The organism is Cupriavidus sp. WGlv3 (genome assembly GCF_023952475.1).
Taxonomy (GTDB): domain Bacteria; phylum Pseudomonadota; class Gammaproteobacteria; order Burkholderiales; family Burkholderiaceae; genus Cupriavidus; species Cupriavidus phytorum.
Window position 1 is genome coordinate 283,035 of record NZ_JALHRX010000005.1, and the last position, 46,576, is coordinate 329,610.

At 67.1% G+C, this 46,576-nt stretch carries 41 protein-coding genes and 1 tRNA gene (1 of these 42 running past the window's edge); 9 read left to right on the forward strand and 33 right to left on the reverse strand.

The annotated features are described in order from the left end of the window. From ugpE to ugpB, 3 genes are all read right to left on the reverse strand, one after another. Positions 1 to 69 carry the beginning of a sn-glycerol-3-phosphate ABC transporter permease UgpE gene (ugpE, locus tag MKD38_RS12255; RefSeq protein WP_092309164.1) on the reverse strand. The gene continues 780 nt to the left of window position 1, outside the view, so 69 of the gene's 849 nt are visible here — the first part of the coding sequence; it begins with the start codon at positions 67 to 69; its stop codon lies beyond the left edge, outside the window. A 12-nt stretch (positions 70 to 81) separates the two neighbouring features. Continuing rightward, the gene (ugpA, locus tag MKD38_RS12260) at positions 82 to 963 is read right to left on the reverse strand and encodes a sn-glycerol-3-phosphate ABC transporter permease UgpA (protein WP_062800547.1); all 882 of its coding nucleotides are present in this window, start codon (positions 961 to 963) and stop codon (positions 82 to 84) included. Between the two features lie 149 nt (positions 964 to 1,112). Continuing rightward, the gene (gene ugpB / locus MKD38_RS12265) at positions 1,113 to 2,429 is read right to left on the reverse strand and encodes a sn-glycerol-3-phosphate ABC transporter substrate-binding protein UgpB (protein WP_115703631.1); all 1,317 of its coding nucleotides are present in this window, start codon (positions 2,427 to 2,429) and stop codon (positions 1,113 to 1,115) included. A 194-nt stretch (positions 2,430 to 2,623) separates the two neighbouring features. Here ugpB and MKD38_RS12270 point away from each other — a divergent pair, with 194 nt between their 5' ends. Beyond that, positions 2,624 to 3,415 carry an HAD-IIB family hydrolase gene (locus tag MKD38_RS12270; protein WP_252677136.1) on the forward strand — a complete coding sequence of 264 codons (792 nt, stop codon included), beginning with the start codon at positions 2,624 to 2,626 and terminating at the stop codon, positions 3,413 to 3,415. A 70-nt stretch (positions 3,416 to 3,485) separates the two neighbouring features. On the opposite strand, the gene ntrC is transcribed toward MKD38_RS12270, so the two are convergent. The 4 genes from ntrC to MKD38_RS12290 all read right to left on the reverse strand — a co-directional run bounded on the left by ntrC (position 3,486) and on the right by MKD38_RS12290 (position 8,463). Beyond that, positions 3,486 to 5,045, reverse strand: a complete 1,560-nt coding sequence (ntrC, locus tag MKD38_RS12275) for a nitrogen regulation protein NR(I) (RefSeq protein ID WP_252677139.1) — start codon at positions 5,043 to 5,045, stop codon at positions 3,486 to 3,488. Between the two features lie 85 nt (positions 5,046 to 5,130). After that, positions 5,131 to 6,309 carry a nitrogen regulation protein NR(II) gene (gene glnL / locus MKD38_RS12280; RefSeq protein WP_252677141.1) on the reverse strand — a complete coding sequence of 393 codons (1,179 nt, stop codon included), beginning with the start codon at positions 6,307 to 6,309 and terminating at the stop codon, positions 5,131 to 5,133. Between the two features lie 4 nt (positions 6,310 to 6,313). After that, positions 6,314 to 6,898 carry a DUF4124 domain-containing protein gene (locus tag MKD38_RS12285; protein WP_252677144.1) on the reverse strand — a complete coding sequence of 195 codons (585 nt, stop codon included), beginning with the start codon at positions 6,896 to 6,898 and terminating at the stop codon, positions 6,314 to 6,316. 149 nt (positions 6,899 to 7,047) lie between these two features. Then, positions 7,048 to 8,463, reverse strand: a complete 1,416-nt coding sequence (locus MKD38_RS12290) for a 3-hydroxylaminophenol mutase (RefSeq protein WP_115703641.1) — start codon at positions 8,461 to 8,463, stop codon at positions 7,048 to 7,050. Positions 8,464 to 8,947: 484 nt separating this feature from the next. Between MKD38_RS12290 and MKD38_RS12295 the strand changes: the two genes are divergently transcribed. Then, a complete protein-coding gene (locus MKD38_RS12295) occupies positions 8,948 to 9,412 on the forward strand; it encodes a rhodanese-like domain-containing protein (RefSeq protein WP_092309185.1) in 465 nt (154 codons plus the stop codon). Between the two features lie 66 nt (positions 9,413 to 9,478). Here MKD38_RS12295 and MKD38_RS12300 read toward each other — a convergent pair whose 3' ends face one another. The 6 genes from MKD38_RS12300 to hrpA form a co-directional block, all read right to left on the reverse strand. Continuing rightward, positions 9,479 to 10,303, reverse strand: coding sequence for a competence/damage-inducible protein A (locus MKD38_RS12300; protein ID WP_252677145.1), 825 nt, complete (start codon positions 10,301 to 10,303; stop codon positions 9,479 to 9,481). Between the two features lie 12 nt (positions 10,304 to 10,315). Continuing rightward, on the reverse strand, positions 10,316 to 11,203 hold the full coding sequence (locus MKD38_RS12305; protein ID WP_252677147.1) for an EI24 domain-containing protein: 888 nt from the start codon (positions 11,201 to 11,203) through the stop codon (positions 10,316 to 10,318). 151 nt (positions 11,204 to 11,354) lie between these two features. Beyond that, positions 11,355 to 12,329 carry a sterol desaturase family protein gene (locus MKD38_RS12310; RefSeq protein WP_252677149.1) on the reverse strand — a complete coding sequence of 325 codons (975 nt, stop codon included), beginning with the start codon at positions 12,327 to 12,329 and terminating at the stop codon, positions 11,355 to 11,357. After that, on the reverse strand, positions 12,329 to 13,177 hold the full coding sequence (locus tag MKD38_RS12315) for a polysaccharide deacetylase family protein (protein ID WP_252677151.1): 849 nt from the start codon (positions 13,175 to 13,177) through the stop codon (positions 12,329 to 12,331). Before MKD38_RS12315 ends, MKD38_RS12310 begins: the two co-directional genes overlap by 1 nt. A gap of 24 nt (positions 13,178 to 13,201) precedes the next feature. Then, a complete protein-coding gene (locus MKD38_RS12320) occupies positions 13,202 to 14,188 on the reverse strand; it encodes a YVTN family beta-propeller repeat protein (protein ID WP_252677153.1) in 987 nt (328 codons plus the stop codon). A gap of 142 nt (positions 14,189 to 14,330) precedes the next feature. After that, complete coding sequence (hrpA, locus tag MKD38_RS12325) at positions 14,331 to 18,389, reverse strand: ATP-dependent RNA helicase HrpA (protein ID WP_252677155.1); 4,059 nt, start codon at positions 18,387 to 18,389, stop codon at positions 14,331 to 14,333. Between the two features lie 23 nt (positions 18,390 to 18,412). On the opposite strand from hrpA, the gene argA reads away from it, so the two are divergent. After that, a complete protein-coding gene (gene argA / locus MKD38_RS12330; protein WP_252677157.1) occupies positions 18,413 to 19,876 on the forward strand; it encodes an amino-acid N-acetyltransferase in 1,464 nt (487 codons plus the stop codon). 98 nt (positions 19,877 to 19,974) lie between these two features. Continuing rightward, positions 19,975 to 20,247 carry an oxidative damage protection protein gene (locus MKD38_RS12335; protein ID WP_018007757.1) on the forward strand — a complete coding sequence of 91 codons (273 nt, stop codon included), beginning with the start codon at positions 19,975 to 19,977 and terminating at the stop codon, positions 20,245 to 20,247. Between the two features lie 81 nt (positions 20,248 to 20,328). Here MKD38_RS12335 and rpiA read toward each other — a convergent pair whose 3' ends face one another. Continuing rightward, complete coding sequence (gene rpiA, locus MKD38_RS12340; RefSeq protein WP_252677159.1) at positions 20,329 to 21,015, reverse strand: ribose-5-phosphate isomerase RpiA; 687 nt, start codon at positions 21,013 to 21,015, stop codon at positions 20,329 to 20,331. 170 nt (positions 21,016 to 21,185) lie between these two features. Here rpiA and tal point away from each other — a divergent pair, with 170 nt between their 5' ends. Next, positions 21,186 to 22,145 carry a transaldolase gene (tal, locus tag MKD38_RS12345; RefSeq protein ID WP_252677161.1) on the forward strand — a complete coding sequence of 320 codons (960 nt, stop codon included), beginning with the start codon at positions 21,186 to 21,188 and terminating at the stop codon, positions 22,143 to 22,145. Between the two features lie 43 nt (positions 22,146 to 22,188). On the opposite strand, the gene MKD38_RS12350 is transcribed toward tal, so the two are convergent. From MKD38_RS12350 to rnr, 3 genes are all read right to left on the reverse strand, one after another. Further along, positions 22,189 to 22,956 carry an SIR2 family NAD-dependent protein deacylase gene (locus MKD38_RS12350; protein ID WP_252677163.1) on the reverse strand — a complete coding sequence of 256 codons (768 nt, stop codon included), beginning with the start codon at positions 22,954 to 22,956 and terminating at the stop codon, positions 22,189 to 22,191. Between the two features lie 4 nt (positions 22,957 to 22,960). Beyond that, a complete protein-coding gene (rlmB, locus tag MKD38_RS12355; RefSeq protein ID WP_012353149.1) occupies positions 22,961 to 23,704 on the reverse strand; it encodes a 23S rRNA (guanosine(2251)-2'-O)-methyltransferase RlmB in 744 nt (247 codons plus the stop codon). A gap of 67 nt (positions 23,705 to 23,771) precedes the next feature. Then, positions 23,772 to 26,369 carry a ribonuclease R gene (gene rnr, locus MKD38_RS12360; protein ID WP_252677165.1) on the reverse strand — a complete coding sequence of 866 codons (2,598 nt, stop codon included), beginning with the start codon at positions 26,367 to 26,369 and terminating at the stop codon, positions 23,772 to 23,774. Positions 26,370 to 26,439: 70 nt separating this feature from the next. On the opposite strand from rnr, the gene MKD38_RS12365 reads away from it, so the two are divergent. From MKD38_RS12365 to MKD38_RS12375, 3 genes are all read left to right on the forward strand, one after another. Further along, positions 26,440 to 26,526: transfer RNA gene (locus tag MKD38_RS12365), tRNA-Leu, on the forward strand. 343 nt (positions 26,527 to 26,869) lie between these two features. Then, positions 26,870 to 27,304: an Rrf2 family transcriptional regulator gene (locus MKD38_RS12370; RefSeq protein ID WP_252677167.1), complete on the forward strand. Its 435-nt coding sequence runs from the start codon at positions 26,870 to 26,872 to the stop codon at positions 27,302 to 27,304. 65 nt (positions 27,305 to 27,369) lie between these two features. After that, the gene (locus MKD38_RS12375) at positions 27,370 to 27,981 is read left to right on the forward strand and encodes an NAD(P)-dependent oxidoreductase (protein ID WP_252677169.1); all 612 of its coding nucleotides are present in this window, start codon (positions 27,370 to 27,372) and stop codon (positions 27,979 to 27,981) included. 16 nt (positions 27,982 to 27,997) lie between these two features. On the opposite strand, the gene MKD38_RS12380 is transcribed toward MKD38_RS12375, so the two are convergent. The 16 genes from MKD38_RS12380 to ndk all read right to left on the reverse strand — a co-directional run bounded on the left by MKD38_RS12380 (position 27,998) and on the right by ndk (position 45,463). Beyond that, on the reverse strand, positions 27,998 to 28,567 hold the full coding sequence (locus tag MKD38_RS12380) for a phosphoribosyltransferase (RefSeq protein WP_252677171.1): 570 nt from the start codon (positions 28,565 to 28,567) through the stop codon (positions 27,998 to 28,000). Positions 28,568 to 28,693: 126 nt separating this feature from the next. Further along, positions 28,694 to 30,034 (reverse strand): adenylosuccinate synthase, encoded by a 1,341-nt coding sequence (locus MKD38_RS12385; protein WP_252677173.1) that lies wholly within the window; start codon positions 30,032 to 30,034, stop codon positions 28,694 to 28,696. A gap of 85 nt (positions 30,035 to 30,119) precedes the next feature. Beyond that, positions 30,120 to 31,271 carry an ATP phosphoribosyltransferase regulatory subunit gene (locus tag MKD38_RS12390; RefSeq protein WP_252677207.1) on the reverse strand — a complete coding sequence of 384 codons (1,152 nt, stop codon included), beginning with the start codon at positions 31,269 to 31,271 and terminating at the stop codon, positions 30,120 to 30,122. A 186-nt stretch (positions 31,272 to 31,457) separates the two neighbouring features. Continuing rightward, a complete protein-coding gene (gene hflC / locus MKD38_RS12395; RefSeq protein ID WP_115703675.1) occupies positions 31,458 to 32,366 on the reverse strand; it encodes a protease modulator HflC in 909 nt (302 codons plus the stop codon). Positions 32,367 to 32,376: 10 nt separating this feature from the next. Continuing rightward, entirely contained in the window at positions 32,377 to 33,735 is a 1,359-nt protein-coding gene (gene hflK / locus MKD38_RS12400; RefSeq protein ID WP_252677175.1) for an FtsH protease activity modulator HflK, read from the reverse strand. 174 nt (positions 33,736 to 33,909) lie between these two features. After that, on the reverse strand, positions 33,910 to 35,169 hold the full coding sequence (gene hflX / locus MKD38_RS12405) for a GTPase HflX (protein WP_252677177.1): 1,260 nt from the start codon (positions 35,167 to 35,169) through the stop codon (positions 33,910 to 33,912). A 231-nt stretch (positions 35,170 to 35,400) separates the two neighbouring features. Then, entirely contained in the window at positions 35,401 to 35,640 is a 240-nt protein-coding gene (gene hfq / locus MKD38_RS12410; protein ID WP_012353158.1) for an RNA chaperone Hfq, read from the reverse strand. 210 nt (positions 35,641 to 35,850) lie between these two features. Then, positions 35,851 to 37,194, reverse strand: a complete 1,344-nt coding sequence (gene der, locus MKD38_RS12415; protein ID WP_116382973.1) for a ribosome biogenesis GTPase Der — start codon at positions 37,192 to 37,194, stop codon at positions 35,851 to 35,853. A gap of 218 nt (positions 37,195 to 37,412) precedes the next feature. Continuing rightward, positions 37,413 to 38,588 (reverse strand): outer membrane protein assembly factor BamB, encoded by a 1,176-nt coding sequence (gene bamB, locus MKD38_RS12420; RefSeq protein ID WP_252677179.1) that lies wholly within the window; start codon positions 38,586 to 38,588, stop codon positions 37,413 to 37,415. Between the two features lie 67 nt (positions 38,589 to 38,655). Continuing rightward, entirely contained in the window at positions 38,656 to 39,288 is a 633-nt protein-coding gene (locus tag MKD38_RS12425; RefSeq protein ID WP_252677181.1) for a YfgM family protein, read from the reverse strand. Between the two features lie 57 nt (positions 39,289 to 39,345). Continuing rightward, the gene (gene hisS, locus MKD38_RS12430; protein ID WP_252677183.1) at positions 39,346 to 40,716 is read right to left on the reverse strand and encodes a histidine--tRNA ligase; all 1,371 of its coding nucleotides are present in this window, start codon (positions 40,714 to 40,716) and stop codon (positions 39,346 to 39,348) included. Between the two features lie 38 nt (positions 40,717 to 40,754). Beyond that, on the reverse strand, positions 40,755 to 42,047 hold the full coding sequence (ispG, locus tag MKD38_RS12435) for a flavodoxin-dependent (E)-4-hydroxy-3-methylbut-2-enyl-diphosphate synthase (RefSeq protein WP_252677184.1): 1,293 nt from the start codon (positions 42,045 to 42,047) through the stop codon (positions 40,755 to 40,757). A gap of 47 nt (positions 42,048 to 42,094) precedes the next feature. Beyond that, positions 42,095 to 43,078, reverse strand: coding sequence for a RodZ domain-containing protein (locus MKD38_RS12440; protein ID WP_252677186.1), 984 nt, complete (start codon positions 43,076 to 43,078; stop codon positions 42,095 to 42,097). Next, positions 43,071 to 43,850: a type IV pilus biogenesis/stability protein PilW gene (gene pilW, locus MKD38_RS12445; protein WP_252677188.1), complete on the reverse strand. Its 780-nt coding sequence runs from the start codon at positions 43,848 to 43,850 to the stop codon at positions 43,071 to 43,073. Before pilW ends, MKD38_RS12440 begins: the two co-directional genes overlap by 8 nt. After that, positions 43,847 to 45,001 carry a dual-specificity RNA methyltransferase RlmN gene (gene rlmN, locus MKD38_RS12450; protein ID WP_252677190.1) on the reverse strand — a complete coding sequence of 385 codons (1,155 nt, stop codon included), beginning with the start codon at positions 44,999 to 45,001 and terminating at the stop codon, positions 43,847 to 43,849. The genes pilW and rlmN overlap by 4 nt, the downstream gene beginning before the upstream one ends. A 36-nt stretch (positions 45,002 to 45,037) precedes the next feature. Next, entirely contained in the window at positions 45,038 to 45,463 is a 426-nt protein-coding gene (ndk, locus tag MKD38_RS12455; protein WP_010809422.1) for a nucleoside-diphosphate kinase, read from the reverse strand. 373 nt (positions 45,464 to 45,836) lie between these two features. On the opposite strand from ndk, the gene MKD38_RS12460 reads away from it, so the two are divergent. Next, positions 45,837 to 46,541, forward strand: a complete 705-nt coding sequence (locus tag MKD38_RS12460; protein WP_252677193.1) for a Bax inhibitor-1/YccA family protein — start codon at positions 45,837 to 45,839, stop codon at positions 46,539 to 46,541. Positions 46,542 to 46,576: the final 35 nt, after the last annotated feature.

A 46,576-nucleotide genomic window follows, 5' to 3' on the forward strand; every position in this document is an offset into this window, starting at 1 on the left:
CACGATGACGATGCCCAGGATCAGCACCGCGTGGGTCAGGAAATCGAGAAAGGGACGACGTTCTACCATGGGCTGTCTCCGTCAGTACTGGACCTTGCGTTCCACGTAGCGGAACTGCACCACGGTCAGCGCGATCACGATCACCATCAGCACCACCGACTGCGCTGCCGAGCCGCCGATGTCCATGCCGCGGAAGCCGTCATGGAAGACCTTGTAGACCAGCGTGTTGGTCGAGTTGAACGGCCCGCCGTGCGTGACCGCATCGATGATGGCGAAGGTGTCGAAGAACGCGTAGACCACGTTGATCACCATCAGGAAGAAGGTGGTCGGCGACAGCAGCGGGAACACGATCGACCAGAAGCGGCGCCACGGGCCCGCGCCGTCGATGGCGGCGGCCTCGATCAGCGAGCGCGGAATGCTTTGCAGCCCGGCCAGGAAAAACAGGAAGTTATAGCTGATCTGCTTCCAGGCCGCGGCCAGCACCACCAGCAGCAGGGCCTGGTTGCCATTGAGCAGGAAGTTCCATTCGACGCCGAGCTTGCGCAGCGCAAACGACACCACGCCCAGGGTCGGGTTGAACATGAACATCCACAGCACGCCCGCCACCGCCGGCGCCACCGCATACGGCCAGATCAGCAGGGTCTTGTAGCCCACCGCGCCGCGGATCACGCGGTCGGCAAAATAGGCCAGCGCCAGCGCGGTGGTCAGCCCCACCACGGTCACGCCCACCGCAAAGATGGCGGTGACCTGGAACGACTCGACATAGAGCGGGTCGTTCCACAGCATGCGGAAGTTGTCCAGGCCGACGAACTCCAGGTTGATGCCGAAGGCATCCTGCTGCAGCATCGACTGGTACAAGGCCTGCCCGGCGGGCAGGAAAAAGAAGATCAGCGTGATCGCGATCTGCGGCAATACCAGCAGATACGGCAGCCACGGCGAACGGAACACGACGCGTTTTTCCATGAACGGATTCCGGCGGATGCCGCGGATGGCGGCATCGGACTAGGTATGAAGTGGCGGGCGGCCCCGATCGGTGCCGGCCACAAAGCAAGCGGGCGGAGGTTTCGCCGCCGCCCGCCTGTCACGTCAGCCTGCTGGCAAGATGCGGCGCCCTATTCGCGCGCGGTCTTCTGGAAGCGCTCCAGCAAGTCGTTGCCGCGTGCCACCGCCGAGTCCAGCGCCGCCTTGGGCTCCTTCTTGCCGGCCCAGACAGCTTCCAGCTCCTCGTCGACCACGGTGCGGATCTGCACCATATTGCCCAGGCGCACGCCGCGCGACTTGTCGGTGGTCTTGACCACCATCTGCTGCACCGAGACGTCGGCGCCGGGGTTCTTGTCGTAGTAGCCCGATTTCTTGGTGGCCTCGTAGGCGGCCATGGTCACCGGCAGGTAGCCGGTGGCCTGGTGCCAGTCAGACTGGATCTCGGGGCGCGACAGGTAATTGAAGAACTTGGCGACGCCCTTGTACTCTTCAGGCTTCTTGCCACCCATCACCCACAGCGACGCGCCGCCGATGATGGTGTTCTGCGGCGCGCCCTGCACGTCCGGGTAGTACGGCAGCTGCGCCACCGCGAACGCGAACTTGGCGTTCTTGCGGATATTGGCCAGCGACGCCGACGAGCCGGTGAACATGGCGCATTCGCCGTTGTAGAACTTGGCCTGCGATTCGGCCTTGCGCCCGCCATAGCTGAAGTAGCCCTTCTTCACCATGTCCTGCAGGTTGGTGACGTGCTTGACGTGCAGCGGGCTGTTGAAGACCAGGCGCGTATCGGTGCCGCCGAAGCCGTTGTTCTTGGTGGCGTACAGCGTGTTGTGCCAGGCCGAGAAGCTTTCCAGGTGGACCCAGCCCTGCCAATCGGTGGTGTAGGCGCAGTTGGTGCCCGAGGCCTTGAGCTTGGCCGAGTACTGCATCACCTCGGGCCAGGTCTTGGGCGGCTTTTCCGGATCCAGGCCGGCCTTCTTGAAGGCGTCCTTGTTGTAGTAGAACACCGTGGTCGAGCTGTTGAACGGGAACGACAGCATCTCGCCCTTGGACGAGGTGTAGTAGCCCGCCACGGCGGGGATGTAGGCCTTCTGGTCGAACTTCTCGCCGGCGTCCTTCATCACCGTCGATACCGGCTTGATCGCGCCCTTGGCGCTCATCATGGTGGCGGTGCCGACCTCGAACACCTGCAGGATCGCCGGCGCGCCGCCGGCGCGGAAGGCGGCGATGCCCGCCGCCATGGTCTCGTCGTAATTGCCCTTGTTGACCGGTACCACCTTGTATTCGGACTGGCTGGCGTTGAACTTGTTGGCGATCTCGTTCACCTTGTCGTTCAGCGCGCCCTGCATGGCGTGCCACCACTGGATTTCAACGGCGGCGTGCGCGCTGCCGGCCCCGGTCAGGGCGGCCAGCGCGGCGAGTTGGAGCACGGTACGGGATACGGACATCGGGGCTCTCCTTGGGTCTGTCTGTTGCAGTCGGTTGAAAATCCGACAGCATGTGATTTTTTTGTGACAGCGGCATGTTACGCCCGTCGCACCTGCGCAAGCAAATCAGCAGATTCACCAGTATGGCCGGCTCGCGGCTTTTTGCAGTGCAATAAACGAATTTGGCCGCAGATCCACGGTTACAATGGCCCGCCATGCAAACCCTGAACAAGCTCTCTAATACGGCGCTGCGCAACGTGCGCGGCGTGCTGACCGACATCGACGGCACCCTGACCACCGACGGCCGGCTGCCGGCCTCGACCTACCTCGCCCTCGACGGCCTGCGCCGGGCCGGCCTGCATGTGATCCCGGTGACCGGGCGCTGCATCGCGTGGGCCGAGATTCTGACGCGGCTGTGGCCGGTCGACGCCATCATCGGCGAGAACGGCGCGTTCTATTCGCACCTGCACAACGGGCGGCTGCAGACCCGCTTTCTCGACGATGCGGCCACGCGCGCGCGCAACCTGGAGCGCATCCACGCATTGGGCCAGCGCATCGTGCGCGAGGTGCCCGGGTGCGCGCTGGCGTCCGACCAGGCCTGGCACGCCGCCGACCTCGCCATCGACCACGCCGAGGACGTGGTGCCCCTCCCTGAGGACGCCGTCGGGCGCATCGCGGCGCTGATGCGCGAGGCCGGCATGACTGCCACGGTCAGCTCCATCCATGTCAACGGCTGGTTCGGCCAGCATGACAAGCTGTCGATGAGCAAGCTGTGCGTGGCCGAGCTGCTGGGCGAGGACGTCGATGCGCGGCGCGACCAGTGGCTGTTTATCGGCGACTCGGCCAACGATGCCTCGATGTTTGCGCATTTCCCGCTGTCGGTGGGCGTGGCCAATGTGCGCGATATCCTGCCGCAGCTGCCGGTGCCGCCGGCCTACATCACCGCGGCCGCGGGCGGCGAGGGTTTTGCGGAGATGGCGCAGCGGCTGGTCGAAGCGCGCGGCTGAATCCCACCCGCAAAAGAAAAACCGGCCGGGATATCCCGGCCGGTTTTTCTTTGCCTTGCGCACGCGCGGCTCAGTCGAAGCCCAGTTCCTGCAGCTTGCGCGTGATGGTGTTGCGCCCGATCCCGAGCCTTGTCGCAGCTTCGACGCGGCGGCCGCGGGTGACGCCCAGCGCGGCTTCCAGCACCGCTTTTTCGAACCGGCGCGTCAGCAGGTCCATCACTTCGGGCTGGCCGGCTTCCAGCATGGCGCGCGCCTCGGCGGCGAGCAGGCTTTCCCATCCGGCGGCCGCCGATGCCTGCACCGGAGCCTGGGCCACCGCTGCGGCCGGCGCAGCCCGGACCGCCGTGGCCGTATCGGCTTCGGCCACCGGCACCGCAAACCCGCCATAGTCGGCCAGTTCCTGGGCGCCTTCATACTCGGCCACGCGCGGGTCGGGCGTGCGCTCCGGCCGCGGCGCATTGACCGGCTCGCTGGTGCCCGCTTCCAGCATCTCGCGCGGCAGGTCCTTGACCTCGATGGTCTGTGCCGGCGCCATCACGGTGAGCCAGTTGCAGAGGTTTTCAAGCTGGCGCACGTTGCCCGGGAACGGCAGCGTGCTGACATAGGCCAGCGCCTCGTCCGACATGCGCTTGGGCTCGACGCCGAGTTCCTTGGCGCTCTTCTGCAGGAAATGGCGCGCCAGCAGCGTGATGTCCTCCGGCCGCTCGCGCAGCGGCGGCAGGCGCAGCCGGATCACGTTCAGGCGGTGGAACAAGTCCTCGCGGAACAGCCCTTCCTTGACGCGCAGCTCCAGGTTCTGGTGCGTGGCGGCAATCACGCGCACATTGGCACGCAAGGGGTTATGACCGCCGACGCGATAGAAGTTGCCGTCGGACAGCACGCGCAGCAGCCGCGTCTGCAGGTCGAACGGCATGTCGCCGATTTCGTCGAGAAACAACGTGCCGCCCTCGGCCTGCTCGAAGCGCCCGCGCCGCATGGTCTGGGCGCCGGTAAAGGCGCCACGCTCGTGGCCGAACAGTTCGGACTCGAGCAGGTCCTTGGGTATCGCCGCGGTATTGAGCGCGATAAACGGGCCGTTGGCGCGCGGGCTGTGCTTGTGCAGCGCGCGCGCCACCAGTTCCTTGCCGGTACCGGACTCGCCGGTGATCATCACCGTGACGTTGGATTGCGACAGCCGGCCGATGGCGCGGAACACGTCCTGCATCGCCGGCGCCTGGCCGAGGATCTCGGGCGCGTCGACCAGGCGGTCGTCCATTTCTTCCTCGCGCAGGCTTTCTTCCAGCGCGCGGCGGATCAGCTCGACCGCCTTGTCGACATCGAAGGGCTTGGCCAGGTATTCGAAGGCGCCGCCCTGGAACGCTGCTACCGCGCTGTCCAGGTCCGAATATGCCGTCATCACGATGACCGGCAGGCCCGGATGCCGCGCCTTGATCGCCTGCAGCAGGTCCAGGCCCGAACCGCCGGGCATGCGGATATCCGATATCAGCACCTGCGGCTGGTCTTCCTCGAGCGCGGCCAGCGCGTCCCGCACATTGGTGAAGCTGCGCGAGAGCAGGCTTTCACGGGCGAGGGCCTTTTCCAGGACCCAGCGGATTGATTGATCGTCGTCGACTATCCAGATCGGCTTCATGTGCGTCGCTTGTCTGCTCGGTGTCAGTTGGTCTTCCGCATGCCCTGGCCACGTCGGTGCACGCGCTTGCGGACGCCGGCAAAGGCTAGTGCAGCGGCAGCAGGATACGGAAGTCGGTACAGCCCGGCCTGCTCTCGCATTCGATCAAGCCCTCGTGCTGCTGCACGAAGGTTTGAGCGAGTGTGAGACCCAGTCCGCTGCCGCCATCCCTGCCCGATACCAGCGGATAGAAAATGCGTTCGCGGATGTCTTCGGGGATTCCCGGGCCGTTGTCGATCACATGCAAGTCCAATGCCAGCTTGAACAGGCGCTTGGCGATGGTGACCTGGCGCGCGATGCGCGTGCGCAGCACGATCTGCGCGTCGCCGCGCGCGATGCGCTCGGCCAGCGCCTGCGCCGCGTTGTGGACGATATTGAGCACGGCCTGGATCAGCTGCTCCATGTCGCCCTGCAGCTCGGGCAGGCTGGCATCGTAGTCGCGCACGACCTCGAGCCCGTTGGGGAACTCGGCCAGCACCACCGAGCGCACGCGCTCGAGCACCTCGTGGATATTCAGGCTCGATACGATATGCGGATGCCGGTGCGGCTCCAGCAGCCGGTCCACCAGCGTCTGCAGCCGGTCCGACTCCTTGATGATGACCTGGGTGTATTCGCGCAGCGAGCGCTCGGGCAGTTCGAACTCCAGCAACTGCGCCGCGCCGCGGATGCCGCCCAGCGGATTCTTGATCTCGTGGGCGAGGTTGCGGATCAGCTCCTTGTTGGCCGAGGTCAGGTCCAGGATGCGCTCTTCGCGGTCGCTGCGCACCTTCTGTTCGTTGGGCAGGATCTCGACCACCACGGTGTCGCCGACCGCCTCGAGCGCGGCGATCACCACGTGCACATGGATTGGTTCCTGCAGCGGCGGATGCAGGATCAGGTCCTGGCGGCGCACGTCGAACTGCCGCGTGACCACGGTGTCGAGCATGTTGTGCAGCTCGTCCGATTTGCCGAACAGGTCGGGCAGCGTCAGCTCGACCATGCCCTTGCGCGATACGCCGAAGGTGGCCTCGGCGGCCGGATTCGCGTAGACCACGCGCAGCCCCGGCTGGCGCACCAGCAGCACCGGGTTGGCGACCACGTCGAGGCCGGCATGGAACGCCGCCGCGCCGATGCTGAGCACGCGCGCGCCGGCCTCGGTCGGGGCCGGGTCCGCCGCACACGGCTGGGCCCGCGCGCCATCGGCACTGCCGGCCTTGCGTGACACTCCGCGAATCAGGCGACGCATAAGACTAGTCCTTCAGGTTGCCGAGCTCGCGCCGCAGCGATGCCGCGTTGGCCTCGCTGCGGGCAATGTCGTCGCGCAGCGCCGCGGTGCGGTCGAGGTATTTCTGGTAGTTGCGCTCATTGCCCTGGCGCTCCGGCTGGCCGTTGTTGTATTCGGCACGCAGCCCCTGCAGCTTGGCCTCCTCGGCCTGCAGCTCCTGCGTCAGCACGGTGCGGCGCTCGCTGTCGCGGCTGCGCTGGGTGGCGCTGTCCACCCGCGGGAAACCGGAGCTGGCGGCGGTCGTTGCGCTGCTGCCCGCACTCTTGGCCGGCGCGGCAATGCGTCCGCCCGGCACGGTCACGACCTCGGGCAGGTTCAGCTTCTTGCAGCCCTTGCCGGCATTGCCGTTGCGGTACTCCGGCACGCCATTGGGCCCGGTGCAGACATAGACATCCGAGGACTGCGCCAGCGACGGCCCGGCCCACGCGCCAAACAACAGCACCGGCGCCAGCGCCGCGGCGCTCACCAGAACGGGGAATCGGCGTCGGCTTTGGTGCACGGGACGGGGCATGGCATGAGTCCGGCGGGCCGTGCGGGAAAAGGCATCCATGGGCATGGCGTCAGGTCAGAACGGGGTGAATCGGGACAGAATCGGATTCCCCATTCTAGCGAGCAAAGCAAAAAGGGACAGCCGAAGCCGCCCCCTTGTAGTGCAACTGTTGCCCGGTCACAACCTGCGTCATGCCGGGCAAGGGCTGCTTACAGCGAGTAGTACATTTCGAACTCGACCGGGTGCGTGGTCATGCGGAAACGCGTGACTTCTTCCATCTTCAGTTCGATGTAGGCATCGATCATCGAGTTCGAGAACACGCCGCCACGGGTCAGGAACTCGCGGTCGTTGTCCAGGTACTCGAGCGACTGGTCGAGGCTCGAGCAGACGGTCGGGATCTTTGCATCCTCTTCCGGCGGCAGGTCGTACAGGTTCTTGTCGGCGGCTTCGCCCGGGTGGATCTTGTTCATCACGCCGTCCAGGCCGGCCATCAGCAGCGCCGAGAAGCCCAGGTACGGGTTCATCAGCGGATCCGGGAAGCGGGTCTCGATACGGCGGCCCTTCGGGTTGGCCACATACGGGATACGGATCGAAGCCGAACGGTTGCGGGCCGAGTAGGCCAGCTTGACCGGCGCCTCGAAGCCCGGCACCAGGCGCTTGTACGAGTTCGTGCCCGGGTTGGTGATGGCGTTCAGGGCACGGGCGTGCTTGATGATGCCGCCGATGTAGTACAGCGCGAATTCCGACAGGCCGGCGTAGCCGTTGCCTGCGAACAGGTTCTGGCCGTCCTTCCACACCGACTGATGCACGTGCATGCCCGAGCCGTTGTCGCCGACGATGGGCTTCGGCATGAAGGTGGCGGTCTTGCCGTAGGTGTGGGCGACGTTCTGGATCACGTACTTCTGCAGCTGGGTCCAGTCGGCGCGCTGCACCAGCGTGCTGAACTTGGTGCCGATTTCGTTCTGGCCCTGCCCTGCCACTTCGTGGTGGTGGACTTCAACCGGAATACCCAGCGATTCCAGGATCAGGCACATTTCCGAACGCATGTCCTGGAAGGTGTCGATCGGGGCAACCGGGAAATAGCCGCCCTTCTTGCCCGGACGGTGGCCGGCGTTGCCGTGCTCGAATTCCTTGGCCGACGACCACGGGGCTTCTTCGGAGTGGATCTTGACGAAGCAGCCTTGCATGTCGACGTTCCAGGTCACGCCGTCGAAGATGAAGAACTCGGGCTCCGGACCGAAGAAGGCGGTGTCGCCCAGGCCGGTGCTCTTCAGGTAGGCTTCGGCGCGCTTGGCGATCGAACGCGGATCGCGGTCATAGCCCTTGCCGTCCGACGGCTCGATCACGTCGCACGACAGCACCAGCGTCGGTTCTTCGTAGAACGGGTCGATGTGGGCCGTGTTCGAATCCGGCATCAGCAGCATGTCCGAAGCTTCGATACCCTTCCAGCCGGCGATCGACGAGCCGTCGAAAGCGTGGCCGCTCTCGAACTTGTCTTCATCGAAGTGCGACACGGGCACGGACACGTGTTGCTCCTTGCCTTTGGTATCGGTGAAGCGGAAATCGACGAACTTGACGTCGTTTTCCTTCACCAGCTTCATCACGTCTGCAACGCTGTGGGCCATGCCAATCTCCTGGGTATTCGGCAAATGTCTGTGAAAGCCAATTCTTGGGACTGTCGCCAGCGGCGCCGCTGCATCGTTGCCGCGCCTGTCTGGCCTCGCCGCGAAAGGACGACGGATGTTAGCAGAAAGCGTGCCAATCAAACGTCCCACGCGCCGCAGGGCCCGAAAATTGTGCAACTCCGGCGAATCGCGCACCATGCTGGCCGGCAACGAAATCGCCTTCCAACCGGCGGGGGTGCCCATGTGGCGCTACCGCGACACGCGCAACCTAAGTTGCCAGTGTCATGGAACACCATCATGGTGCAAACCTCAAGTGCAAGCACCGTCTTAGTGCATCCGCACCAAAATCGATCCACCTCGCCCCGCGGCGGCGCTTTCCGGGCCATCCCGGCCAGCGCAGTCACCGCCCCGCAAGCGCGGCGCTATAGAATAACGGGTTGCGGCCCCCGCGCCACGAATTCCACCCATTCAATTTGTCACGCCGATGACCACCCGAGACGATCTCCTCCAGGCCGCCCGCCAGCGCCAGGAACAAAACCAGTTGCCGTACTTCGGCGCGCTGTCGCCGCAGGAAGCCTATGCCCTGCTGCAGAACGATCCTTCCGCCGTGCTGGTGGACGTGCGCACGCAGGCCGAGCTGGACTGGGTCGGCGGCGTCGACGTGCCCGACGCGCAGTTCGCCCATGTCGAATGGATGTCCTACCCTGGCGGCGCGCAGAATGCGCGCTTTATCGAAGAACTGCGCGCGCGCGTGCCGTCCGACGTGCCGGTGCTGTTCCTGTGCCGCAGCGCGGCGCGCTCCAAGCATGCGGCGCGGGTGGCCACCGAAGCCGGCTACCACTTCGCCATGGATGTGCTCGAAGGTTTCGAGGGCAACCGCGACGATCACCACCACCGCAAGACCGTCGAGGGCTGGTGCGTGCGCGGCCTGCCCTGGCATGGCGCCTGATCCCGCCCGGACCTGACTGCAAAGGGGCAGCCAACGCTGCCCCTTTTCTTTGGCCGGCTGGAACGTTTAGGCCGGTGCCGCCTGCCGCGGCGGCTGCTCCACGGTCTCGTACCCCATCGTCTGCACGCCTTCGAGCAGCATCGCATAGGCCGGGGCCACCAGCTCGGCCGGGCCCTTGACGCCCAGGTCGATATGGCGGCGCGCGAAGCGGTCGCCGCGCTGCACGTCGCCGACCGACGGCAGGCTGAACACGCGGATGCCCGGATGCGCCGCCTCGACCTTTTCCATCAGCGGGGTCAGCGTCGACTCCGGCGCCTCGAACACGTAGAAGGCCCGTTCCTGCTGCGCGACCTGATAGAACAGGTGCGCATAGTCGTGGTCCAGCACCCACTCCATCATCGGCCACGCCATCACCGGGAAGCCGGGCATGAAATGATGGTGGCCGACCGAGAAGCCGGGGATGCGGTTATAGCTGTTGGGGATGATGCGCGCGCCCTCGGGGAACTCGCCCATCTTGAAGCGGTGCTGGTTCTCCGGCAGCGTCAGGTCGCCCTTGGCGGGGTCGCCGCCGGCGGTCTCGGCGATGCGCAGCGCGATCAGTTCGCGCGCCTCGGGATGCAGCACCAGCGGCACGCCCAGCGCCGCGGCCGCGCACTGGCGCGTGTGGTCGTCCGGCGTGGCGCCGATGCCGCCGGTGCAGAACACCACGTCGGGGCCGGCCAGCGTGCGCCGCAGCGTGGCGGTGATGCGGGCGCGGTCGTCGCCGACATACTCGGCCCAGTCCAGCGCCAGGCCGCGCGCACCCAGCAGTTCGATGGTGCGGCGCAGGTGCTTGTCTTCGCGCCGCCCGGACAGAATCTCGTCGCCAATGACGATCAGGCCGAAACCCATATTGCCCTCGCTTCAGGAGTTTTCGATGCGGCGCACGTCGTGCGGCGCCAGGTCGATGACATCGCCGCCCGACGACGGCGCGGCAGGCGGCTGGGCCGGCACGGCGGCGCGCTCGGCCCGCAGCTGCGCCAGCGCGCGCAGGCAGAAATGGCCGAACCACAGCGCCGAGAAAATAAAGATCAGCACATAGAGCCACAGCGTGCCGGCCAGCACGAACGGGAACAGGAAGATCACCGCCGCCGACGACACCCACAGTATCGTCGGCGCCGAGCCCAGTAGCCCCACCGCCACCCCGATCACCAGCAGCGGCGTGCGGTGGCGCCGCACCAGGGTCTTGCGTTCTTCGGCGCTGGCGTGGTCCGCCAGCGCGTCATACGTCATCACGCGGTAGGTCAGCCAGCCCCACAGCACCGGCGGAATCAGCGCAAAGAACGGCGGGATCAGCCACAACGGCAGCGTCACCAGCACCAGCGACAGGAACACCAGGGTACTGCCGAGCGAATGGAACACGCTGCCCAGCACGCTGCCGCCGTGGGCCTTGGCCAGGTCCGGGTAGCCGCGCTCCAGGTGGCGCACCACCGCCGGCACCGAGAACACGCCGATAAACATCAGCATCGAGGCGATCACCAGCGGGATCGCGAGCGCCGCCACGAACAACGGCGCCACCACGGAGCGCAACGATTGCAGCCCGAACCAGTCGAGCGCGCTGTAGATCCAGCTGGTCAGGACCGAGGTTTCCAGGAAGCTGCGCGTGGCGCCCATGATGGGGTCCCAGCCCCACCAGAGCAGCCCGCCCCACAGCAGCGTGGCCAGGACGAAAGGCAGCACGGTCAGCATCAGCATGCGCGGATGCAGCTGGCTGACCAGCGCGCGGCCAAACGAGCGGAAGATATCGTTCATGCAGTCGAAGGCAAAACAGGAAAAGTCGCGGGGGAACCGGCCAGGTCAGCGGGGTGATGAGCCGGCGGCAACCCGGAACACTAGCATACGCCGCTTGCCGCCATGGCGCGGCGGCGACCGCCGCGGCTGCAGGATGGCCTCGAATGCGCCGTCAGCGCAGCCGCAGCAGCCGCTTGATGCCGTACCACTGGTGGGCCAGGAAGCCCGCGCCGTAGTCGTGGCCCTTGCCCACCGGCGGCGGCAACTGGTCGCGGATGCCGGTGGGGTGGTAAGTCTCGGTGAAGACCGCGGTGGCGAACAGCATGTCCCACCACGGGAAAATCACGCCGTAGTTGCAGCCGCCCAGCTTTGCCGGCGCGCCGTCGGCTTCGTGGCCGATGCCGACCGCGTGGTGGGTGCGGTGAAAGCGCGGCGAAACCAGCAGCCGCTCGCCGATAGCGCCGAAATGCAGCCGCAGGTTGGCATGCTGCAGGCTCTGCAGCAGCTGCGACAGCGCCACCAGCAGCACGTACTGCGACGGCTCCACGCCCACGCCAAGCGCCACCAGCGCAAACACCAGGTCGCGCAGCATGTCGTCGAGCAGGTGGTTGCGGTTGTCGCTCCACAGCGTCATCTGGCGCTGGCTGTGGTGCACCGCATGCAGGTGCCACCACCAGCGGAACGAGTGCGACAGCCGGTGGTACCAGTAATCGAGCAGGTCGAACAGCAGCAGGTAGACAAAGAAGCTGACCAGCGGCACCGAGGTCACGCCCGGCCACCAGTCTTCCACATTGATGCGGTGCCAGCCCATCAGCCGCAGGTGGCCTTCGAGCGCGTCGGTCAGCGGCGCCAGCAGGAAGAACATCGCCAGCCGGAACAGGCCGAGGCGGTGGATCACGGTGTAGAGGATGTCGGTGCGGATCGCGGCCCGGTCAGCCACGGCCTCGACCGGACGCCACTTCTCCAGCGGCCCGAGGATCAGCGCCATCACCGCGATCTGCACCAGCCCCACCAGCAGCCATTCGGTGCCGGTGAAGGCCTCCTCGGCATAGCGGCCGAAGCCCAGGTCATAGACCACGGGCAGCACCACGTCCTGGAACAGCGTGCCTTCGACCTGGCCGATCCAGCCGTTCAGCGTGTCCCACATCAGCGTGCGCCCTCCTGTGCTCCGATAGGCCGCGCGATCCAGTCGCGATAGGCCGGGTGTTCGCGCAGCGTCGCGAAGCAGAAGCCCTTGTGCTCCAGGCCGGTGAGCAGTGGCTCGAGCACCGCCGGCGCCCAGGGGTCCTGGCGCGACCAGATGCCCAGGTGCGCCATGGCGATGTCGCCGTCGCGCAGGCCGGCCAGCGCGCGCTGCAGCAGCACGGCGTTGGGATAGCGCTGCGACGACAGCTCATCGCCCAGGAAGCCCGCCGGCGCCCAGCCGACATGCCGGTAGCCGCAGTGCTCGGCCCACTGCAGCGTCAGCGGCGCGGTGCGGCCGCCCGGGGCGCGCCACAGCGGCACCATGTCGGCTCCGGTCATGGCACGCAGCGCGTCGGCGCTGCGCCGCAATTCCTTGCAGAAGCCGGCCTGGTCCATGGCCACGTCCTGGCCCGCCCGCGCGCCGAACTGCGGCCGCATGGTCACCTTGCCGGCACGCACGCTGCGCAGGTAGACATGATCGAAGGTATGCGAGCCGAAGGCGTGTCCGTCGGCCACCAGCGACTTCCAGTAAGGGGCCCACGACGGCTCGAGCGAACTGTCCTTGCGCACCGTCGGCTCGTTGGCCAGGAAGAAGGTGGCGCGGATCTGGTGGCGGCGCAGGGTGTCGGCGATCAGCTGCGCCTGGCTCATGCTGCCGGTGTCGAAGGTCAGGTAGAGCGTGCCGGCCGGGCAGGCCCTGGCGGCGGGCGCAGCGGTGGCCTGTTGCGCCAGCGGCAGGCCGCACGCCAGCGCCACAGCGGCCAGCCACTTGCTCATCGTCGCGAGGCGCAATGCCCTGTTCCGTGCCATGGTCCCAGCCCTGCCCGCTTTGCCTCAGTACAGCGGCGCGCGCGTGCGGAAATAGATGCCGTGCGGCGAGCGCCCGACCCGCACGGTCTTGACCAGCTTGCGGCTGGCCACGTCGACCAGCCCGACCGCGCGCGCCCACCGGAACGTCACCCACAGGGTCTTGCCGTCGGCTGTCAGTTCCATGTCGTCCGGGCCCGGCGGCAGGCCGGTGATGTCGCCGACCTTGCTCAGCGTCTGCTGGTCGATGATGCTGATGCTGCCGGTGACGCGGTTGCTGAGGAACAGGTGGCGCCGGTCGCCGACGGCGCGGAAGTTATGCGCGCCCTTGCCGGTCTGGATCTGCTTGACCACGGTGCGGGTGCGCCAGTCGATCACGGCCACGTAGTCGGCCCCGGTCATGCCGACCAGGAGGTATTTCTGGTCGGGCGTGACCCAGATCCCCGCCGGCGCCGAACCGGTTTCCATGCGCCACATCACGTTCTGCGTGACCAGGTCGATGGCGGCCACTTCGTTGGAATCCTGCAGCGTGATGAAGGCGATGCGGCTGTCGGCGGTGAAGGCGATATGGCTGGGGGTCTTGGCCAGCGGATACTGCCTGGCCAGCTTCAGCGCCTTGCCGTCCCAGCGGTACACGTCGACGCGGTCGAGCCGGTTGCCGGTGGCGACAAACCACTTCTGGTCCGGCGAGAAGCCGATCTGGTACGGGTCGTCGATATTGGGCACGCGCTGCTGGACCTTGCCGCTGACCGGATCCAGGAAGACCAGGTCGTTGCCAACCGCATTGGCGATGATCAGCGATTTGTCGTCGGGCGTGGCGATCAGGTGGTGAGGCTCCTTGCCGATCGGGAAGGTCTCGATCACCTTCTGCGTATCCTTGTCGATCAGCGTGACGGTGGCATCACCCGAATTGAGGATCACCACCACCTCCGCCCGAGCCGGGACCACCATCAGGCCCAGCGCGAACGCGCCCACCGTGATCCCACCAGCCACCCACCGCCGCAATGCGAACATAAGACCCGCTACCAGAAGAACTGAACCGGCGATTCTAACGTTTGGCCGGCTAATTCCGCTGACGTCGCGGCTGGCGGCAGACAAGTATTTGGCAGATTGTTGCGCCGGCACGACCATTTACCGCCATGCCGGCGCGCGACCCTCAGCGCTGCATCGATTCCCACACCTTCTGCAGCCGCTTGACCGACATCGGCACCGGCGTGCGCAGCTCCTGGGCGAACAGCGCGATGCGCAGCTCTTCCAGCATCCAGCGGAATTCCTCCAGCCGCGCGTCCTCGCCGCCACGGCCCTGGGTGCGCAGCTGCTTCTCGGCCCGCTGCCACTGCTGCACCAGCGGCGCCATCTCCTGCAGGCGCTGGCTGTCGCGGGCCGGATCGCCCTTGAGCTTGTCGACGCGCATGGCGATGCCCTTCAGGTAGCGCGGGAAATGCACCAGCTGCGTGTACGGGGTCTCGTCGATAAAGCGCTTGCCCATCAGCCGGCCGAGCTGCGCCTCCATGTCCGCATGGGCGCCGGGGAACGGCTTGGCCTGCAGCAGCTTGCGCGGCAGCCCGGCGTATTCGGCCAGGATCGCGCCCGCCAGCCGCGCGATTTCCTGCGCCAGCAGCGACAGCCGGGTACGGCCCTCGTCCTTGCGGGCATTGAACTCGGCGTCGTTGCGCGGCAGCGGCGCCTGCATGCAGGCGCGCTCCAGCGCCAGCATCACGATCTGCTCGCGCAACATCTCCTGCGTGCCCAGGGTCATGTACTGCATCGCCATCTGCTGCAGCCCCGGGATGTTCTTCTCGATGAACTTGACCTGCTCGCGCAGCTGCAGCGCGAACAGCCGGCGCAGGCCCAGGTGGTGGATGCGGGCGGCTTCCTGCGGGTCGTCGAAGACCTCGACGTCGCAATGGGTGCCGCGGTCGACCAGCGCCGGGTAGCCGAACAGGCTCTGACTGCCCTTGCGGATCTCGAGCAGCTCCGGCAGCTCGCCGAAGCTCCAGCCGGTCAGGCCCTCGTACTTGCCGGGCTCCGCCGCGGCCAGCGCCGGCACCTGTTCTGGTGCCTGCCCCGGGGCTTGGGTCGCGGCCTGGGTGGCGGCCTGGGCCGCGGCCTGCGCGGCCACGCGCTGGAACGACTGCTGCGCCTGCCCACCCAGTTCGGCGCGCAGCTGGGCCAGGTTGCGGCCCATGTCGAGCTGGCGCCCGTGCTCGTCGATCACCTTGAAGTTCATCGCGTGGTGCGCGGGCAGCGTTTCCAGCTTGAAGTCGGCACGCCGCACCATGGTGCCGGTCTGCGCGCGGATATCGGCGATCAGCACGTCGAGCAGCTCGCCTTCGCCAAACGGCTGGCGCGCGACGAAACCGGCGGCATAGTCCGGCAGCGGCACGCAGTGGCGGCGCAGCTTCTGCGGCAGCGACTTGAGCAGCAGGTGCACCTTCTCCTTGATCATGCCGGGCACCAGCCAGTCGGCGCGCTCGGGGCGCACCTGGTTGAGCGCGTACAGCGGCACGGTCAGGGTCACGCCGTCGCGGTGGCTGCCCGGCTCGAAATGGTAGGTCAGGCCCATGTCCACGCCGGCCACGGTCATGGTCTTGGGAAACAGGTCGGTGGTGATGCCGGCCGCCTCGTGCCGCATCAGCTCGTCGCGATTCAGGTACAGCAGCTTGCGGTCGTGCGCGCTCTCGGCCTGGTACCACTGCTCGAACGCGGCCTGCTGGCAGATGTCGGCGGGGATCGCGCGGTCGTAGAAGGCGTAGATCAGCTCATCGTCGACCAGCACGTCCTGGCGCCGCGACTTGTGCTCCAGGTTCTCGATCTCGCGCACCAGGCGCTGGTTGTGCGCGTAGAAAGGCAGGCGCGTGTCGAATTCGCCCTCGACCAGCGCGCGGCGGATAAACAGCTCGCGCGCCTCGCGCGGGTTCATCGGGCCGTAGTGCACGCGGCGGTGCTGGTACACCACCAGCCCGTACAGCGTGGCGCGCTCCAGCGCCAGCACCTGGCCGGCCTTTTTCTCCCAGTGCGGATCGCTCCAGCTGACCTTGAGCAGGTGGTGGCCCACCTGCTCCAGCCATTCGGGCTCGATGCGCGCCAGCGTGCGCGCGAACAGCCGGCTGGTCTCGACCAGCTCGGCCGCGACCACCCAGCGCCCGACCTTGCGCGCGATCAGCGAGCCCGGCCACAGGTGGAACTTGATGCCGCGCGCGCCCAGGTACTCGCGGCCCTTGCCGTCACCATCCTCGATGCGGCAGCCGACGTTGCCGAGCAGGCCGGTCAGCAGCGCCTTGTGCACCTGCTCGTAGGTCGGTTCGCTGTCGTTCAGGCGCCAGCCCTGCTCGGTCACCGTGGTCAGCAGCTGGGAATGCACATCGCGCCATTCGCGCAGACGCAGGTGCGACAGGAAGTGCGCGCGGCACTGGTCCTGCAGCTGGCGGTTTGACTTTTTATGCGCGACTGCGTCCTCGAACCACTTCCACAGCCTGACCCAGCCCAGGAACTCGGACTTCTCGTCCATGAACTTGCGATGGGCCTGGTCGGCGGCTTCCTGCGCTTCCTGCGGGCGGTCGCGCGGGTCCTGCACCGACAGCGCGCTGGCGATGATCAGCACCTCGCGCAGGCACTGGTGCTCGCGCGCGGCCAGGATCATGCGCGCCACGCGCGGGTCGAGCGGGAGCTTGGCCAGCTGGCGGCCGATGCCGGTCAGCTGGTTGGCGTCGTCGACCGCGCCCAGCTCCTGCAGCAGCTGGTAGCCGTCGGCAACCGCGCGGCCCAGCGGCGGCTCGATGAACGGGAACGACTCGATATCGGTGAGCCGCAGCGCCTTCATGCGCAGGATCACCGCGGCCAGCGACGAGCGCAGGATTTCCGGGTCGGTAAAGCGCGGCCGGCCGCTGAAGTCGGACTCCTCGTACAGCCGGATGCAAACCCCGTTGGCGACCCGGCCGCAGCGGCCGGCGCGCTGGTTGGCGGCGGCCTGCGAGATCGCCTCGACCTGCAGCTGCTCAACCTTGTTGCGGTACGAATAGCGCTTGACGCGCGCCAGCCCGGTATCGACCACGTAGCGGATGCCCGGCACCGTCAGCGAGGTTTCGGCAACGTTGGTCGCCAGCACGATGCGGCGCGCATTCGACGGCTTGAACACCCGCTCCTGCTCCTGCACCGACAGCCGCGCGAACAGCGGCAGGATCTCGGTATGCGGCGGGTGGTGCTTGCGCAGCGCCTCGGCGGCCTCGCGGATCTCGCGCTCGCCGGGCAGGAACACCAGCACGTCGCCGGGGCCGGCGCGGCACAGCTCGTCGACGGCATCGACGATGCCGTCGTACAGGTCGCGCTCGCGCGCCTGCGGGCTGCGCGGCGCGCCGGCGGCGGGCGCGTCGTCGGCGATCGGGCGGTAGCGCACTTCCACCGGGTACAGCCGGCCGCTGACCTCGATCACCGGCGCCGGCTTGTCCCCCGTGGCGAAATGCCGGGCAAAGCGCTGCGCGTCGATGGTGGCCGAGGTGATGATCACCTTCAGGTCCGGCCGCTTCGGCAGGATCTGGCGCAGGTAGCCGATCAGGAAGTCGATGTTGAGGCTGCGCTCGTGCGCCTCGTCGATGATCAGCGTGTCGTAGGCGCGCAGCAGCGGGTCGTTCTGGGTTTCGGCGAGCAGGATGCCGTCGGTCATCAGCTTGACCGACGCGCCCGACGACATGGTGTCGTTGAAGCGCACCTGGTAGCCCACGTGCTCGCCCAATGGCGTGCCCAGTTCCTGCGCGATGCGCTTGGCGGTCGAGGTGGCGGCGATGCGGCGCGGCTGGGTGTGGCCGATCAGCCCCCCGCCCTCGCGGCCAGGGCCGCGCCCGATCGACAGGCAGATCTTGGGCAGCTGCGTGGTCTTGCCGGAACCGGTCTCGCCGGAAACGATTACCACCTGGTTGGCCAGCAGCGCCGCGGCGATCTCGTCGCGGCGCGCCGATACCGGCAAGGCTTCGGGGAAGGTGATCGGCGGCAGCGGGTTGGCCTGGCGCGGGGGCCGCGGCGGCCGCGCGCCACGAGGCTGGCGCGGACCGCCCTCAGTGGCGGGCCGCGCACCGGCCGGCCTTGCCGGGCCGGCCTGCTGCGGCCGGGCCGGGCCGGGCGCCGGGCGGGACGGGGCTGGGGAAACGGGCTGACCGGCACCGGCGCGCTGGCGCGGCGCCGCCGGTGGTTTGGGCTTGACGGGGCGTTGTTCTGACATTGGCCGGGATTATAATCCGCGGCATGAACGCCAGAACCGACGCGCCGCAGACGGCGCCTGCCTCCGCTCCCTCCGCCCCGGCCGCGCCGGCGCAGGCGGAGCCGTCCGCCGCGGCCGAGCTCCCCGCCCCCGCCCCGACCTCCCCCGTGCCAGTCACGGCCGATCCCGATCGAAGCGGTCCCGACCACCAGCAGTTCGTCGACTGGCTGCGCACGGTGGCGCCGTATATCCATGCCTTCCGCGGCAAGACCTTCGTGATCGCCTTCGCCGGCGAGCTGGTCAAGTCGGGCGTGCTGAACGCGCTGGTCAACGACGTCGCGCTGCTGCACGCGATGGGCATGCAGATCGTGCTGGTGCACGGTTCGCGTCCGCAGGTGGAAGAGCAACTGGCGCTGCGCCATGTCGAGTCGCAGTTCGTCGACGGCGTGCGCGTCACCGACAACGCCGCGCTCGAATGCGCCAAGGAAGCCGCCGGCGAACTGCGGCTGGACATCGAGGCCGCGTTCAGCCAGGGCCTGCCCAACACGCCGATGGCCGGCGCCCAGCTGTCGGTGATCTCCGGCAACTTCGTCACCGCGCGCCCGGTCGGCATCGTCAACGGCACCGACTACCAGCACACCGGGCTGGTGCGCAAGATCGACGCCGAATCCGTGCGCATGTCGCTGTCGCATGGCAAGGTGGTGCTGCTGTCGCCGCTGGGCTTCTCGCCCACCGGCCAGGCCTTCAATCTGTCGATGGAAGACGTGGCCAGCGCCACCGCCACCGCACTCAAGGCCGACAAGCTCATCTTCATCACCGAGGTCCCGGGCGTGCCCGACCCGGTCGGCAAGATGATGCAGGAGATGTCGCTGCGCACCGCGGTGGAGCGGCTGCAGAACAACCACCTGCCGCCCGACGTCGCCAACTACCTGCAGCACCTGGTCAAGGCGCTCAAGGGCGGCGTGCCGCGCGCGCACCTGATCCCCTACTCGCTCGACGGCGCGGTGCTGCTGGAGCTGTTCCTGCACGACGGCGTCGGCACCATGCTGTCCGACACCGACCTGGAAAGCCTGCGCGAGGCCACGCTCGACGACGTCGGCGGCATCGTGCAGCTGATCGAGCCGCTGGAGCAGGACGGCACGCTGGTGCCGCGCGGGCGCCACCTGATCGAGCGCGATATCGGCAACTTCTCGGTGATCGAGCACGACGGCGTGCTGTTTGGCTGTGCCGCGCTATACGACTATCCGCGCGAGAACATGGGCGAGATGGCGTGCCTGACGGTATCGCAGGAAGCCCAGGGCACCGGCGACGGCGAGCGCCTGCTCAAGCGCATCGAGCGCCGCGCCCGGGCGCTGGGGCTGGAGCGGCTGTTCGTGCTCACCACCCGCACCGAGCACTGGTTCCTCAAGCGCGGCTTCGTCCACGCCACGGTCGACGACCTGCCCGAGGACAAGCGCAAGCTCTACAACTGGCAGCGCAAGTCCATGGTGCTGATGAAAAAGCTGTGACGGCGTAGGGGCAATCGCCGCCGCGCCGCGGCGTGCCGCCACGCTTGGCTACAATAGCGCCAGCGCCGAAGCTCTCACGAACATACCAAGGAGTCCCCATGGCCCGCACGGTCCATTGCATCAAGCTGAACAAGGAAGCCGAAGGTCTCGACTTCCCGCCGCTGCCCGGCGAACTGGGCAAGAAGATCTGGCAGAACGTGTCCAAGGAAGCCTGGGCCGGCTGGCTCAAGCACCAGACCATGCTGATCAACGAAAACCGCCTGAACATGGCCGATGCGCGTGCGCGCCAGTACCTGCTCAAGCAGACCGAGAAGTACTTCTTCGGCGAAGGCGCCGACCAGGCCCAGGGCTACGTGCCGCCCCAGTCCTGATCCGGTCTTGCGATCATGAAAATGGGGTGCCTCGGGCACCCCATTTTGCTTGGTGGCTGACGCCGGCACCGGGCCGCGCGTTCAGTAGTCGGTGCGCTGCACCCCGTCGCCGGTGCCGAGCAGCAGCACGTCGGCGCCGCGCAGCGCGAACAGGCCCACCGTGACCACGCCTGGCACCTGGTTGACGGTCTGCTCCAGGCCGCGCGGATCGTCGATCTTCAGGCCGGCCACGTCGAGGATCACATTGCCGTTGTCGGTCTTGTAGATGCCGCCTTCCTTGGTCATGCGCAGGCGCGGCTGGCCGCCCAGGGCCTGCAGCTTGCGCGCCACCGCGGCACGTGCCATCGGCACCACCTCGACCGGCAGCGGGAAGGTGCCCATGGTCTGCACCAGCTTGCTGCCGTCGGCGATGCAGACAAAGCGTTTGGCCACCGAGGCGACGATCTTCTCGCGCGTCAGCGCCCCACCGCCGCCCTTGACCATGGCACCGCTGGCATCGATCTCGTCGGCGCCGTCGACATACACCGGGATCTCGTCGACCTCGTTCAGGTCCAGCACCTTGAAGCCGTGCTGCTGCAGGCGCCGCGTCGAAGCCTCGGAGCTCGACACCGCACCCGCGAAGCGCTCCTTGAACGCCGCCACGGCGTCGATGAAGAGGTTGGCGGTGGAGCCGGTGCCCACGCCGAGCACGGCCCCTTCGGGCACTTCCTGCTTCACGTAGTCGGCGGCGGCTTGCGCGACCAGCGCCTTGAGTTCATCCTGAGTCATGACAACAGCCAGATTGCGTTGGGGGAAAAGGCGTAGTGTAGCGGATTGCGGTGGCGCGACGCGCGAGCGGCGGCGACCGCGCAGGTACAATGGACCGCACCGGTGCCGCATGCGCCCCTCACAGCCCGCGAACGCTTTTTGCAGACGCTCAAGCAGACGACCTAGCGACCATGAACCAGCTCGAACAACTCAGGCAGTTCACCACGGTGGTGGCCGATACCGGCGACTTCCAGCTGATGAAGCAGTACACGCCGCAAGACGCGACCACCAATCCGTCGCTGATCCTGAAGGCGGTGCAGAAACCCGAATACCGCCACCTGCTGGAGCGCGCGGTGCAGGACCACCACGGCAATGGCGGCGTCGATGCGGTCATGGACGAAGTGCTGATCGCGTTCGGTTGCGAAATCCTGGCGATCGTGCCAGGCCGGGTCTCGACCGAGGTCGATGCGCGCCTGTCGTTCGACACCACCGCCACGGTCAACAAGGCGCGCCACCTGATCCAGCTGTACGAGCAGCGCGGCATCGCGCGCGAGCGCGTGCTGATCAAGATCGCCTCCACCTGGGAGGGCATCCGCGCCGCCGAGATCCTGCAGCGCGACGGCATCCGCTGCAACATGACGCTGCTGTTCTCGCTGGTACAGGCGGTGGCCTGCGCCGAGGCCGGCGCCCAGTTGATCTCGCCGTTCGTCGGCCGCATCTTCGACTGGTACAAGAAGCAGGCGGGCGAGCAATGGGACGCGGCCGCCAACGGCGGCGACAACGATCCCGGCGTGCGCTCGGTGCGCCAGATCTACGACTACTACAAGAAGTTCGGCTATCCCACCGAGGTGATGGGTGCAAGCTTCCGCAGCACCGCGCAGATCCTGTCCCTGGCCGGCTGCGACCTGCTGACCATCAGCCCCGAACTGCTCGAGCAGCTCGCCGGCGGCCAGGAGCCGGTGGTGCACAAGCTGTCGGTGGAGCAGGCTCAGGCGGCCAACATCGCCCGCATCACCGCCGACGAGCCGTCGTTCCGCTGGCAGCTCAACGAAGACGCGATGGCGACGGAGAAGCTGGCCGAAGGCATCCGCCTGTTTGCCGCGGATGCGGTCAAGCTCGAGAAGCTGATCGCCGGCCTGGCGCAGCAATAAGCACCGCCGCGCGCCCGCGCGTGGCCCGGCGCTGCCCTTCGCTTCAGCCGGCCGATGGCGCCGGCTGCGTCCACAGCTGCGGCAGGCAGGCGCCCGCCGCGGCCGACAGCACGATGTCCGCGGTCTGGTCCAGCGCCGACGGCTGCGGATTGACCAGAATCACCGGCGCGCCATGCTCGCGCGCCACGCCCGGCAGCCCCGCCGCCGGATATACCAGCCCCGAGGTGCCGACCACCAGGCACAGGTCGCAGCTCTGCGCTGCATGCTCGGCGCGGTAGCGCGCCACGCGCGGCAGGTCTTCGCCGAACCACACCACGCCCGGGCGCATCAGCGCACCGCACAGGTTGCAGCGCGGCGGCATGCCGGGCAGCGCGGAGGCCTCGCTGCAGCGGCCACAGCCATCCAGCCACTTGTTGGCGAACAGGTTGCCGTGCAACTCGATCACGCCGGCGCTGCCGGCGCGCTGGTGCAGGCCGTCGACGTTCTGCGTCACCAGCGTGAGCGGCTTCTGCGCGGCCAGCGCCACCAGCGCGTGGTGCGCCGGATTAGGGTGCACCGTCGCCACCAGTTCGCGCCGGTGCTGGTACCACTGCCATACCAGCGCCGGCTGGCGGCGGTAGGCCGCTTCGCTGGCCAGCTCTTCCGGATCGAACTGTTCCCACAGCCCGGTCATCGCGTCGCGGAAGGTCGGCACGCCGGATTCGGCGGAAATACCGGCGCCGGTCAGCACGAAGATATTGCTGGCGCGCTCGATCAGCCGACGCGCTTCCGCGAGCCCCGGGAGTGCCGGCAGACTGGAATCGTCGGCCATGGCCTCAGCGCGGCAGGCGCCGCTGGCGCACGGCCTCGTACAGGCACACGCCGCTGGCCACCGACACGTTCAGGCTTTCCACGCCGCCCGCCATCGGGATGCCGACCAGCTCGTCGCAGGTCTCGCGCGTCAGGCGGCGCATGCCCTCGCCTTCGGCACCCATCACGATCGCCGTCGGCCCCTTGAAATCGATGTCGTACAGCGACTTCTCGGTGCCGTCGGCGGTGCCGATCACCCAGATGCCGCGCTCCTGCAGTTCGCGCAGGGTGCGGGCCAGGTTGGTCACGGTGATATAGGGCACGGTCTCGGCCGCGCCGCTGGCGACCTTGGCCACGGTGGCGTTCAGGCCGACGCTGCGGTCCTTGGGCGCGATCACGGCGTGCGCGCCGGCACCGTCGGCCACGCGCAGGCAGGCGCCCAGGTTGTGCGGGTCGGTGACGCCGTCCAGCACCAGCAACAGCGGCGTGCCTTCGATGCCGTCGAGCAGCTCGTCCAGGTTCAGCGCGAGCGCCACGTCTTCGGCACGCGCCACCACGCCCTGGTGGCGATCGGTGCCGGCCATGCCGCGCAGGCGCTCGGCATCGACCGGGTGCAGGCGCACGCCCAGGCTTTCGGCCAGACGCACGAAGTCCTGCATGCGCCGGTCGCGGCGGGCGGATTCGATATAGATGTCGGACACGCCCTTGGGATCTTGCCGCAGGCGCGCAGTCACGGCGTGAAAGCCGATCAGGAGTTTTTGTTTAGCCATGGGCGCGATTGTACCCGCCCGGCCACCGTCCCCGCGCAGGCGGGGATCGGCAGCGGACGGCAATCGGCTAGTGCTTGCGCGGCGTGCGCTTGGCCGCGGTCTTGCCCGCCGGCTTCGCGCCACGCGCCTTGGAGGCCGGCTTGCGCGGCTTTTCCAGGTGCGCGGGCTTGGGCTTGGCGGCGCGCTTGCCCGGCTTGCCGCCGGTCTTAAGGTGCGGCTTGAGCGGCGTGATCACCGCCTCGAATACCGGTTGCTCTTCGATCACCCGATCCAGGGTCTCGTCGAACGACTCTTCCGGCTTGGACGAGCCGCCCAGCAGCGCTGCCAGCTGGCGACCCTTCTTGCGCGCCGGCACCGCATGCGCGGCCGGCACGCGCGGCTGGGTCTCCGCGCCCGTAACACGCGCGCGCAGCGTTTTCGCCGACGGCTCCTGCACCAGGCGGAAATCGATCTTGCGCGCATCCAGGTCGACGCGCGACACCTGCACGCGCACGCGGTCGGTAAGCCGGTAGCGGATGCCGGTGCGCTCGCCGCGCAACTCGTTGCGGGCCTCGTCGTACTGGAAGTAGTCGCTGCCCAGCTCGGTGACGTGGACCAGGCCCTCTACGTACAGCTCGTCGAGCTGGACGAAGATGCCGAACGAGGTCACGGCGCTGACGGTGCCGGCATAGTCGCTGCCCAGCTTGTCGCGCATGAAGTAGCACTTGAGCCAGGCCTCGACATCGCGCGAGGCCTCGTCGGCGCGGCGCTCGTTGGCCGAGCAGTGCAGGCCCAGTTCGTCCCAGATGGCTTCGTTGCGGCGCGCGCGCGCCGCGGTCAGTTCGGCCTTCTGTTCGGCGTCCTTGGCCTGCAGCCTGCGCGCCTTCGGCGAGATCGCGGTGTTCAGCTCGGTGCCGTGGGCAAAGGCCGGCTGGTACTTGGTGTGCGCCAGCACCGCCTTGATCGCGCGGTGCACCAGCAGGTCGGGATAGCGGCGGATTGGGCTGGTGAAGTGCGCGTAGGCCTCGTACGCCAGGCCGAAGTGGCCGATATTGTCGGGGCTGTACACCGCCTGCTGCATCGAGCGCAGCAGCATGGTCTGCAGCATCGGCGCGTCCGGGCGCGACTTGATCTTGTCCATCACCTCGGCGTAGTCCGACGCCTGTGGCTTGTCGCCGCCGCCCAGCGACAGGCCGGCGGTACGCAGGAAGTCGCGCAGGTTCTTCAGCTTCTCGTCGCTGGGACCGGCGTGGATGCGGTATAGCGCCGGGTGCTTGAAGCGCTCGAGGAAATCGGCCGCGCACACGTTGGCGGTCAGCATGCATTCCTCGATCAGGCGGTGCGCATCGTTGCGCGTGCGGGGCAGGATCTGCTCGATCTTGCCCTGCGCATTGCAGACGATATAGGTCTCGGTGGTGTCGAAGTCGATCGCGCCGCGCGCGCGCCGCGCCTTGAGCAGGACCTGGAACAGCTCGTACAGGTTCTGCAGGTGCGGCACCAGCTCGCTGCGCTTGTGCGCCTCGGGGCCCTTGGTGTTGGACAGCACCGCCCAGACCTCGTTGTAGGTCAGCCGCGCCGTCGAGTGCATCACCGCCGGATAGAACTGGTAGCCCTTGAGCTCGCCCTTGGCGGTGATCACGGCATCGCACACCATGCACAGCCGGTCCACCTGCGGATTGAGGGAGCACAGCCCGTTCGACAGCTTCTCCGGCAGCATCGGAATCACGCGCCGCGGGAAATACACCGAGGTGGCGCGGTCGAGCGCGTCGGCATCGAGCGGCGTGCCCGGACGCACGTAGTGCGACACGTCGGCGATCGCCACGATCAGGCGCCAGCCCTTGGCGCGGCCGATCTTGACCGGCTCGCAATAGACCGCGTCGTCGAAGTCGCGCGCGTCTTCGCCGTCGATGGTGACCAGCGGGATGTCGCGCAGGTCGATGCGGTGGTCCAGGTCGGCCTGGCGCACCTCGTCGGGCAGCCCCGTGGCTTCCTGGGCGGCGGCGGGCGAAAACTGGTGCGGCACGCCGTACTTGCGCACCGCGATCTCGATTTCCATGCCGGGATCGTCGATTTCGCCGAGCACTTCCACCACGCGGCCCACCGGCTGCACATAGCGGTCGGGGAATTCGGTCAGTTCGACGCTGACCACCTGCCCCACCCGCGCCTTGCCCTGCGCCTTGGGCGGAATCAGGATGTCCTGGCTGATGCGCTTGTCTTCCGGCGCCACCACCAGCACGCCGCCCTCGCTGAGCAGGCGGCCAATGACATAGCGGTTGGCGCGCTCGATGATCTCGACGATCTGGCCCTCGGGGCGCCCGCGCCGGTCGTAGCCCACCACGCGCACCTGGGCGCGGTCGTTGTGCATGGCCTTCTGCAGCTCGCGCTCGGGCAGGAAGATATCGTCCTCGCCGTCGTCGCGGATCAGGAAGCCGAAGCCGTCGCGGTGCCCCTGCACCCGGCCGGTGACGAAGTTGGGCTGGTGCGCCAGCTCATAGCGGCCCTTGCGGTTGAGCTCGATCTGGCCGTCGCGCTCCATCGCGGCCAGGCGCTTCTGGAAGCCGTCATGCTCCTTGCGCGTGACCGCCAGCGCCTTGGCGATATCGCCTGCCGACTGGGGGGATCCCGACGTTCTCAGCACGCCCAGGATTTCTTCCCGGCTGGGGATCGGATAGTTATTCTGATTCAATTTTTTCTGGAAACTATTTGACAAAATTCTCGCGCTCTCTATAATGAGCGCTTCGGTTGTTTCGACACCTGCCCAGGTGGCGGAATTGGTAGACGCACTAGGTTCAGGTCCTAGCGGTGGCAACACTGTGGAGGTTCGAGTCCTCTCCTGGGCACCAAGTTACCGGAAAACCCGCAGCGCTTTCGAGCCCTGCGGGTTTTTTGTTTTTGACGCCTGTTTCGCGCATCAGATCCGGCAACTTGCACTCCTTGCTTGGCGGCACTGCCGCGATGTCATTACCTGCGAGCGTACGGGTTTTTTCCCGTCCGTGAAACCGCGCACCGTACCCCGCGCGGCAGCCGCACCACAAGGTTACGGCAATGTCGGGGAGTGTAACAGCTTCAGTGGCGATTCCGGCATTCCGGCGGCCACTACAAGGCATTTCGCCGCAACCCCTTTCTCCCCACGCTTGACGGTGTCCCAATGTGTAACTATCATGGTTTCACATCGAACCCGACACCATGAGCACAAGCAGCCGGTTTGCCGTAGCCGTCCATATCCTCACCCTGCTGGCCAGTTCCGCCGAACCGGTGCCGTCGTCGCTGATTGCCGGCAGTGTCGGCACCAACCCGGCGTTGATCCGGCGCCTGGTTGGCCAGCTGGCTGAAGCAGGCCTGGTGGCCACCACCATGGGCAGCACCGGTGGCGCCATGCTGGCGCGTCCGGCCGCGTCGATCACGCTGCTGGAGGTATTCCGCGTGGTCGAAACCACCGCGCTGATCGCGTTGCACCAGAGTGCGCCAAATCCGGCCTGCATGGTCGGGCGCGAGATCACCGGTGCGCTGCGCAAGGTCGCCGACCGCGCGAAGGCGGCCATGGACGAAACCCTGGCCGGCATCACCATCGCCAGCATGCTGGCCGACGTCGAGCGCGGCAGCCAGCGCCGCAAGCGCTGAATTTTTTTACCCTGATATGTAACTACATCAGTTTCATATCCACCTGACTCAACCAAGGAGTGACCATGAAGATCGCCATCATTGGAGCCACCGGCCGCGTTGGCACGCGCCTGACCGACGAAGCCGTGCGCCGCGGCCACGAGGTGACCGCCATCGCGCGCCAGGCCAGCCGTTTGCCGACACGTGCGGGCGTGACCGGCAAGGATGTGGATGCGACCGACAGCGCGGCACTGAGCGCCACCCTCGCCGGCCATGATGCCGTCGTCAGCACCGCGCGCTTCGCGCAGCTGAATGCGCAGCAGGTGAGCACGGCGGTGCGCCAGGCAGGCGTGCCGCGGCTGCTGGTGGTGGGCGGTGCCGGCAGCCTCCATGTCGCGCCGGGCGTGCAACTGGTCGACACGCCTGGCTTTCCGGATGCCTACAAGGCCGAGGCGCTGGCCGGCCGCGACTTCCTGAACGCGCTGCGCGGCGAGGCGCAGATCGACTGGACCTTCCTGTCGCCGTCCGCGCTGTTCGAGCCGGGCGAACGCACCGGCCAATTCCGCATCGGCAAGGAAGACCTGCTGAGCGATGCAGCAGGCAAGAGCTGGATCTCGATGGAAGACTATGCCATCGCGATGCTCGATGAAATCGAGCAGCCGGCGCATTCGCGCCAGCGCTTCACGGTAGGCTACTGAGCCGGATGCGGCGCGCTCAGTCGCGGGCGTTATCGTCCAGCAGGCTGGCGCGCTTGCCGCGCTTGAGCCAGGCGGCGAGGTTGTGCGGGCGCAGCGTGTCGTACTCTTCGAACGGCTGGTGGATCCAGGGATTCGACTCGAGGAAGGTGACGTGGTAGTCCGGCTCCACCTTGGAGCACGCCTTGTACCACAGCACCGCCGAGCGCACCTCGGTCACCGCCGGATAGCGTTCCTTGAGGTGGCGGCCCACGCGCTCGAGCGTGATGCCCGAGTCCACCAGGTCGTCGACCAGCAGGATCTTGCCGCTCAACTCGCCACGGGTCATGGTGATGTACTGCGCGATGTCGAGATCGCCCTGCTGCGTGCCGGCGGCCTCGCGGTAGCTGCTGGTCGCCAGGATGGCCAGCGGCACGTCGAAGATGCGCGACATCTGGTCGCCCACGCGCAGCCCGCCGCGCGCGAGGCACAGGATCTTGTCGAACTTCCATCCCGACTCATGCACATTCAGCGACAGTCGTGCGATCAGGCGGTGGTATTCGTCCCAGGAGACCCACAGGTTCTCGTCATCGTTGGTAGGCAGGTTCATCGTTCTACTCGTGATATCGTCCGGTCGGTTGACCGATATGGCTCGGCCCGCTTGCGCGGGCCGATTTATTTTCTGGCAGGCCGCGGCGCTCGTGGCGCGGCGGCACTGCGGGTACTGCGCAGGCGCTCAGGCCTTGTACGGATGGCGCAGCAGGATGGTCTCGTCGCGGTCCGGGCCGGTCGAGATCATGTCGATCGGAATGCCGACCACTTCCTCCACGCGCTTCAGGTAGACACGGGCCTGCTCGGGCAGTGCATCCCACGTCTTCACACCGAACGTGGACTCGTTCCAGCCGGGGAACTCTTCGTAGACCGGCTCGCAGCGTGCCACGGCATCCGAGCCGCGCGGCAGGATGTCGACGGTGCTGCCGTCGAGCGTATAGCCAACGCACAGCTTGATGCTTTCCAGGCCGTCGAGCACATCCAGCTTGGTCATGCACAGGCCGGACACGCCGTTGATCTGCACCGAGCGCTTGAGCGCGGCCGCATCGAGCCAGCCGGTGCGGCGCGGACGGCCGGTGACCGAGCCGAACTCCTTGCCGACATTGGCCAGGCGCACGCCCACCGCATCCTGGCGCGAGGGGTTGTCGTTGTCGTACAGCTCGCTCGGGAACGGGCCGGCACCGACGCGGGTGCAGTAGGCCTTGGTGATGCCGAGGATGTAGTTCAGGCGGCCCGGGCCCACGCCCGCGCCGGCTGCGGCGGCACCGGCCACGCAGTTGCTCGAGGTGACGAACGGATAGGTGCCGTGGTCCACGTCGAGCAGCGTGCCCTGCGCGCCTTCGAACATCAGGTTGCCGCCGGCGGCGTTGACCGCGTACAGCTCGGCCGAGACATCGGCGACCATAGGTGCCAGGCGCGGCGCGTAGGCCAGCGCTTCATCCAGGGTCTGCTGGAAATCGACGGCTTCGGCGCCCAGGTACTGGGTCAGCATGAAGTTGTGGAAGTCCAGGTTCTCGCGCAGGCGTTCGGCGAACTGCTGCGGGTCGAACAGATCCTGCACGCGCAGCGCGCGGCGTGCCACCTTGTCTTCATAGGCCGGGCCGATGCCGCGGCCGGTGGTGCCGATCTTGGCGGCACCACGGCGCGCTTCGCGCGCCTTGTCGATGGCGACGTGGTACGGCAGGATCAGCGTGGCCGCTTCGGAAATGCGCAGTCGGCTCTGCACCTGCAGGCCGGCGCCTTCGAGTTCTTCGATTTCACGGAACAAAGCTTCGGGCGACAGCACCACACCGTTGCCGATGTAGCAGACCGTGCCTTCGCGCATGATGCCCGAGGGGATCAGCCGGAGAATGGTCTTCTTGCCGCCGATGATCAGCGTGTGGCCAGCGTTGTGGCCACCCTGGAACCGCACCACGCCCTTTGCATGGTCGGTAAGCCAATCGACGATTTTTCCTTTGCCTTCGTCACCCCACTGGGTGCCGATCACGACGACATTGCGTCCCTGGCCTACTGCGGATGCGGACATATTGCTTTGGTCAATAGGTTAAAAACGTATTCTACTCTTGTTGCCGGGCGATTCCGGGTTTTTGGGCCGCTGCGGCGTCGATGCGTCAGCGCGGCACCACGGCCCAGCCGGCATCCTTGCGCACCAGTTGCCGGTCGCAATTGAATTCATCCAGCTCATGGGTGTGCCCGGGCAGCGACTGGATCACGATCTCGCCCGCAGCGCGCAGCGCGGTAATCGCGGCACGAAGTGCCGGGTCCGCATCCCAGGGCGCAAAAATCGCCAGCGCCCGGACCTCGACGGGTGACAGGGCCGCCACTTCACGCAGGTCCAGCGAGAAACCCGTGGCCGGACGCGCGCGGCCGAAGGCCTCGCCCACCTTGTCATAGCGGCCGCCCCGCGCCACATAGTTGGGCAGGCCCGCCACATAGGCCGCGAACATCACGCCGCTGTGGTAGTGGTAGCCGCGCAGGTCGGACAGGTCGATATTGACGCTGGCGCCGCGCACCTGCACCGCCAGTGCCGCCAGCTCATCCAGCGCGCGGCCGATCGCCGGGCTGGCCGGCAACGTGGCGCGGGCGCGCTCGATCACCTCGACGCCGCCGTACAGCGTCGGCAGCGCCAGCAGCGCGTCGCGTTCGGTCTGCGGCATGCCCGCGGTCAGCTCGCGCAAGGCGGGCACGTCCTTGGTTTCCAGCGCGGCAAACAACGCGTCCTCGATCTTGCGGATCGACGGCAGGCCCGCCAGCAACGCTTCGAGGATGCCAGCATGGCACAGGTCGATACGGATCTCCGACAGGCCGGCCGCGGCCAGTGCGGCCAGCATCAGCTCCTGGATCTCGACGTCGGCTTCGAGGCCGGCATGGCCGTAGATCTCGGCACCGATCTGGATCGGCTCGCGGGTGGCGTGGAATCCTGCCGGGCGCGCATGCAGCACGTTGCCGGCGTAGCACAGCCGGGTCACGCCCGGCCGGTTCAGCAGGTGGGCATCGATGCGCGCGACCTGCGGCGTGATATCGGCGCGCAGCCCCATGGTGCGGCCCGACAGCTGGTCGACCAGCTTGAGCGTGCGCAGGTCGAGGTCGTGGCCGGTGCCGGTCAGCAGCGACTCGAGGTATTCCAGCATCGGCGGCATCACCAGCTCGTAGCCGTAGGTGCGGAACAGGTCCAGCATGCGGCGGCGCAGCTCTTCGATCTTGCGCGCTTCCGACGGCAGCACGTCGGCAATGTTTTCTGGCAGCAGCCAATGGTTGGACATGGTGAATCTCTTCTCAGTCATTCAGTTGCCTGCCGGCGCAGCGCCTGCAGGGACCGGGCCTGGCCCGGCATAACCACGGTGCGGGCACCGCGCGCCCGCACCGTCACTCCGCAGCGATGGCTCCAGCCGGACAAAACCCCGGCAAGCCGGGGTTTCGTCAATTCGCCACACGGACAAGCGACGGTGCTAGCGCTTGCCTCCGCCGTTGCCTGCGGCCGCGCCCGCGGCGCCGCCGCTGGAACGCATGTAGCGGAAGAACTCGGAATTGGGTTCCAGCACCAGCACGTCGCGCTTGTCGCGGAAGGTGTTGCGGTAGGCCTCCATGCTGCGCCAGAACTGCGCAAACTGCGGATCGCGGCCAAACGCGTCGCCATAGATCTGCGACGCCTTGGCATCGCCCTCGCCCTTGATCACCTGCGCATCGCGATAGGCCTGGGCCAGCACCACTTCACGCTGGCGGTCGGCATCGGCGCGGATCTTCTCGCCCTCGGCGGCGCCGGTGGAGCGCAGTTCGTTGGCCACGCGCTTGCGCTCAGCCTCCATGCGGCGATACACCGACTCGCTGATCGCAGGCAGCAGGTCGACGCGCTTCAGGCGCACGTCGAGGATTTCGACGCCGACCGACTTGGCGTACTCGCTCATGCCGTTGCGGATGGCCTGCATCACCTGCTCGCGCTCGCCGGCGACCACGTCGGCGACGGTGCGCTTGCCGAATTCTTCACGCGCCACCGAGTCAATGCGCTGCGTCATGCGGTCCTGCGCGCCGCGCAGGTTGCCGCCGAAGGCGACGAAGAACTTGCGCGGATCGGTGATGCGCCATTTGACGAACCAGTCCACCACCATGCTCTTCTTCTCGGCGGTCAGGAAGCGCTCGTTGGCGGCGACATCGATGGTCTGCAGGCGGCGGTCCATGAACACCACGTTCTGGAACGGCGGCGGCAGCTTGAAGTGCAGGCCCGGCTCGCGCACCACTTCCTTGATCTGGCCGAAGGCGAACACCACGGCGTACTGGCGCTGGTCGACCACGAACAGCATGGACGAAACCACGGCCAGCAGGATGAAAAAGCCGATTGCGAAGGAAATCAGTCGGTTCATGACGGCCTCCTCAGCGCGAGTCGCGGTCGCGGTTGCGCAGCGATTCGCGCGACCGGTTGTCCGTCGAGGCATCGGGCGCGGGCGCCGGCGTGCCCGCCGCGCCGGGCTGGCCCGGCTGCGGCGTGGCGCGGCCCTCGGCCTGCGCCATCAGCTTGTCCAGCGGCAGGTAGAGCAGGTTGTTGCCCTGGCGCGCGTCGACCAGCACCTTGGTCGAATTGGAGTAGATCTGCTGCATGGTTTCTAGATAGATACGGTCGCGCGTCACCTGCGGCGCCTTGGCATATTCCGACTGCACCGAACGGAAACGCGACGCATCGCCCTCGGCCTGCGCCACCACGCGGGCGCGATAGGCTTCGGATTCTTCCTTCAGGCGCGCCGCGGTGCCCTTGGCGCGCGGGATGATGTCGTTGGCGTAGGCCTGGCCTTCGCTGATGGCGCGCTCGCGGTCCTGGCTGGCCTTGTTGACGTCGTCGAACGCGGCCTGCACCTGCTCGGGCGGCTGCACGCTCTGCACGTTCACGGACAGCACGCGGATGCCGGTCTTGTACGCCGACAGAATGGCCTGGATCGACTTGGCCAGTTGCTGCGCGATCTGTTCGCGGTTTTCATACAGCACCGCGTCCATCTTGTTTTTGCCGACGATCTCGCGCACCGAAGTCTCGGCGGCCTGCGTCACCAGCTCTTCATCGCCACCCCGGTCGGTCTTGTTGAAGAACAGGAATTCGCTGGCGTCCTGGATCACGTACTGCACGGTGAAGCGCACGTCGATGATGTTCTCGTCCTGCGTCAGCATCGACGAGTCTTTCAGGTTGCTGTCCTTGATCGAGGTGGAGCGGCCCACCTCGACCGAGCGCACCGCCGACAGGTTGACGACCTCGGCCGACTGCACCGGCCAGGGCAAGCGCCAGTTGATGCCGGGGCCGGCAGAGTACTTGAACTTGCCGAACTGCAGGATCACCGCGGTCTGGCCTTCCTGCACCATGAAGAAGCCGCTGGCCAGCCAGATGCCGACCACCGCGGCCACGATCACGCCGGCGCCCACGCTCGAGCCCTTGCCGGGGGTGCGCGGGCCGCCGAAGCCCTGGTTGCCGTTGCCGCCGTTGTCCTTGCGGCCGAGCAGTCCGTTCAGGCGGCGGTTGAAGTCGCGCCACAGTTCGTCCAGGTCCGGCGGGCCGCCATCCTGCTGCGGACGCTGGTTCTGCTGGCGGTTGTCGTCGCGGCCGTCCTTCTTGTCATCGTCCTGCCCATCCCGACCCCAGCGCGGATCGTTCAGCGAGAAGATGGCGCGCAAGCGCTGCCAGCCCGCGCGCAGCGCGAGGCGGCCGCCTGGTGTCAGGCTCGAATCAGCATTCCGGGGAAACTGGGGCATGAAGTGCACGGGTCCGGGGAAGTTTGTAACAGGGGGATTCTAGCAGTCATCGGCGCCACTTTTGGCCAATTCGCGCAATCCCCGCGGCAACCGCACCGGAATTGGGCAGAACCGGCGCCAATCCGGCACCAGGGCGGCGTGGATCCAACGGCAAGCCCCTGGCTAGCCGCACGCCTACAGCGGGCGCGAATCGTCCGCATCGGTGTCGTCGGCGCCAGCCGGCATGCCGCCATCACCGATCGTGCCGTCGCCGGCGCCATCGGCCTGCGGCACATCGTCCAGGCGCGGATCGTAGGGTTGCGATTCGGGCGGGCGGCTGGCCAGCCATTGCGCTACTTCGACCACGGCCTCGCGCAGCGCGTCGAGCCCCAGCCCTTCGCGCGCGCTCAGGAACACGCGGGTCGGGATGCCGTCCGCGTCGCGCTCGATGCGCGGGCCCTCGTCCATCAGTTCGGGCGCGGCGTCGATCTTGTTCATCACCACGATCTGCGGGATGTCCAGCGCATTGATTTCCGCCAGCACCCGATTGACCTGCTCGATCTGTTCGTGGCGCACCGGGCTCGATGCATCGACCACATGCAGCAGCAAGTCGGCATGCACGGTCTCGTCCAGCGTGGCACGGAACGCCGCCACCAGCTGCGTCGGCAGGTCGCGGATAAAGCCGACCGTGTCCGACAGCACCACGTTGCCCAGGCCATCGAGGAACAGCCGGCGCGAGGTGGTGTCAAGCGTGGCGAACAGCTGGTTGGCCGCATACGCGCCGGCCTTGGTCAGCGCGTTAAACAGCGTCGACTTGCCGGCGTTGGTGTAGCCCACCAGCGAAATGCTGAGGGTGTCGTTGCGCGCGCGCGCGCGCCGCTGGGTGCTGTGCTGGCGCTGCAGCCGCGACAGATCGGACTTGAGCCGCTTGGCGCGCTCGTCCAGCATGCGGCGGTCCAGTTCCAGCTGGCGTTCGCCGGGACCACCGCGCATGCCGATGCCGCCCTTCTGCCGCTCCAGGTGGCTCCACGCGCGGACCAGCCGCGACGCGCGGTACTGCACCTGCGCCAGCTCCACCTGCACCTTGCCGACATGGCTCTGGGCGCGCTGCCCGAAGATATCGAGGATCAGGCCGGTCCGGTCGATCACGTGGCGCTGCAGGAAGCGCTCCAGGTTGCGCTGCTGCGCCGGGCTCAGCGCGTGATTGAAGACCACCACGTCGGCATCCAGCGCGTCGGCGGCCTCCTTCAGCTCCTCGGCCTTGCCCGAGCCGATGAACAAGGCCGGATCCGGTCGCGAGCGACGGCCCGTCAGCGTATGCACCGGCAGCGAGCCGGCGGTGGTGGTCAGCAGCGCCAGTTCGCTGAGGCTTTCCTGGAAATCATGCTTGCCGAAGTCGACGCCGACGAGGATGGCGCGCGAAGGGGCGGTATTGGAGGTGGCTCTGGGGTCCAAGGGCGGGCGCGAATGCGCAGGGAAATTCGGGTTCAGGGGGAGGGATGGCGGATCTCGGACACTGTCCTGGCCCCTGCCGGGACAGGCCGCCGCATGATGCGGAACGTGGCGGCGGCGGGCGCATTGGCAACCACCGGACCGCGCGGCACCGGGTGCGTCGGCACACCGGCGCCGGGCATCGTGGCGGCGCCGCCTGGCGCCCGTACGATGCCCTGGGGCAGATCGGTCAGATCAGGCCTCGGCGGAATCATCCACGCGGAAATTGACCGCGCGTGCCGGCACGACGGTGGAGATCGCATGCTTGTAGACCATCTGGGTCACGGTGTTGCGCAGCAGGACGACATACTGGTCGAACGATTCGATATTGCCTTGCAGCTTGATGCCATTGACGAGATAGATGGAAACCGGCACGTGCTCTTTGCGCAGCGCGTTCAGGAACGGGTCTTGTAGCAGTTGCCCTTTGTTGCTCATGGCACACTCCAAATTTATAGGTTTAGTGGTGAATGATGGGGATGGAAATCCCCGGTTCAAGTCAGGCGGCGCAAAAACGCGCCAGAAAAAAGATCAAAACGGTACCAAGTTGGCGTCAATGCGCAGGGAACCCCCTGCTACCGTGAATTTAGCCGCAGTTCCAAACGAACGCAAACGAAAACTGGCCCCGCCGCGGATCCGATTCCGGACTCAATCCTTCGAGTCCGCGTACGGATTTTTGTTCGTGCGAAATTCGATGCGCAGGGGCGTGCCCTTGAGCTTGAATGCCGCACGGAAACGGTTTTCCAGGTAGCGCCGGTAGGTCTCGGCAACGCCCGACAGCGCATTGCCGTGAACCACGATGATGGGCGGATTGGAGCCGCCCTGGTGCGCATAGCGCAGCTTGGGCCGCGATGCGCCGACGCGCTTGGGCTGCTGGAATTCCACGGCTTCCTGCAGCACGCGCGTCAGTTGCGGCGTTGGCAGCTTGACCATGGCCGCGGCATACGCATCGTCGACCGAGCGCATCAGCGCGCCGATGCCGGTGCGCTCGCGCGCCGACACAAAATGAACGTTGGCAAAGCTCAGGAATTGCAGCTTGCGCTCGAGGTCGTGCTTGATGCGGTCACGCGTGTGACCGTCCAGTCCGTCCCACTTGTTGACGCCCACCACCAGCGCGCGGCCGGACTCGACGATAAAGCCGGCAATATGCGCATCCTGGTCGGAAATATCCTGCTGCGCGTCGAGCAGCAGGATCACCACGTTGGCGTCGGCGATCGACTGCAGCGTCTTGACCACCGAGAATTTCTCGATCGCCTCGAACACCTTGCCGCGCCGGCGCAGGCCGGCGGTATCGATCAGCGTATAGGGCTTGCCGCCGCGCTCGAACTCGACGTAGATGGCGTCGCGGGTGGTGCCAGGCATGTCGAAGGCGATGACGCGCTCTTCACCGATCAGCGTATTGACCAGCGTGGACTTGCCCACGTTGGGACGCCCGACGATGGCGATCTTGACGCCCTTGCCCTCGTCCGAGGCTTCCTCGGCCAGCTCGGGGCGCTCCTGCACCGCCAGCTCGATGGCTTCATCGACCAGCTCGCGCACGCCGTCGCCGTGGGCGGCAGAGATCGCGTACGGATCGCCCATGCCGAGCTCGTAGAAGTCCGCCGCGACCGAGGTGTACTTCATGCCCTCGGCCTTGTTGACCGCCAGCATGATGCGCCGGCCGGTCTTGCGCAGGTAATCGGCGATGGCGCGGTCCTGCGGCGCCAAGCCCAGGCGGCCGTCGACGATAAAGATCACCACGTCGGCCTCGACCACCGCCTGCTTGGTCTGCTTGGCCATCTCGGCGACGATGCCTTCCTTGACCACGGGCTCGAAACCGCCGGTATCGATGGCGATGAACGGACGTTCGCCGATGCGCCCTTCGCCATAATGGCGGTCGCGCGTCAGGCCCGGCAGGTCGGCGACGAGCGCGTCGCGCGAGCGGGTCATGCGGTTGAATAGCGTCGACTTGCCCACATTGGGGCGGCCGACAAGTGCGATAACTGGTTTCATGCCATAAACGGAAACGGGGGCCGGCAACTGCCGCCCCCCGGTAACTCCGGAGTCAAGGGTTCCAACGGCAGCCCGCGCCACCTGAGCGCGGGCTGCCGCTTGTCCTGTCGGGCGCGGCGCGGGTCAGCGACCCGCTGCAATTGCCGCGTCAAGGATCATGCTACCGGATTCGGCGCCGGCCGTACCGACAGGTGTACGGCAGCGCGCATAGGGTCCTGTCAACCAGGCTGGAAACCGTAGACGTCGCCGTCGCGCGTCTGGATCACCAGGGTCTGCCCCGCCACCACGGGCGCGGCGGTGATGGCGCTGCCATCGGTCTTCATGCGTGCCACCACCTGGCCGTCTTCGCGCGACAGGAAGTGGACATAGCCTTCGAAGTCGCCCATCACCACCGAGCGGCCCAGCGCCAGCGGCGCGCCCAGGCGGCGGTTGCGCAGGTCGGCGTTCTTCCAGCGCTCGCTGCCGTTCTGGCGGTCGAAGGCATGCACCACCGATTGCTCGTCGCTGGCGTAAAGCGCATTGTCATCCTGCGCCGGGCCTGCCGGCGACGAGAAATCCTTGCCCCACTGCGGCTGGCCGCTGGCCAGTTCCAGGCAGGCGACCCGGCCCTGGAAAGTAGTGGCGCAGACCTGGCGACCGCTGACCATGGGCAGGCCGGTGACGTCGTTCAGGCGCTCGATCTCCGATACGCCCTTCGGGTAGGAAACCGCGCTTTCCCAGCGCAGCACGCCGTTACCCGGCGTCAGCACCCCGAGCTTGCCGCCGGGAAAGCCCATCACGATGCCGTCGCCGGCGAACACCATGCCCATCGCCGCGCGCAGGTTCAGCGGCGTCTGCGAACGCTGGTAGATCCAGCGGCGCTCGCCGGTCTCGGCATCCAGCCCGAACACCCGGGTATCGGTGGTGCGCACCACCACCAGGCCGTTGCCGACCAGCGGTGCCGACAGGACCTCGCCGTTGACCTGCTTCTTCCAGATCTGCTTGCCGCTGGCGTCGAAGGCATAGACCGCGCCCTTCTCGCCCGCGACCGCGGTGACCGAGCCGTCGCTGCCCGGCCCGGAGGTCAGGTCAACGTCGGTCTTGGCCTTCCACAGCACGCGGCCGCTGGCGCCTTCGAGCGCCATCACATTGCCGTTGTTGGACGACACATAGACATTGTTGCCCGCCGCGGCCGGCTGCATCGAATAGGGGCCGCTCTTGCCGACGTCGGCCTTCCAGGCCTGGCGCACCGCCAGCGTGCCCGATACCGGCTTGAGTTCGGCGGGCGGGTGCTTGTTTTCCTTGCTGAACAGCGCGCAGCCGCCCAGCGTGGCCAGGCAGGCAGCCGCCACCAGCGCACGGGAAATCGTGCGGGTGGGCTGGCGATGTACGGCACGGGAAAGCACTGACGTCATAACTTTACGGTCCTGTTGTTCGATCCGCGGGATCAACGGTATGGCAATGGTTCAAACGGCAGCCGGATCAGGCCGTGCCCAGCGCATCGAGCTTGAACTGGATGATCTGGCGCATCGCCGGCTCGGCCTGGCCCAGCTTGTCCAGCGCCTTGCGATAGGCGGTGCGGGCATCGTCGCGCTTGTCTTGCGCGGCGAGCAGGTCGCCACGGCGGTCGGCGTAGAGCGCGACGAACGCGGCCGGCGGCTCATCCTTGAGCAGCGCCAGGCCCTGGTCATAGGCCTTCTCGTCGAGCAGCACGCCGGCCAGGCGCACGCGCGCCAGGTGCGAATATTCTTCGTCGCCGTGGTCGATGGCCCATTGCAGCTGGCTCTTGGCGGCGGTTAGGTCGCCCGCATCGTACAGCACGCGGCCGGCGACCAGTGCACTCATCTGGCCGTAGGCGGTACGGCCGAACTTGCCTTCCAGGTCGGTCGCGGCGCGCTTGATGCGCTCGACGTCGCGCGCCTCGGCCGCCTTGAGCACCTGCTCGTACAGCACCGCGGCTTCGCCGGCCTGCTTGCGCTCCCAGTACTTCCAGCCGTTCCAGCCCGCAAAGGCCAGCAGCGCGATGATCAGTGCCCAGGTCAGCGCATTGCCATACTGGCGCCACCAGGCCTTCAGATTCTCAAGCTGTTCCTGTTCTTCTAGATCGTAAGCCATGTCGAGGCAATCACCTGCGTTGGTTGGATACTCGTGATGTCAGGCTGCGGCGCGCGCTTATTCGCTGGCGCCGACCATGGCGTCGATCAGGTAATCGACCAGCCCTTCGGCCGGGACGGTGGCCTGTTGCCCACCGCCTTCGGCCTGCTCGCGCTGGCGAAGTTCCTTGACCTGGACCACGCCGGCGGCCACTTCGTCGTCGCCAATGATAATGGCATAGGCCGCGCCGCTTGCGTCGGCGCGCTTCATCTGCGACTTGAAGCTGCCGCCCTTGCCGTCGGGGCTGGCGTGCAGCACCACGTCGAGGCCGGCGTCGCGCAGGCGCTCGGCGGCCACCATTGCCTGCTGCGCGGCGGCCTCGCCCTGGTGCACCAGATAAACGTCGCAACCGACCGCCTCGGGTACCACGCCCTCTTCGCGGATCAATTCGATGATGCGCTCGATGCCCATGGCCCAGCCGCAAGCCGGGGCGGACTTGCCGCCCATCTGCGCGATCAGCGGGTCATAGCGCCCGCCGCCGGCGATGGTGCCCTGCGCGCCCAGCTTGTCGGTGATCCACTCGAACACCGTCAGGTTGTAGTAATCGAGGCCGCGCACCAGGCGCGGGTTGATCTTGAACGGAATGTTGTTGGCCTTCAGCAGGCGCTGCACGCCCTCGAAGTGCGCCAGCGATGCTTCGCCCAGGAAGTCGATCAGCTTGGGCGCGTTGGCTGCCATTTCCTGCAGCGCCGGGTTCTTGGTGTCGAGCACGCGCAGCGGGTTGGTGTACAGGCGGCGCTTGCTGTCGTCGTCGAGGATGTCCTGGAAACCTTCCAGGTACTTGATCAGTTGCTCGCGGTGCGCCGCGCGCTCGTCGGCCTGCCCCAGCGAATTGAGTTCGAGGCGCACGCCGGTCAGCCCCAGGTCGTCCCACAGGCGCTGGCACATCAGGATGATCTCGGCATCCACGTCCGGGCCGGCGAAGCCCAGCGCCTCGGCGCCGAGCTGGTGGAACTGGCGATAACGGCCGCGCTGCGGACGCTCGTGGCGGAACATCGGGCCGGTGTACCACAGGCGCTTGGGGCCGTCGTACAGCAGGTTGTGCTCGATGGTGGCGCGCACGGCTGCGGCGGTGCCCTCGGGGCGCAGCGTCAGCTGCTCGCCGTTGAGCGAATCGGTGAAGGAGTACATCTCCTTCTCGACGATGTCGGTGACCTCGCCGATGCCGCGCACGAACAGCTGGGTGTGCTCGACGATAGGCGTGCGGATCTGCTGGTAGCCGTAGGCGCGCAGCATCGCGCGCGCGGCATTCTCGAAATGCTCCCACAGCGGCGCGTCGGCCGGCAGCATGTCGTTCATGCCCTTCACACCCTGCAGGGCCTTGGCGGGGCGTGCCTTCGGTTCGGTCTTGGCGGCGCCGGCGGCGGCCATGGTCTCGGTTTGCGTCATTGTGTTCTAGTCAGGCTGCTGGTCCCGGCCGATCCGGCTCAGGCTGCCACTTCTTTGCCGGCCCGCGCAGCGCCCGGGCCGTAATGCGTGCGAACGTATTCATCTACGATCGCCTGGAATTCTTCCGCGATGCGCTCGCCGCGCAGCGTCTTCACCTTGACGCCATCGACGAACACCGGCGCGGCCGGTGACTCGCCCGAGCCCGGCAGCGAAATGCCGATGTTGGCGTGCTTGCTTTCGCCCGGGCCGTTGACGATGCAGCCCATCACGGCCACGTCCATTTCCTCGACGCCCGGGTAGGCGGTCTTCCATTGCGGCATCTGCTCGCGCAGGTAGGCCTGGATACTCGCGGCCAGTTCCTGGAACACCGTGCTTGTGGTGCGGCCGCAGCCTGGGCAGGCGATCACCATCGGGGTGAAATTGCGCAGGCCCATGGTCTGCAGGATTTCCTGCCCGACGTACACCTCTTTCTCGCGCGGCGCACCGGGTTCGGGCGTCAGCGAGATGCGGATGGTGTCGCCGATGCCTTCCTGCAGCAGCACCGACAACGCCGCGGTGGAAGCCACGATGCCCTTGCTGCCCATGCCGGCTTCGGTCAGGCCGAGGTGCAGTGCGTAGTCGCAGCGGCGCGCCAGCTCGCGGTACACCGCGACCAGCTCCTGCACCTGCGACACCTTGCACGACAAGATGATCTGGCTGCCCGGCAGGCCGATCTCCTCAGCCTTCTTCGCCGATTCGATGGCCGAGGTGATCAGTGCCTCGATCATCACGCTCTGCGCCGGCCACGGCTCGGCGCGCCCGGCGTTCTCGTCCATGATGCGGGCCAGCAGATCCTGGTCCAGGCTGCCCCAGTTCACGCCGATGCGCACCGGCTTGTTGTAACGGCACGCCATCTCGATCATCTGCGCGAACTGCGTATCGCGCTTGGCGCCCTGGCCGACGTTGCCCGGGTTGATGCGGTACTTCGACAGCGCCTCGGCGCAGGCCGGATAGTCCTGCAGCAGCTTGTGGCCGTTGTAGTGGAAATCTCCCACCAGCGGCACGTCGACACCCATCCGGTCGAGCTGCTCGCGGATCGACGGCACCGCGGCCGCGGCCTCGGGCGTGTTCACCGTGATGCGCACGATCTCGGAACCCGCGCGCGCCAGCTCCTTGACCTGGATCGCGGTGCCGATGGCGTCGACCGTGTCGGTATTGGTCATCGACTGCACCCGCACCGGCGAGCCGCCGCCGATGGTCACCACATTGTCGCCCCACGCGACCCGCGCCTGGCGGGTCTGGCGGCGCGGCAGCGGGCCCGGCAGGACCGGGAGACAGAGCTGTTGGTTCATAGCATTACCACCTTGCAAAGACGCACCTTGCCGCACCTCGCACCGCGTCAGGGCAGCGTCAGGCGCGCCACGTTGTTGCGGTTGGCTGCCTTCAGGTCGACCGGCGTGCCGTTGCGCGTGAGCGATGCGACGCCCTTGACGTTGCCGATCACCACCCGGTACGGGGCCGTGCCGCCGCCAGCCATGGCCTGGCCGGCCCTGGCGGTGCCACCCATGACGACCTTGCCGCTATTGTCGCGGATTTCAAACCAGGTATCGGCGGCAAAGCGGATCTGCAGCTCGCCCTCTCCAGCCGCCACGGCAGATGCCGTGGGCGCTGCCGGTGCCGATGCGCCCGGCGCCGCGGTGGCTGCCGGAGCTACTGTGGCAGCCGAGGCTGCCACGGCGCTGGCCGGAACGGTTTCGGCGGACGGGGCCGGCGAGTCGCTGGCGGCCATGACCGGCGGCAGCGCCGCGGTCACGATACCGGCTTCCGTGCTCGCGCCATCCGCGGCCGGCGCTTCGGCCGCCACGGTTTCGGCGGCACCGCTGCGCGCGTCGATCCACGCGCGGATATGGTCGAGCCCGAACCAGATGCCCGCGGCGACGACCACCGCCACCAGCGCCAGCCAGACCCAGCGGCCGCCGTTGCCGCCGGAGCGGAAGCGGTTGCGGTCGTCGAAGGCTGCATTGATGCCGCCTTCGCGCTGGCGGGCGATTTCCGCCACCTGCGCCACCGCGCGCGGCTGGAAGCGCGCCAGCAGCGGGTCGATATCGACATGGAGCATGCGGGCATAGGCACGCATCACGCCCTTGGCGAAGGTCACGTCGGGCAGCGCCTTCAGGTCGGCCGCCTCGATCGCGCGCAGCTTGCTGGCCGCCACCTTCAGCCGTGCGCTGACGTCCTCGACCGACATCCGCTGCGCCTCGCGCTCGCGCGCCAGCGCCGCGCCGATCTCGCGCGCCGCGGCTTCACGTTCCCCTTCATGCGCGCCTCCGCCGACTGCTTGCGTCGGTACGGCCTGGCCTGCGGCGCGGTCGTGCTCACTCATCCCATGCTCCTTGTTCGTAGGCGGCCACCTCGCGCGAGTCGGGGAAGCGGCTGCGCAGCTGCGCCCCCAGCGCATCCTGCGTGCGGCCGTCGCCCTGTCGGTGGGCAATGCGCGCTCCCAGCCAGAGGGATTGCGCAGTGACAAATTGGCTGTTGTTGACGCGCTGGACAAACTGGCGCGCCTGTACGTAATCGCCGCGCCGGTAGAACACCAGCGCCAGGTTGGTGTTCGCCACCGGGTTGTTGCGGTCGTAGCCGAGCGCGGCCTTCAGGTTTTTCTCCGCCTCGGCGCTGTGGCCCTGGCGCAGTTCGCACGCGCCCAGGCTGATCAACGGCTTGACCGGGCCGCCGGCCGACGGCGCCGACACGGCGCGCCGCAGCATGGGCTCGGCCTCGCCGTAGCGCCCTTGCTGGCACAGGAACCAGCCGTAGTTGTTGAGCAGGTCGCCGTCATTGGCGCGCATCGACGCCGCGGTGCGGAAGCTGTCCTCGGCCAGCGTCGGTTCATTCATGCTCATGTAGATCAGCGCCCGCACATGGTAGGCGTCGGCCAGCGACGGATCGATGGCGATGGCCTGCTTGATCTCGTCAAGGGCGACCGCGTTCTGGCCGGCCTCGAGGTAATTGGTGGCCAGTTGCAGCCGGATGCCGGCCCGGCGCCTGGCCTCGGTCTGGTCGGAAGCGGTCTGGAGATCCTGCGCCGGCGCATGCGGCAGCTGGCACCCGGACAACATCAGCAGCCCCAGCAGGGCCGCAGCGATCAGACGGATCATGCAGGGCGCGCCTCCCGCGGCTGGCCGCTGGCAGTGACCGGCACCAGCGGCGTGATCTTGCCGAACCTGCCGCGTTCGGCAAGGCGGGTGCGGTCCTTCACTTCCCCGGCGAGCTGGCCGCAGGCGGCGTCGATGTCGTCGCCGCGGGTCTTGCGGATGGTGGTGACGATGCCCGCGTCCATCAGCACCTGGGCGAAACGGCGGATCTGCTCGTTGTTGGAGCGCTTCAGGCCCGATTCGGGGAAGGGGTTGAACGGGATCAGGTTGAACTTGCACGGCACGTCGGCGACAAGCTTCAGCAGTTCCCGCGCATGCTCGACGCCGTCGTTGACGCCATCCAGCATGCAGTATTCGAAAGTAATGAAATCGCGCGGCGCGAATTCCAGGTAGCGGCGGCATGCCGCCATCAGTTCGGCCAGCGGGTACTTCTTGTTCAGCGGCACCAGCACGTCGCGCAGGGCGTCGTTGGACGCATGCAGCGACACGGCCAGGGCGACCGGCAAATCCTTGGACAGTCGGTCCATCATCGGCACCACGCCGGAGGTGGACAGCGTCACGCGCCGGCGCGACAGGCCGTAGGCGTTGTCGTCGAGCATCAGCCGCATGGCCGGCACGACCGCGTCGTAGTTCAGCAGCGGCTCGCCCATGCCCATCATCACCACGTTGGAGATGACGCGGTCATCCTTGGGGCCGCGGCCCAGTTGCTCGCGCATGGCGAACTCCGCCATCCACAGCTGGCCGATGATTTCACCGGTGCTGAGGTTGCGCGAAAAGCCCTGCTTGCCGGTGGAACAGAAGCGGCAGTTGACGGCGCATCCCGCCTGCGAGGAAACGCACAGCGTGCCACGCGTTTCCTCGGGGATGTACACCGTTTCCACCGCGTTGCCCTCGCCCACGTCGAGCAGCCACTTGCGCGTGCCGTCGGCCGACAGGTTGTCGGTGATGGCGGCGGGCGCGCGGATCTCGGCGCGGGTCGCGAGCTTTTCGCGCAGCGACTTGGCGAGATCCGACATGGCGTCGAAGCGGCTGGCACCGTAGTGGTGGATCCAGCGTTGCAGTTGCCGCGCACGGAACGGCTTCTCGCCGAGCTCGCCGCAATAAGCGGTGAGCGCGTCCGCGTCGAGGTCGAGCAGGTTGACGAGAGTGTTCATGACGGCAAACTCAGCTTGGTGTCAGTCGGCAGCCGATCAGCGGCTGTAGACGTTCATGCCCGGGAAGAAGAACGACACTTCCACGGCTGCCGTTTCAGCAGCGTCCGAGCCGTGCACGGCGTTGGCGTCGATGCTGTCGGCGAAGTCGGCGCGGATGGTGCCCTTCTCGGCCTTCTTCGGGTCGGTGGCGCCCATCAGGTCGCGGTTCTTGGCAATGGCGTTCTCGCCTTCCAGCGCCTGGATCATGACCGGGCCCGAAACCATGAAGTCGACCAGGTCCTTGAAGAACGGACGCTCCTTGTGGACGGCATAGAACTGCTCGGCTTCGCCGCGCGACAGGTGCACCATCTTGGCAGCAACGATCTTCAGGCCGGCGGCCTCGAAACGGGCGTAGATCTGGCCAATCACGTTCTTGGCCACGGCATCCGGCTTGATAATCGACAGGGTGCGTTCGATCGCCATGAAAAACTCCGAAAAATGAAGGGGTTACAAATGGATTAAACGTGCAATTCTAGCACGAAGACTATGACGGTTTCGAGGGTCTTGCAGACCTCCGGACGGGCCCGCCCACCCCTCGCGCACATGCCGCCGGCAAGTTGCAAAAACCGCACATTACAACCTTGTCATCCCTGGAACGCAGCGCCGCCGCTACCATCCAATGTGAGCGGCGTCGAACGGACGTGAGCCAGCGGCAGGTGACGATTGAATTACCGCGCCCTTGCAATCCGGCCTGCCCGATGCCACATTGACGATGGTTCCGTCCGGCTTCCATACGAGTCTTCGCATTTGAAGTCTCGCAACGCCGGCGCCTCACCGTTTTGAGACAGGAGTCACCATGGATAACAAGCTGAACACCTACGGTTTCGGCAACAGTGCGTCGACCGTCACTGACGTCGTCGTTCGCAACCGGGTCTTGCGCAACACTTACTGGCTGCTGGCCCTCTCGATGATCCCCACCGTGCTCGGTGCGTGGATCGGCGTGGCCACCGGCTTCAGCTTCATGACGGGCAGCCCCGGCCTGTCGCTGATCCTGTTCCTGGCGATCGCGTTCGGCTTCTTCTTTGCCATCGAGAAGACCAAGAACAGCAGCATGGGCGTGGTCCTGCTGCTGGCCTTCACCTTCTTCATGGGCCTGATGCTGTCGCGGCTGATCAGCGTCACCTTGTCGTTCTCGAACGGCCCGGCACTGATCATGTACGCCTTCGGCGGCACCGCGGCCGTGTTCGGCGCGATGGCATCGATCGCCACCGTCAGCAAGCGTGATTTCTCCGGCCTGGGCAAGTTCCTGTTCGTCGGCGTGATCCTGCTGATCCTGGCGAGCGTCGCCAATATCTGGCTGCAGCTGCCAGCGCTGATGATCACGGTGTCGGTGATCGCGATCGGTATCTTCTCGGCGTACATCCTGTTCGACGTGCAGCGCGTGGTGAACGGCGGCGAGACCAACTACATCACCGCCACGCTGGCGATCTACCTCGACGTGTACAACGTCTTCGCCAACCTGCTGGCGCTGCTGGGCATCTTCGGCGGCAACCGAGAATGACGGCTAACGCCGCGGCATGAAAAAAGCCGGCCTGT

Excerpts from the sequence above, each read along its gene's own strand:
- MKD38_RS12285 (WP_252677144.1), bottom strand. The coding sequence starts at position 6,898 with ATGGATGCCTTTTCCCGCACGGCCCGCCGGACTCATGCCATGCCCCGT.
- MKD38_RS12300 (WP_252677145.1), bottom strand. The coding sequence starts at position 10,303 with ATGGGTTTCGGCCTGATCGTCATTGGCGACGAGATTCTGTCCGGGCGG.
- glnL (WP_252677141.1), bottom strand. The coding sequence starts at position 6,309 with ATGCGTCGCCTGATTCGCGGAGTGTCACGCAAGGCCGGCAGTGCCGAT.
- MKD38_RS12375 (WP_252677169.1), top strand. The coding sequence starts at position 27,370 with ATGAAGATCGCCATCATTGGAGCCACCGGCCGCGTTGGCACGCGCCTG.
- MKD38_RS12310 (WP_252677149.1), bottom strand. The coding sequence starts at position 12,329 with ATGTGGGACACGCTGAACGGCTGGATCGGCCAGGTCGAAGGCACGCTG.
- MKD38_RS12350 (WP_252677163.1), bottom strand. The coding sequence starts at position 22,956 with ATGGCCGACGATTCCAGTCTGCCGGCACTCCCGGGGCTCGCGGAAGCG.
- bamB (WP_252677179.1), bottom strand. The coding sequence starts at position 38,588 with ATGACGTCAGTGCTTTCCCGTGCCGTACATCGCCAGCCCACCCGCACG.
- MKD38_RS12380 (WP_252677171.1), bottom strand. The coding sequence starts at position 28,567 with ATGAACCTGCCTACCAACGATGACGAGAACCTGTGGGTCTCCTGGGAC.
- MKD38_RS12460 (WP_252677193.1), top strand. The coding sequence starts at position 45,837 with ATGGATAACAAGCTGAACACCTACGGTTTCGGCAACAGTGCGTCGACC.
- argA (WP_252677157.1), top strand. The coding sequence starts at position 18,413 with ATGAACGCCAGAACCGACGCGCCGCAGACGGCGCCTGCCTCCGCTCCC.
- rlmB (WP_012353149.1), bottom strand. The coding sequence starts at position 23,704 with ATGGCTAAACAAAAACTCCTGATCGGCTTTCACGCCGTGACTGCGCGC.
- MKD38_RS12370 (WP_252677167.1), top strand. The coding sequence starts at position 26,870 with ATGAGCACAAGCAGCCGGTTTGCCGTAGCCGTCCATATCCTCACCCTG.
- MKD38_RS12440 (WP_252677186.1), bottom strand. The coding sequence starts at position 43,078 with ATGAGTGAGCACGACCGCGCCGCAGGCCAGGCCGTACCGACGCAAGCA.
- hisS (WP_252677183.1), bottom strand. The coding sequence starts at position 40,716 with ATGACGCAAACCGAGACCATGGCCGCCGCCGGCGCCGCCAAGACCGAA.
- MKD38_RS12425 (WP_252677181.1), bottom strand. The coding sequence starts at position 39,288 with ATGGCTTACGATCTAGAAGAACAGGAACAGCTTGAGAATCTGAAGGCC.
- hflK (WP_252677175.1), bottom strand. The coding sequence starts at position 33,735 with ATGCCCCAGTTTCCCCGGAATGCTGATTCGAGCCTGACACCAGGCGGC.
- MKD38_RS12335 (WP_018007757.1), top strand. The coding sequence starts at position 19,975 with ATGGCCCGCACGGTCCATTGCATCAAGCTGAACAAGGAAGCCGAAGGT.
- rlmN (WP_252677190.1), bottom strand. The coding sequence starts at position 45,001 with ATGAACACTCTCGTCAACCTGCTCGACCTCGACGCGGACGCGCTCACC.
- MKD38_RS12385 (WP_252677173.1), bottom strand. The coding sequence starts at position 30,034 with ATGTCCGCATCCGCAGTAGGCCAGGGACGCAATGTCGTCGTGATCGGC.
- MKD38_RS12320 (WP_252677153.1), bottom strand. The coding sequence starts at position 14,188 with ATGTTCGCATTGCGGCGGTGGGTGGCTGGTGGGATCACGGTGGGCGCG.
- rpiA (WP_252677159.1), bottom strand. The coding sequence starts at position 21,015 with ATGACTCAGGATGAACTCAAGGCGCTGGTCGCGCAAGCCGCCGCCGAC.
- ntrC (WP_252677139.1), bottom strand. The coding sequence starts at position 5,045 with ATGAAGCCGATCTGGATAGTCGACGACGATCAATCAATCCGCTGGGTC.
- MKD38_RS12305 (WP_252677147.1), bottom strand. The coding sequence starts at position 11,203 with ATGAACGATATCTTCCGCTCGTTTGGCCGCGCGCTGGTCAGCCAGCTG.
- ispG (WP_252677184.1), bottom strand. The coding sequence starts at position 42,047 with ATGAACCAACAGCTCTGTCTCCCGGTCCTGCCGGGCCCGCTGCCGCGC.
- MKD38_RS12390 (WP_252677207.1), bottom strand. The coding sequence starts at position 31,271 with ATGTCCAACCATTGGCTGCTGCCAGAAAACATTGCCGACGTGCTGCCG.
- der (WP_116382973.1), bottom strand. The coding sequence starts at position 37,194 with ATGAAACCAGTTATCGCACTTGTCGGCCGCCCCAATGTGGGCAAGTCG.
- MKD38_RS12315 (WP_252677151.1), bottom strand. The coding sequence starts at position 13,177 with ATGGCACGGAACAGGGCATTGCGCCTCGCGACGATGAGCAAGTGGCTG.
- tal (WP_252677161.1), top strand. The coding sequence starts at position 21,186 with ATGAACCAGCTCGAACAACTCAGGCAGTTCACCACGGTGGTGGCCGAT.
- ugpA (WP_062800547.1), bottom strand. The coding sequence starts at position 963 with ATGGAAAAACGCGTCGTGTTCCGTTCGCCGTGGCTGCCGTATCTGCTG.
- MKD38_RS12295 (WP_092309185.1), top strand. The coding sequence starts at position 8,948 with ATGACCACCCGAGACGATCTCCTCCAGGCCGCCCGCCAGCGCCAGGAA.
- MKD38_RS12270 (WP_252677136.1), top strand. The coding sequence starts at position 2,624 with ATGCAAACCCTGAACAAGCTCTCTAATACGGCGCTGCGCAACGTGCGC.
- MKD38_RS12290 (WP_115703641.1), bottom strand. The coding sequence starts at position 8,463 with ATGGCCCACAGCGTTGCAGACGTGATGAAGCTGGTGAAGGAAAACGAC.
- hflC (WP_115703675.1), bottom strand. The coding sequence starts at position 32,366 with ATGAACCGACTGATTTCCTTCGCAATCGGCTTTTTCATCCTGCTGGCC.
- ugpB (WP_115703631.1), bottom strand. The coding sequence starts at position 2,429 with ATGTCCGTATCCCGTACCGTGCTCCAACTCGCCGCGCTGGCCGCCCTG.
- pilW (WP_252677188.1), bottom strand. The coding sequence starts at position 43,850 with ATGATCCGTCTGATCGCTGCGGCCCTGCTGGGGCTGCTGATGTTGTCC.
- ndk (WP_010809422.1), bottom strand. The coding sequence starts at position 45,463 with ATGGCGATCGAACGCACCCTGTCGATTATCAAGCCGGATGCCGTGGCC.
- hrpA (WP_252677155.1), bottom strand. The coding sequence starts at position 18,389 with ATGTCAGAACAACGCCCCGTCAAGCCCAAACCACCGGCGGCGCCGCGC.
- hfq (WP_012353158.1), bottom strand. The coding sequence starts at position 35,640 with ATGAGCAACAAAGGGCAACTGCTACAAGACCCGTTCCTGAACGCGCTG.